This is a genomic window from Natrinema sp. H-ect4 (genome assembly GCF_041894845.1).
GTDB lineage: Archaea > Halobacteriota > Halobacteria > Halobacteriales > Natrialbaceae > Natrinema.
The window spans coordinates 1-57671 of record NZ_JBHDYC010000013.1 but is presented as its reverse complement, the minus strand read 5'-3'; the positions used below and the strand labels follow the sequence as shown (position 1 = coordinate 57671).

Genomic DNA, 57671 nt, shown 5'->3' with positions numbered 1-57671 from the left:
GGACATCCTCTGTGCACACCGACTGACCGCTCGAGACGATCTGGCGGCACTCGAGCACGCACAACCGACGTACGTGAACGGCTCGCTGGCCGATGCAGAGCGATTGCCGGACGCGCCCGGGGAGGTCCTCGTCATCGACGACGCAACGGAGACGATCCACGCTGCCCGGATTCGGCCTCGAGACACACCCCACGGGGGAACGAGTCCGACCGTGAGCGGCAGTGTGGCCTGCAATGAGAATGAACGGGTGGAGTGACGATTCGCTCCGCTCAAGCAGAGATACCGTCAGCTACCAGACCGATCTGTCACCGATACTCACGCGGTCTACCAGCGAAAACCGAAAATCGATCCGCAAATGCGTCGATGAACCGGGACGACGACCGGGACTACTGGAAGCCGATGCGGCTGCCGCGACGACCCGACGGATCGGGGCCGCTCGTGCCGCCCTGGAACTCCTCTTCGATCTGCTCGTAGTAGTCGAGGATGTCGTCGGTGATCGTCGGCCGGACGTTCTCCATGGCCTGTCGGAAGTGGCGCATCTCGACGATGTCGGCTTCCTCGTCCTCGCGGAGGGCCTCGATGGCCGCTTCGCGGGTGATCGACTCGAGGTCGCTGCCGACGTAGCCGTCCGTGATCTCGGCGATTTCGCGTAGCGTGACATCGGCGGCCAGCGGCGTGTCCTCGGTATGAATCTCGAGGATACGCTCGCGGCCGTCAACATCGGGTTCGCCGATCATGACGAGCCGGTCGAATCGGCCCGAGCGAAGCAATGCGGGGTCGATCATGTCCGGCCGGTTGGTCGCGCCGATGACCATCACGTTCTCCATCTCCTCGAGTCCGTCGAGCTCGGTCAGAAGCTGGTTGACGACCCGCTCGGAGACGTTCGAGCCGACCTCACCGCCCCGGCCCGGCGCGAGCGCGTCGAGCTCGTCGAAGAAGATGACCGTCGGGGAGACCTGCCGCGCCTTGCGGAAGGTCTGTCGGATGGCCTTCTCCGATTCGCCGACCCACTTCGAGAGCAGTTGCGGGCCGCGCACGGAGATGAAGTTCGCGTTGGTCTCGTTGGCGACGGCCTTCGCCATCAGCGTCTTTCCGGTTCCCGGCGGGCCGTACAGCAGGACGCCGGCGGGCGGGTCGACGCCCAGCCGATCGAACCGCTCGGGGTTCGAGAGCGGCCACTCGACGGACTCCTGGACCTGGTCTTTGGCGTCCTGCAAGCCGCCGACGTCGTCCCAGGATATCTTCGGAAGTTCGACGAGGACCTCCCGCATCGCGCTCGGTTCGACCTCGTTGAGCGCCCCGCGGAAGTCCGTCCGCTTGACGATCATCCGATCGATCAGGCTCGGCGGGATATCCTCCTCGTCGAGATCGATCTCGGGGAGGTAGCGCCGAAGCGCCTTCATCGCCGCCTCTTTGGTCAGGCTCTCGATGTCGGCACCGACGAAGCCGTGGGTCTCGTCGGCGAGGTGGCCGAGGCTGACGTCGTCCGAGAGGGGCATGCCGCGGGTGTGGATCTGCAGAATCTCCTCGCGGCCCGTCTCGTCGGGGACGCCGATCTCGATCTCGCGGTCGAACCGGCCGGGCCGGCGCAGCGCGGGATCGACCGAGTCGACGCGGTTGGTCGCCGCGATGACGATAACCTGGCCTCGCGACTCGAGGCCGTCCATCATGGTCAGCAGCTGTGCGACGACGCGGCGTTCGACCTCGCCCGTGACGTCCTCGCGCTTGGGTGCGATGGAGTCGAGTTCGTCGATGAAGATGATCGACGGCGACTCCTCGGTGGCGTCCTCGAAGATCTCCCTGAGTTGCTGTTCGGACTCGCCGTAGTACTTCGAGATAATCTCCGGGCCGGCGATAGAGAAGAAACTGGCGGAGGTCTCGTTGGCGACGGCCTTGGCGAGCAGGGTCTTCCCGGTGCCCGGCGGACCGTGCAGGAGCACGCCCTGTGGCGGCTCGATGCCGAGTTTCTTGAAGATCTGCGGATGCTTCATCGGGAGTTCCACCATCTCCCTGACCCGCTGGATCTCGCTTTGGAGGCCGCCGATGTCCTCGTAGGTGATCCCGCCGCCGGTCTTTTCGAAGCCCGAAATCGGCTCCTCGCGGAGTTCGACGTCGGTGTCTTCGGTGATGAGGACCACGCCCTCCGGTTCGGTCTCGACGGCTATGAGTGGGATCGCCTGGCCCGGCGACCGCATGAATGGATGATTCGTCGAGCTCATCACGGGGACGATATCGCGGCCGACGACCGGACGCTTGAGGATCTGCCGTTTCACCATGCCGGCGGCGTCGGAGCCGAACTGGACCGACGCCTCCTCCGGCGGCGCGAGGGTGAGCTTGTCAGCTTTCGTCGCTTCGGCCTTTCGGATCGTCACCCGTTCGCCGATGCCCACGTCGGCGTTCTGACGGGTGAAGCCGTCGATGCGGACGGTGTCCGTGTTCCAGTCCTGCCGGTCTGCACGCCAGACCTTCGCGGCAGTCGTGTCTGCACCCTCGATTTCGATGATGTCGCCCGGACTCAGCTTCAGATGCAACAGCGTGTCCGGGTCGAGTCGGGCGATACCACGACCCGAGTCGTTCGGGTACGCTTTCGCGACCTCCAGTTGGACTTCGTTCATGGTTTAGGGATGGACGGCGATGTCTTTTACTCCGGTTCGTGAGCGGATAGGTTTTGTGTTAACCCACATCTCTGTGCTAGTCACTACCATAGATAGATGCGACCGGACGCTACAAAGATGTACCGGACCCGGTCGGTTTTGGCCGTATCGACAGCCCGTCGAAGACCGGGACAGGTGGCTTTTTGCGTCTCCCCCTCCGGAACGTAGGCATGCGAATCCTCGCTTTCGACGGTCGCATGGGCGCGAGCGGCGACATGATCCTCGCCACGCTCCTCGACGCCGGTGCCGACCCCGACGTCCTCGAGCCCGTGACCGACGCCCTCGAGGTGGAGTATCGGATCGACGAGACGACGAAGTGCGGCATCGCCGCAACGACGGTCGACGTGTTGCTGACGGACGAGGAGGAGAGCGACGGAGACGGACGCGACCACGATCACCACCACGACACCGATCACCACCACGACCAGGGCGATTCGGGTCACGAGCACGACCACGACGGCACTCGAGCCGAGGGTCACGGCCCCCACCGCAGCTATCTCGAGGTCCGCGAGATCGTCGCCGAGATGGACCTCGAGCCGCCGGTCGAACGCGACGCGCTCGCGATCTTCGAACTGCTCGGCGAGGCGGAGGCGAGCGTCCACGGCGAGGCACTCGAGGAGATTCACTTCCACGAGGTGGGAGCCGACGACGCGATCGCGGACGTGGTCGGTGCCACGGCCTTGCTTCACGACCTCGAGCCCGAACGGGTCGTCACCACCCCGCTTGCGACCGGCGGCGGGACGGTTTCGATGAGTCACGGCGAGTACCCCGTGCCGACGCCGGCGGTGGTCGAAATCGCCGAACGGGCCGACTGGTCGCTGCGCGGCGGTCCGGTCGACGCCGAGTTGCTCACGCCCACCGGCGCGGCGATTCTGGGCCACGTCGCCGACGGAATCGACGCGCTGCCCGCGCTCGAACTCGAGGCGTCGGGCTACGGCGCGGGCGGCTACGATCTCGATCCCCATCCGAACGTCCTCCGGATACTGGTCGGAGACGGAGCAGGGCAAGGCGAACTCGCGAAAGACGATATCGCGGTCCTCGAGACGAATCTCGACGACGCGACGCCCGAAGTGCTGGGCGGGCTCCAGGAGACCCTCGCGGACGCGGGCGCTCGAGACGTCTCGATCCTCCCCGCGACGATGAAGAAGTCCCGTCCCGGCCACCTCGTGAAGGTCATCTGCAAGCCCGCGGATCGGGAGCGCGTCGCTCGAGCGCTGGCCGAAGAGACGGGAACGCTCGGGGTTCGGGATGCGGGCGTGACGCATCGGTGGATCGCGAACCGAGAGTTCGAAACCGTGACGCTCGAGATCGACGGCGACGAGTACGAGGTCACCGTGAAAGTCGCGAGCGATGCCGATGGTGAGGTGTACGACGTGAGTGCGGAGTACGATGATACGATGGCGGTTGCTCGAAAAGCGGGAGTTCCGATTCGAAAGATACGACGGCAGGCCGAGAGTGCGTTCGAAGAGTCGTTCCCGTCTGATCGAGCGTGACCGTATCCGCCGTGGGATAGCCGAGATCAGTCGGTCGCGTCGCCGTTCGATCCCGATTCGTCATCACCAACCGACACCTCGACGTTTCTATCGGTCCGTGTTACGACTGTCGTGGATTTCGAATTCGACGCGGTCGCGGACGTGCTCTGTGAAATCGAGGCGGTGTGATCCGCTGTTACACTCTCGTTTCGATCCGTTGCGGATATCGATCGCGATATCGAGACGGTTCGATCTGATACCTCGGCCGTGCTTCCTGAGAGTGGACGCTGCTCGGAACGGGATCGACTCGAGACGGTCGTTTTGCCGTCGGTCGTGTCCGTCGTGGATAGCCATTCGCGGAGTCTCTTCCACATAAATTCGTGTTGAGTTAGCTGGGTTCGTGGTTGACGAGCGGTTCGGACTTCGTTCGAAATTTCGATCGGTCTAGTCCTGAATCTTCGTTCCAAACAAATGAAACCGAAAGCGGGTGAGTACCCGCTACGAGAAGTATCGACCTCGAGCGTTAGAAGAGGTCGAAGTAGTCGTCGAACTCAGTTTCTGTCTCGACTTCACCATCCTGCTCGGCGTCTTGATCAGCGTAGTTTGCAGCACCGGACACGCCGATCTGTTCGTTCTCGTTCGATTGTTCGACTTCGTTTTCGTTCTCCGCCTCGCTGCCGTCGTCAGCGGCCGCGATCTGACCGCCGCCCGCGTTTGCGTTCACCTGATTGACGTGCTGGTGTTGCTCGACTTCCGACTCAGCCTCTTGTTCCAGTTCCTGGTCCTGTTCCTGGTCGAATTCGGTATCGATTTCGAACGCAGCTGCTGATCCCGCGAAAAGTACGCTCCCGATCAATGCTACCGCCAGTGTCATCGCGATTGCACGTTTTGTCATTGGTTGGTCAGATCCAAGGTTCAATGACAAGCAACACGACGAGACGCTCACGAACTACGACACTCCTTATAGCCTGTATGGTCGCCCTGTCGATGGTGGCAGCCGGTGTGCCCGCGGCCACCGCGGGCGGCGACGGTGAACTGGACGCTGGAACAGTACACGCACTCGAGGACGGCGAAGACCTGTATCTGGTCTTCGGTGCCGACCTGGGTGATCAGTCGCTGGAAGAGTACGTCGAAGAACACGCGGATAGCTCGAGCGAGTCGACTGCTGAGATCATTCAGCATCAGGACGTCGACCAGGTCAACATCAACGAGCGAGGCCCCGCGGTGTCCATCGCGATCGACGGCGGAGAGGCGACTGCCATCCAGGAGGCGAACCAGCAAAACGACAATGAACAAGCCGGTGAGGCAACCGCCGAGAACATTGACGTGCGAACCGCGGAAACGCAGTTCGATAACGTCGACGACGTCAACATCATCATCGGAAACGGTGACGGCCAGCAGTTCGACGGCTGGGCGGTCACCGACGAGGATGGCGACGGTGAGACGGTCACTCAGAAGTCCAAGGTCGGTGTGACCCAGTCTCAGGCAGTCGGACAGGTGAACTACAACGCACAGAGCACCGCGTTCGCCATCGCCGTGAACGACAGCGATTCGACGGCGGTCCAGCAGTCCTACCAACGGAACGAGAACCTGCAGGAAGGTGCCGCGAACGCGACCAACGTCTACATCGGTGATGGCGAGTACGCCGACCAGACTGCGACGGCATCGCTCGCACAAGAACAGGACGTCGAGCAGGCGAACGTTAACGAACAGGGCGCTGCCATCGCTATCGCAGTCGGCGAGAACAGTACCGCCACGGCGGTTCAGTTCACCGACCAGAGCAACCTCAACACGCAGATCGGACACGCCCACGCTACGAACCTGATGGCGTCGTCGCCGGGGATGAATATCGCCACCGCCGGCGATGTCAACGGTGACGTCCTGACGACCGAAACCGAACTCACCGAACCCGATAAGAAGGACAAGAAAGACGGTGTTACCGACGGTTCCGAGCAGACGGCGACCACTGGTGTGAACCAAGAGCAGGGTGTCGAACAGCAGAACATTAATCTGCAAAACACTGCTCTCGCCATTGCGTTCGATGGGAGTGAAGCCAGCGCTACCCAGTTAGCGTACCAGCAAAACTACAACGCGCAGATCGCCTACGCTGACGCGCTCAACGTCTACGCGAGCCCGGGCTACGTCTCCGATGACGTCACGCGCTCCATGAGTACGACAGTGACCATCGGCGGCGACGCCGACGCGTCCAACCCCGGTATGTCGTACGATTACGACGGCAACGCGACACAGACGAACGCCATCGACCAGGAGGCCAGCGCAGCGATCGAACAGCAGCAGTTCGTCACGCAGGAGAACATGAACGAGCAGCACACGTCCGTCGCGGTCGCCGAAGACGGCGGCAGTGCCAGCAGTTCACAGATGAGCATGCAGGAAAACGAGAACATCCAGCTCGCATCAGTCTCTTCGGCGAACGTCTGGGTCGAAGCGTAATTGCGTTCCGTCACACGGTCGATTTTCGACCGACGTGACTGACCGTTCCCGTTTCTTTTAATTTCAGTATCGAGAACGGTCATCACTCATCGCCACATTCTCGAGGCGGAGTTTCGACACGAGTAGGGCTACGACTCCCCGGAACGGTCAGTGTCCGCGGACCCATTCGCTGACGTGTCCCCATCGTCTCGGTGCTCGGCGAGCGCTTCCCCGATCGTCAACTCGCCCGCAGCGACTCGGCGGGCGAGCACCTCGTCGATCGCCCGATTGTGCTCGCTCTGTTCGCGCGAGCGGTCTTTGATAACCTGAATCTCCCCCTCAGTCGGATCGATCTCTCGTGCGTCGACGACCTCCCCCTCGAGCCGAGCGATATTGACCGCAGCGAGCACGTCACCCATTCCTCGCGTCCCGGTGCCGAGGTAGGGGGTCGTCCCCGTCTCGTCGACGAGTTCGACGCGGACGTCGTCGAGATCGGTGACCAGTTTCGCACTCTCGAGGCGGGAGCCGTCGCCGATGCGGACGACCGGGGAGGGTGCCTCGGCGGCCTCGCGTTGAATCAGGTCGACGGCGTCGCCCAGTGGCACCTGAAAGGCGGCGACGACCGTCTCGCCGGTGAGGACGGCGATACCAGGCTTGCGGCCCGGATCGACACCGATGATCGTCCGGCCGCCGTCGCCGCGAACCGCGGCCAGCGCCTGGTCGACTGCCCGCCTCGGGTCGTCGGAATCGGCGACGATCGTCGTCACGTTGGCGAAATCGTCGGCGTGATCGGTCCCGGTGATGACCACGTCGGCGTGGTCCGGCAGCTCGTCGTCGAGTTCGACCGTGGTAAACGTCGTCCCGCGCTCGCGGAGTTCGTTGACGACGCCGTGGTACACCTCGAAGTCTGTCGTGGCGACGACGATCACACCTGCGCTTCGGCCCCGAACGCAATAAACGTGCGCGAACGCTCTTTTCGAGCGGTGAGACGAATCATGAGTAGAGCAGACGAAGCAGTACCAGTGTAGCATACGGCCTGCTGTCACTGTGTACCGGTGCACCCATGACCCATCATGCAGGTGCGCCGGAAATGATTCGCAGTAGTCCGTGTCATGCCACCGTCGAGAAGATCCACGAGTAGCACGGCGGCACACTTGTCGGGCGGGGAGACGGCAGTCTCGAGACCACGGTGAACGCCTCGAGTCGACGAGCGGACGGAGGCAGCCGTTCCGGGGCCTTTTTGCGGGTCCCCTGCCAACTCGAACCGTGACCGACGAGGCGATTTCAACCGGCTGTAGTCCGGTCGACGAGTTGCTCGGTGGGGGGTTCGAACGCGGGGCCGTCACGCAGTTGTACGGCCCGCCGGCCGCCGGAAAGACGAATCTCGCGCTGTTGGCGGCCGTCGAAACGGCGGTCGACGGCGGCACCGTCGTCTACATCGACACCGAAGGCGTCTCCGTCGATCGCTTTCAGCAACTGCTCGAGGCCACCGTCGACACCGAGTCGCCTCGAGACGAGGATGGGGGTGACGCGGACGATGTCGAGGCCGTCGCCTCGCGGATCGTCATCGAGGACGCACTGGACTTCGAAGAACAGGCCGAAGCCGTCCGCGACGCCGAGGAGTTCGCCGAGCGCGCGGACCTCATCGTCCTCGACAGCGCGACCGGATTCTACCGCCTCGAGCGCACCGCCGACGGCGACGAGGGCGAGGCGTTACGCAGCGTCACCCGACAGGTGACTCATCTGCTCTCGCTGGCCCGGAAACACGACCTCGCCGTCGTCCTGACGAATCAGGTCTTCGCCGATCCCGACTCGGATCGCACCCGGGGGCTCGGCGGGAACACCCTCGAGCACTGGACCGGAACGGTCGTCCGTCTCGAACGCTTTCGCGGCGGAAAGCGACGCGCGACCCTCGAGAAACACCGCTCGAAACCCGTCGGGGACTCGGTTCAGTTCCGGATCACTGACACCGGACTCGAGGGCGGTGACGATGCCGCCTGGTCCTGATCGCGCCGTCTGATTTCTGTGGCTCCGTCGGCTCCGTGGCTCCGTGGCTCCGTGGCTCCATCGGCTGGTTGCGACCCCGACGACGGGTCGTCGATGGTGGAGCGTGACGCTCAAGCGATCGACGTGACGGGACTGCCGAAAAACCGAATGCGGTGACACTGAAGTCGGATAACTCCGGCGACGGTTCGATGAGTCTCCGGCGACGGTTCGATGAGTCTCCGACTACAGTTGGTTAAGTTTTCGCAGCAACTGGCCGCGGTACTCCTCGTCGCTGGTGACGCCTTTGACCTCGAGGACGTTGCGCTCGAGTTTGTCCAGTGCGACCCGGAACGAGTTCTCCGCGCCGTAGCCTTCGCCGGTGCCGGCGACCTGGCCCTTGTTCGTTCGCAGGCGGATCTGGCACTGCACGAGCGGCGTACCGCGGAGTTTCTCGTTGTGTTCGTGGAAGCGGACGTGGGCGTGCATCACCTGCATGTCTGCGTACTTGTCCGACACCTGCTCGATGCTCTCGACGATCGACTCCCGGGTGATGGTGTCGAGCATCGAGATGTTGGTGATCTGGACGTCCATGTGATCTTCCTCGGTGAACGTCAGCGCGCGCAGGACGTCCGTCTTGGTGATGACGCCGATGACGACCCGGTCGTCGTCCTTCGGCGTGACCATCAGCCCTGCGTAATCGTCCTTGAGCATCGCCTCGACGGCCGCCTTGGCGCTCGTGTCGAGTGTCGTCGTCTCGACGGGGCTCGTCATGATGTCGTAGATGGGGACGTCGAGCAGGCGGTCGCTGTCGCCGACCCGGTCGCCGGTCGTCGTCGTGTGGTTCTCTCGGATGACGAAGTCGGCGATATCGTGAGTGGTCACGACCCCGGAGAGGTAGCCGTTCTCGTTCATCACGGGCAGTCGCGAGATCCCGTGTTCACGCAGCTGGTTGATCGCTTTGCCGATCCCATCGTCCTCGGTGAGGGTGATCGGCTCGTCGGTGTAGATGTCCTCGACGGTGAGCGCGTCGAGGTTCTCCAGTACCGCCTCGAGGATCGCGTCATCGGTGATAACCCCCCAGAGATCGCCGTTTTCGAAGACGGGGGCGACCTTGGCGTTGCTCTCGACGAGAACGCGTGCGGTCTCCCGAATGTCCTCCTGACGGTCGACCTTGGGCGACGGCGTGCTTCGGCTGGGTTTGGTGAGCGCCGCGACCTTGGCGTCGTCCTCGACGTGCGATTGGAGCACCTCCCGCTCGCTGATGACGCCCTCGTACTCCCCGTCGTTTGTGACGATGATTCCCTTGGGATTACCGTTCTCGAACATCGAACGAACTTTTCCCATTCGCGTCCCAACGTCGACTTCGATAAACTCCGTAGTGGCGATATCAGCGATATTCATCTGTCTGTATGAACGTAGTGCCGCGGGGGTATTTAAGATACTGCCCGTTTTGGCCGGGGTGGCTCCAGGCACCGGGATTTTTGTACGGGCCGTTGAAACGTCTCGCAATGTACGACATTACTGTCTTCGGCCGATACACATACCTCGTCACCGAAATCGTCTGGGGACTCGTCGCCGCGCTTCTCTTGTGCCGGGCGAACGCGCTCCGGAAGGCGGCGGTTACTATCCTCGCACTGTACCCGATCGCCTACGTCTGGGACCGCTACACCCTCGCCGTCGGCGTCTTCGACATCAAACTGCGGACCGGCGTCGATATCGCTGGCATTCCGCTCGAGGAACACCTGTTCATGGCGGTGGTTCCCGGGCTCGTCATCGGGATCCACGAGTCGATCTTCGGCGACGAATCCGACGAGGTGGCGGCGCCCTCGAAGCCATCAGCGCACCGATAGGTGCCTCTCACTGACTGTAAGCAACCGCGACTATCTTGTACGCACGGACCGTCAGTCGACTCGATGGATAGTCGTCGGTTCGCGACGACCGAGACGGACGAAACGGACGCGGACGAGAGCGGTGACCGCGCACTGCTTCGGGGTCTGGTGAACTTCCTCGTCGCCGTCGCACTCGTCTGTTCGCTCGCCCTCGGAACCGCCCTCTTCGCACCGCAACTCATCGACGGGCTCGGCCTCGAGGAACGGCCGTCGCCCAGTTCCGACGTGCAGCCGGCCGGCGAACGGAACCCGAACGTGACCGATCCCGACGATCCGGGGAACTCGAGTTACGAAACCGACGTCGAGGCGGTTCACTCTGCGACCGTCGAGGACTTCGTCCACGCGGAGGTCAACGAACGCCGGGCCGAACACGGCCTCGAGCCGCTCGTATGGGATGGAACGATCGCGTCCGTCGCGCGCGCCCACAGCGAGGATATGGACGATCGCGACTACTTTGCCCACAGAAATCCCGACAGAGAGGGGCCCTATGACCGGTTTCAGGACGTGAGTAACTACTGTCCGGGATACGGCGAAAATATCGCCAAGACGTGGCTCGACCGCCCCGTCGAACGACCCGGCGGCGACGGAACCGTTCGCCATCGGACCGCCGAGGGGCTCGCGACCGGGCTGGTAAACCAGTGGATGAACTCCACGTCCCACCGGCAGGCCATCCTCGAGGAAGGCGACACGCCCAGCTGGGATCGGGCGGGAGTTGGTGTCTACATCACCGATGACGGTGAGGTTTACGCAGGGCAGAACTTCTGTCGGGAGTGGTGATGGGCCGGGACCGCTCCGCCTCGAGCGGGAACCGATTCACCGGCGGGTCCGTTCCGAGCGTTGACAGGCGCAACGAAAACCGCGAAACGGATCGGCTCACAGGAATTGCGAACGACTTACAGGTTCATAGACCGCAAAAACGTACGTTCACTATGGAGGTTCCGGAAACGCTCACGACTATCTATCGAACGGCGAGCGACCGCGATCTGACCTTTCTCGCGGCCGGCTTCGCCTACTACGCGTTCGTCTCGCTGATCCCGCTAATCTTGCTCGCGCTCGTCGTCGGTTCGCTAGTCGGCGGCGAGCAAGCGGCCCAGCGCCTGATCACCGTTGCCGGTGACTTTCTCCCGGCGTCGGGCGGAGAGCTGGTCACCGCGGCGCTCACGACCGAATCCGGGCGTGCGGAGGCAACCATCGTCGCGCTCGCCGTCGCCACGTGGGGTGCGCTCAAGGTTTTCCGCGGGCTGAGCCTGGCGTTCGACAAGGTCTACGACGAGGTGGCCGAGGACTCGATCGTCGACCAGATCAGGGACGGACTCACCGTGATCGTCGCCGGCGCGGGCGCGCTCACCCTCATGATCGGAATCGGCGCCATGCTTCAGGTCGTCGCCGACTCCGTTCCCTTCGCCGGCCTGCTCGGTTGGATCGTCCTGCTGGGCGGGCTCATCCTCGTCTTCCTGCCGATCTACTACGTGCTGCCGCCGATTCCCGTCGAACTGACAGAGGTCATCCCCGGTGTGGTCTTCGCCGCTGTCGGCTGGACGGTCCTCCAGATTGGATTCCAGCTCTACGCGTCGAACGCCGGCCAGTACGAGGCGTACGGCGCCGTCGGTGCGGTCCTCCTGTTCGTCACCTGGCTCTACTTCGCCGGCATCATCATCCTCGTCGGTGCCGTTCTCAACGTCGTCCGATCGCGACCCGCAATCGCGGAATAGCGGCCGGGAATAGCATCACTGATCCTATTTTCTGTATCGCCCGCACAGGGGAAAGATTATGTCCCCGGCAGCGACAGACCACGACCATGAGCGACGAGCGATCACCCTCCACCGCCGCGACCGACGACCCCGGCGCGGCCGACGACGTCGAGGCCGATGATGGCTCGAGCGAGACCCTCGAGCCGAGCGGCGGCCCCCGGCGCGTCGTCTCCGAGCAGAGCGTCGATGACATTCTCGACTCGCTCGACGCGACGAAGGCCGAGTCGACGAAAGCCGAGTCGACGGACTCGAGCGACGAACCGACCACGACGAACGAACCGAGTGACACCGTCACGACCGCAGTCGACGAGGCCGACGTTCCGACGGCCGACGAGGAAGTCGATGCCACGACCAATGGAATGGCGGCCGACGAACCGACGACCGACGACATCGCGTCCCGATCCGGTGAGGGGGCGGACGCGAGCGACCCGGCGTCGGTCGACGCGGCCGCATCGTCGCTTCCCGACGACGCGTCGCTCGAGGACCTCGCGACCCGCGTCGACGACGGCACCGTCACCGGCGCGGACGTTCGCGCGGCCGAGGCCGGTGACGGTCGCGAGTCGACTCCCGAGATCGACGATATCGACCTCTCCATGGACGATATCGAGACGACACGGTCGGGAGCCGGCGGCTCCGGTGGCGATACCGACGTGCCCGACGATGCCGGCCCGCTCGCCGGGTCGGTCGACCCTGACGCGGCTGCCGAAACGAGCGACGACGCCGCCGATTCCGACGACGGAGCCGGCTTGCTCAGCCGACTCAAGGGGTTCTTCTCGCGATAGTAGACGGTTCGCCGATCCGTCGCCGTTTCGTCGTCGCTCGAGGGGCGGCGACCGAAGCCGTCCGCAACGCTAGCTAACCAGCGTGATCAGGACGAACAGCGTCGCGACGGAGGCGAGCGTCGTGACGAACACGTTCAACGACGCGAACTCCCGGTCGCCGCCGAGTTCGTTCGCGAAGACGAACGTCGAGACGGCGGTGGGCGTCCCGAGCATCACGACGCTGGCGGTGAACGTCGCGGGACCGACGGCGAGCGCGGAGAAGACGGCCCACGCGAGTGCGGGCATCAGACAGATCTTGAGCGCAACGACGGCGGCGGTCGCCCCGGCGTCGATCGAGTGCGCGTCGACCTGCAGGGACGCCCCGACGCAGAGCAACGCGACGGGCAGGGCGAGTGAGCCGACCGCATCGAGGCCAGTCGCGGCGGACGACGGGATCGAGATCCCGAGGGAACCGACCGCGAGGCCGGCGATCAGCGTCGCCAGGATGGGGTTCGTCGCGAGTCCGCGGAGTTCGCGCGCGATCGAGGCGTCGGTACCGTTGAGCGTCGAGAGGACGAGGATCGTCAGCGGCAACTGCGTCAGCGTCACGACGCCCAGCACGACGCTCGCGATCGCCGTCACCGACGCGTCGAACGTCGCGGCGACCAGCGGCAGTCCGAGATAGCCCAAATTCGAGTGATACGACTGGACGATCGCGACGCTCCGGCGCCCCCTCGAGTTGCGATTTCGATGGACGAGCGCGGCGAGTCCGGCAGTCGTGAACAGCACGACGAGGAGGCCAGCGAGCAGCGCCGGCGAGAGGAGGTCCCCGATCGACCTGTCGTAGGTGGAAACGAAGATCAGCGCCGGCAGCGCGACGTAGTAGGCGACGGCGTTCAACAGTTCGGTCCGCCGCCGGTCGAGGATCCCGGTCGTCCGCAATCCGGCACCGACCAGCAACACGACGAGTAACGCCAGCAGCCGACCGACGACTTCCATATCCCGCTCGAGTCGACTCGCGGGTTTGTACCGTTCGATCTCGAGCGACGGTTTCGGGGGATATACCCCGACACGAACGCTGTGGGAAACGATTTGTTCACCCTGGAACACGTCTCGGAAACGTAACGAGACCGGGCGGGAAACCCCTTAGTCATGTTGTCAGAACCGACCGATGCGTGGAGCACGAGGCGAACGACGACGACTCTATTGCTCGGAGCGATTCTCGTCGTTCTCGCCGCCGGGTTCATCGTCGTCGGCCGTGTCGGTCTCCGGACGGTTCAGGCGTTTTCGGAGCTGTTGCTCGTCCTCGTCCTGTTCGCCGCGGTTGCGCTCGTCTTCGGGCGGCTCGTCCGAACGGAGTGAACGCGAACGGTAGCGTCAGCGGGACGGACTCGTCCGGTCGAGCCGACTCGAGACCGAAAGCGATGACCGCGTCGCCCGATACGATCAAACGTTCATGGCGCTGGACGACGTGGAAAGCTTCGAGGAGATCGAATCACAGTGACCGAGAACACCCTGTCGGACATTCCGACCCGAATCAGAGCGGGGCTCCGAAACCGACTGCAGCGCCTTCGCTGGTGGGTCGCGCTGCGAGTCGGCGGCGCTCCGACCTGTGCGGTCTGTGGCGATGAAGCGGCGTGGATCGCCGAGACGGAGGACGAACCACGCTGCTTTCGCCACATTCCGAGCGAGGGGATGGACGCGATACGAGACGTAGAGCCCGCCGACTGTTTCACCGACTGGGAGAGCGACGCGTGAGCTCGAGGCTGGGAGAGAGAAGTATCGACGAACTCGAGCTATGAGTAGTTAGAAACGATTCCGTTATTCGGAATTGAATCCGAAACTGAAACGGTCAATTTGGTAAGGACGGATGGCTGGCCGGGGTAAGCGTCGTGTTTAACGCCCCTGATTCTGTCACCGCGACTGAGCTGAGCCACTGATAAACAATTCTTATGCACGCCGAGTCGGTTCCCTGAGACAGGATGGTACGTGAGAGTTGGGCGAGTCGCGCCGGATTCATCATAGCCGCGGTCGGAAGCGCGATCGGACTGGGGAACATCTGGCGATTTCCCTGGATGACCGCGGAGAACGGCGGGAGCGCCTTTTTGCTGTTGTATCTGCTCATCGTCCTCGTCGTCGGGGTTCCGGGATTGCTGGCCACGTTCGTGATCGGTCGACGGTCGAATCGGAACCCAGTGGGGGCGTTCAAATCACTCGCCGGATCGCGGTTCTGGACGGCGTTGGGCGTGCTCTGTGTCGTCACCTCGATCATGCTGATGTCGTTCTACAGCGTCGTCGGTGGCTGGATCCTTCGGTACTTCCTCGAGAGCGCGACGGGTGCCTATTTCGCGGATCCCGAAACCCACTTCGCGGCGATCAGCTACGGTGCCGAAGCGTTCGGCTTCCAACTCGCCGTCCTCGCGGCCACGTCTCTGATCGTCGCCGCGGGGATCAGACGCGGCATCGAGGCGACGACGAAGGTGATGATACCCGGCATCGTCGTGTTGCTCGTCGGACTCGCGATCTGGGCGGCCCGACAACCCGGCGCCGCGCAGGGATACGAGTTCTACCTCGAATTCGACGGTGCCTACCTCGCGGAGAACTTCCTCTCGGTACTGGGAGCGGCCGCCGGCCAGGCGCTGTTCACCCTCTCCATCGGCAGCGGGACGATGATTACCTACGCCTCCTACGTCGACGACGACCGCTCGCTGCCCCTCGACGCCTCGGCTATCGCCGTGTTCAATCTCGGTATCGGCATCCTGGCCGGACTCGTGGTGTTCCCGTTGCTGTTCTCGTTCGCGCCGGGGCCGACTGAGGGCGGCCCCGGTGCCCTGTTCGTCGGGATCGCCGGCGCGTTCGCGAGCCTGCCCGGCGGGCGACTTCTCGGCGCGGCCTTCTTCCTCGTCGTCCTCCTCGCAGCCCTGACGAGTCTGATCAGTATGCTCGAGATTCCGGTCTCGTTTCTGGTTGACGAGTTCGATCTCGAGCGGTCGACGGCGACCCGGGGGCTATTCGCGCTGGTCGCACTCACCGGCGGCGTGAACGCGTTTAGCCCCGCGGTGTTTACGCTGTTCGCGAACCACCTCGTCGATCTCCTCTTGATGCTCGGTCTGACCGGGTTCATGGTGTATACGGCCTGGGTCCTCGGTCCGGCCGCGATCGAAGAGTACCTCGAAGGTGCGGGACAGCTCTCGCGTCCACTGGTGGTCCCGTGGCGATACGCGATCGGGACCCTCTTCCCGGCGTTTCTCCTCTTTACGTTCTACGCCGATGTCGCGGCCCTCGTCGGACTCTCAGCGGGAACGGAACTGTTGTTGGTCGCGACGCTGCTGACGGTGATAGCGCTCGTCTTCGTGGCCCACCGTTCCGTCTCCGAAAACCGACCGCAACCGAGCGAGAGCGCGGACTGACTGAGACGAGACGCTCACTGCAAACCGAACGTTTGCGCTGTCGTTCGAGAGAGCTTCGCTCTCTCGGACCTCGCGGGAGCTTCGCTCCCGCTTAGCTTCGATGAAACGCACCGGAAGACGTTCCTGCTTACTTCGTTCGCGGTCGTCGGCGCTACGCGCCGACTGCCCGAGGGATCGCTGATCCCTCGCTGGCTGCGACTTCCGAGCCTGCGTTCGCTCCGCTCACGAAGACACTCTTCCCTCCCCTGGCTCGCGGCCTTTGGCCGCTCACCTTGCCGCGGCGCTTCGCGCCGCGCTCTCCGGGTCGGTCGTCGGGTCGCTCGCGGTTACTGCACACTCTTTGGCCTGTACTTGCCGCGAATTTCATGCAGTACCCTGAATAACGAAATCGTACTCCTACCTACTGATACTAGAACAAATAAGCCGCTCGAGGATTTGCTCGCAGGAAGCGTAATGGGTTGGGGCAGAGTTGAACTGCCGATCTCCTCCATGTCAAGGAGGTGTCATAACCAGACTAGACTACCAACCCGCCTGGTTTCGCGTTCACACAGCCCGACGTGCGTCGTCACGCTGTCTGCACTCAGTCGTTGCCCGCCGCTACAATTGAAGGTTTCGAATCGACCGCCGTACGCGAGTCGCCCCCACGCGCCGGGACGATACGCTTAAGTCTATGTACTCATTTGGTCATTGTAAGACAACTACGTACATTGGTGTCCACTATGCAGGAATACGTCGAACGAGTGACGGAGGGTGAAGATCTCACGCAATCGGACGCTCGAGCGGCTTCGACGGCCGTTTTCGAGGGTGCGACGGAAGCACAGATCGGCGCGCTGCTTGCGGCGTTACGCGCGAAAGGAGAAACGGAGGCCGAGATCGCCGGGTTCGCCGAGGGAATGCGCGACGCGGCCAGAACGATCGATCCCGACCGGGAGCCGCTGGTCGACACCTGCGGAACGGGTGGCGACGACTACAACACAATCAACGTCTCGACGACGAGCGCCATCGTCGCGGCCGGGGCCGGCGTTCCGGTCGCCAAGCACGGCAACTACTCGGTTTCGTCGTCGTCGGGCAGCGCCGACGTGCTCGAGGAAGTTGGCGTGCACGTCGAGGCCGAACCGCCGGCTGTCGAGGAAGCCATCGAAGCCGACGGCATCGGCTTCATGCTCGCACCGGTGTTCCACCCGGCGATGAAGGCCGTCATCGGGCCGCGCAAGGAACTCGGCATGCGGACGATATTCAACGTGCTCGGGCCGCTGACGAATCCGGCCGGGGCCGACGCGCAGATCGTCGGCGTCTACGATCCGGAACTCGTCCCCGTTCTCGCGGACGCGCTGTCACGGATGGACATCGACCGCGCGCTAGTCGTCCACGGCGCGGGCACCGACGAGATCGGGATCCACGGCGAGACCGTCGCCGCCGAGGTCGACGGCGACTCCGTCGAAGAGTACACGCTCGAGCCCGCGGATCTCGGTCTCACGGAACACGATATCGACGACATCGCCGGTGGCCAGCCCGAGGAAAACGCGGCTGACATGCGCGGGATCGTCGATGGCGACGTGACCGGCGCGAAGCGCGACGTCATCCTCGCGAACGCCGGCGCGGCGATCTACGTCGCCGGCGAAGCGGACTCGCTCGAGGCAGGTGCCGACGCGGCCCGCGAGGCGATCGACTCCGGCTCCGCGGCGCGGAAACTCGACCGACTCCGCGGCGCGACGGCGGAGCCGGTTGGGGAGGAGCGATGACCCGCGTCAAGGTTTGCGGACTGACCACCGAATCCGACCTCGAGGCGGCGGTCGACGCGGGCGCGGACGCGGTCGGCATTATCTGTGATGTCCCGGTCGACACCCCGCGAGAGGTCTCGCTCGAGCGGGCTGCAGCGCTCGCGGCGGCGACGCCACCGTTCGTGACGAGCGTGCTGGTAACGATGCCAGCGGGGCCCGAGGAGGCGATCGAACTGGTCGAGACGATCGAACCCGATGCGATTCAGATCCATAGCGACATCCGGGTCGGCGACCTCGCGTACCTGCGCGCGAAACTCGAGGTCGAGCTCCTGCTCGCGGTCGACGCTGACGATGCGACGACCGCCGAAACCTACGACGACATCGTCGACGGGTTTGTCGTGGACACGGCGGGCGAGGACGGCGGCGGCGGAACCGGTCGAACCCACGACTGGGAGCAGACCCGGATGGCCGCCGCGGACCTCGAGTCGCCGCTGATCCTCGCTGGCGGACTCACGCCCGAGAACGTCGGCGACGCGGTTCGGACCGTCGACCCGTTTGCCGTCGACGTGGCCAGCGGCGTCGAGAAACGCGGCGGCGTCAAGGACATCGACGCCGTGCGATCGTTCGTCGACCGAGCGAAAAACGCCCGCCGACCGGCACAGCCGTAACTGACACACATGGACGATTCTACCGCCACCGTATCCGAGCCGCCAACGGTCGACATCGATCGGGAGACGTTCCGCGAGCACGCGGGGTCGAGCGCCGACCGCTCGGACCGACCCACCGTCGTTCGCACCGTCGCCACCCTCGACGTCGAGACGACCCCGCTCGCTGCCTACGCAGCGCTTACCGGCCGGACGGCCGCAAGCGACCGCGAGCGCGCGCCGTACGCCTTCCTGCTCGAGAGCGCCGAGAAGACCGCCTCGAGCGACCCGGACGGAGCCTTCCGTCCGAGCGCCGCAGACGCAGAGCGCCACGCGCGGTACTCCTACGTCGGATACGATCCCGAGGCCGTCGTGACGGTCGAGTCCGGCGAGGCGACCGTCGAGGCTCTCTCAGAGGATGCGCCGCTCGCGGCGATGCAATCTGAAGCCGACGGAGATACCGTCGACGCGCTCCGAACCGCGATGCCGGACGTCCGTCTCGCGAACATGCCCGACCACGACCGTCAGCACCTCGAGGGCGGGCTGGTCGGCTTTCTGGCCTACGACGCGGTCTACGACCTCTGGCTCGAGGAAGTCGGCTGCGAGCGGCCCAACTCCCGGTTCCCGGACGCGCAGTTCCTCCTGACGACGAAAACGCTGGCGTTCGACGAGCGCGACGGCACGCTCTCGCTGGTCTTTACGCCCGTCCTCGAGGCCGACGACGACCCGGACGAGGTATACGACGCGCTCCGGGACGAAGCCGCTGCGGTGGCGGCGACGCTGCGCGAGGCCGAGCGGCCCGAGACAGGCGGGTTCGTCCGCGACGACGAGATCGCGGGTTCGAAGGCGAACTACGAGGAAAGCGTCCGCCGAGCCAAAGAGCACGTCCTCGACGGGGACATCTATCAGGGCGTCATCTCCCGGACACGAGAGCTGTACGGTGATGTCGACCCGCTCGGCTTCTACGAGGCGATGCGGGACGTGAACCCGTCGCCGTACATGTACCTGCTCGATCACGACGAGCTCACCGTCGTCGGTGCCAGCCCCGAGACGCTCATCTCCGTCCGCGGGCGCGAGGTCATGTCTAACCCCATCGCCGGCACCTGCGACCGCGGCTCGAGTCCCGTCGAGGACCGCCGCCTCGCGGGCGAGATGCTGGCCGACGGGAAGGAACGCGCCGAGCATACGATGTTGGTCGATCTCGCGCGAAACGACGTTCGTCGGGTTTCGGAGCCAGGATCGGTCCGCGTCGATGAGTTCATGAACGTCCTCAAGTACAGCCACGTCCAGCACATCGAGTCGACGGTGACGGGGACGCTGGCCGACGATGCCGATTCGTTCGACGCGACGCGAGCGTCCTTCCCCGCTGGCACCCTCTCGGGCGCGCCGAAGATCCGGGCGATGGAGATCATCGACGACCTCGAGTCCGACCCCCGCGGTCTCTACGGCGGCGGCGTCGGCTACTACTCGTGGACCGGCGACGCGGACTTCGCGATCGTGATTCGGACTGCGACGGTCGAGGACGAGGGCGACCGCGATCGAATCACGGTCCAGGCCGGCGCGGGGTTAGTCGCTGACAGCGATCCCACCGCCGAGTACGAGGAGACCGAGCAGAAGATGGGCGGCGTCCTCGCCGCGCTCGAGGCGATCGAACTGCCGACCGATGACGATGACTCGAGTCCGGACGACGAACTCGATGCGACGGCGGAGGTGAGCCGATGAGCGTGACCACAACCGACGAGATGGACGCCGACGCGGACGGGGGCGGAGACGAGAACAGGGACGCGGACCCGCTGACGGTCCTGTTCGTCGATAACTACGACTCCTTTACGTACAACCTCGTCGAGTACGTCAGCCAACTGCCCGGCACCGAAACCGAGGTTCTGAAGAATACGGCCTCGCTCGAGGCCGTGCGCGCCGTCGATCCCGACGCGATCATCATCAGCCCGGGGCCAGGGCATCCGAAAAACGACCGCGACGTCGGCATCACGATGGACGTGCTCCGGGAGGTGTCTCCCGATGTACCGACGCTCGGCGTCTGTCTCGGCCTCGAGGCCGCCGTCTACGAGTACGGCGGGACTATCGGCCGTGCTCCCGAACCGATCCACGGGAAGGCCTCCGCAGTCGACCACGACGGCGACGGCGTCTTCGAGGGCTTAGCGCAGGGCTTTCGCGCCGGCCGGTATCACTCGCTGATCGCGACCGAGGTCCCCGACTGTTTCGAGGTGTCGGCGACCGCGGAACACGGCGACCACACGCTCGTGATGGGCGTGCGCCACCGCGAGCATCCCCTCGAGTGCGTCCAGTTCCATCCGGAAAGCGTGCTCACGGCTGTCGGACACGATATCATCGAAAACTTCCTCGAGTCGGTCTGAGCGGCGACCGACTGCGTGGGACGGCAGGGGTATTCCGAGAACGAACAGCGCAGTACGCCGGCGGTCTAGAACGGCAGAAACGACAGGTCGGTGAACCCGGCGGCATAGAGCCCGGCGAGGACGACGGCGGCGACGATGCCGATACGGACGGCCAGTTTGATCGCGATTTTAATTGCGACGACGGCGACGGCGAAGGCAGCCAGTCCGGCCAGTACGAGGAGGATCGTCGGCCCCGATGTCAGTGCTTCGATCATATGCGACCTCGCGTACTGCAGGGACGTAATCTTTCTGGATATCGTGACTAACTTCCGACAGTGACTGACTCCGGTCAGTGACTGACTCGAGCGACGCTACCTTCCCGGTACACCGAAACACCCGTGAAAGAGAAAACCGCACGAATGCGACGGATTCTCGTCGCTCACAGTCACTTTCAGTCCGGTCTGAAAATCGTTAAGACGGTCGGCGACGTAGGACGTAGTGACCACACAGGCGGCCGTCTCGGCGGCCGCGGGAGGCAGCGAAACGATAGGTTACAGAGACATCATTACAACTGTATTTGTATTACTACAAGAAAAGTGGGACAACAACACCACGTTTTATGATGGATGCATGAATACCGAACCTTCGTTACGAATGATGAGAGCAACGACCCGGATTGACGCCAGAATCGGTGTGTGCCAGCGGTGTACCGACGAGGTGATTCGCGCATGAGTGATGTCGAGCTCTCCGCGGCGGATCTGACGCTCCCGATCAAGCGCTCCGACGGGGACACCTTGGCGGAGCGATTGACCGACAACGCCTACGAGAACATTCTGCCGGCCCGCTATCTGCGGAAGGACGCCAACGGCGATCTGATCGAGACCCAAGAGGACCTCTTCGATCGCGTCGGCACGAACATCGCGCTGGCCGAAGCCGTCTACGAGGCCGAAAAACGCGACCTCGAGATCACCGTCACGCCCGACCAGCTAAAGCCCGACCACCCGCGACGAGACGAACTCGCCACGGAGGTCTTCGGGGAGGGTGTCACCGCGGACGACGACGTCGAGACGACGCTCACCGAGCGCAACGTCAACAAGTTCGCCTACGACACGATCGTTCCCGAACTCCCCGACGAGGTTCGAACCCACGTCGAGGACGTCGCCGAGACCTTTACCGACGGAATGGAGTCGCTCTCCTTTATGCCGAACTCGCCGACCCTGATGAACGCGGGCAACGAGCTCCAGCAGCTCTCGGCCTGTTTCGTTATGTCGCCCGACGACGACCTCTCGGACATCCACGAGACCGCCAAGAAGGCGGCCGAAGTCTTCCAGTCCGGCGGCGGCGTCGGCTACGGCTTCTGGCAGCTGCGACCCTACGGCGACTCGGTCGGCTCGACCGGCGGCATCGCGTCGGGCCCGATCACCTTCATGCGGACCTACGACCAGCTCTGTGAGACTATCGCACAGGGCGGAACCCGCCGCGGTGCCCAGATGGGCATCATGCGCGTCTCCCACCCTGACGTCATCGAGTTCATCCACGCCAAGAACAAGGACGTCTCGCTCGCTCACACGCTGCGGCTGAACGACCCGGACGACTACACTTACACCACCTTCTCGGAGGCGCTCGAGGAAGCCCGCGACCTCATCGACGAGGACGGACGCGTCCCCAAGCACCTGCGGAACGCCGTCGAGGGCCACCTCTCGAACTTCAACATCTCCGTCGGCGTCACCGACGACTTCATGGAGGCCGTCCAGAACGACGAGGAGTACACCTTCACCAACCCGCGGACCGAGGAGCCCCACATCGCCACCGAGGAGACCAAGGAAATGTACAGCCGGTACGACCTCGGCGATCACATCGAGGTCGGCGAACCGCTCTCGATCCCCGCGGAACTCGTCTGGGAGCGCATCGTCCAGGGAGCCCACGAGAACGGTGAACCGGGCGTCATCTACCTCGAGCGAGTGAACAAGGAGCACTCCTTCGACGTCGAGAAGCAAGACGACCATCGGATGCTCGCGACGAACCCCTGTGGCGAACAGCCCCTCGAGGAGTACGAGGCCTGTAACCTCGGCCACATCAACCTCTCGACGCTGGCGGACCTCGACGCGCCCGACTGGCGCGTCTGGTCCGACGAGCACGCCAACGAGTACGACAGCCAGGAAGCGGCCGTCGCGGCCTTCCTCGAGGAGGCCATCGACTTCGAGGAGTTCGACGAGCGCATCGAGTACGGCACGCGCTTTTTGGAGAACGTCGTCACGATGTCGGACTTCCCGGTCGAAGAGATCGAGGAGAAGGTCCGCGACATGCGCAAGATCGGTCTGGGCGTCATGGGCCTGGCCCAGCTGTACGTCCAGCTCGGGATCAAATACGGCAGCGACGAAGGGAACGAAGTCGCCAGCCAGCTGATGACCCACATCAACCACGGCGCGAAGGCGACGAGCCACGAACTCGCCCGCGAGCGCGGCTCCTTCAACGACTGGAACGAGTCCAAATACGCCAACCCGACGGAGTACCGCGAGTGGTTCGAGCGCCAGACCGGGGAATCCGCCGATGACTGGGAAGACGGCTTCCCGATCCGCAACCACAACGTCACGACCATCGCCCCGACCGGGACGACCTCGATGGTCGGCAACACGACGGGCGGCTGCGAGCCCATCTACAACGTCGCCTACTACAAGAACGTCACCGACGACGTACAGGGCGACGAGATGCTCGTCGAGTTCGACGACTACTTCCTCCGCGTCTTAGAGGACAACGACATCGACATCGATGCGGTCAAGGAAGAGGCCCAAGACCAGATGGCGACGAACCAGTTCGACGGCGTCGAAGGCCTCTCGACGGTGCCGGACGCGATCGGCGAACTGTTCGTTATCACGTCCGACGTCTCGGCCAAACAGCACGCAGCGGTGCAGTGTGCCTGCCAGAACGGCGTCGACTCGGCCATCTCAAAGACGGTCAACGCGCCCAACGACTCCACGCTCGAGGACGCCAAGGAGGTCTTCGAGTGGGTCTACGAGAACGGCGGGAAGGGCGTCACCTACTACCGCGACGGCACCCGATCGAAGCAGGTGCTGACGACGCGTGCCGACAACGCCGACTTCGCCGACGAGACCGAGGCCGCACAGGCCCTGGTCGAGCAGATCGACGAAATCTTCGGCGGCCTCGAGGCCTTCCTCGAGAGCCAGGAAGTTCAGGACGTCCTCGAGGAGGACGTCGACGCACTGCTCGGTGACAGCCGCCAGCCGGTTCAGGTCGACTTCACCGAGAAGCGCGAGCGACCCGACGCGCTGCAGGGCGTCAGCCAGCGCATCGACACCGGTTACGGGAAGATCTACGTAACGATCAACGAGGATCCCGAGACCGGTCAGCCGTTCGAGCTGTTCGCGAACATCGGTCACTCCGGTGGGTTCACGAACTCCTTCACCGAGGCGCTCGCGAAGGTCATCTCGACCTCGCTGCGTTCGGGCGTCGACCCCGAGGAGATCGTTGACGAACTCTGTGGCACTCGCTCGCCGAAGGTGGCCTGGGACAAGGGCGAACAGATTCAGTCCATCCCCGACGCCATCGGCACCGCGATGCGCCGGTACCTCGAGAACGAGATCGATAAGCCGTACCCGAAACAGCAGACGCTCGAGGAGTCGGCCGACGCGGATCTCAGCGAGTACAACGGGCCCGAGACCGACGGCGGCGCGGCCGCCGCGGAGGGCGGTCCGTCTGCGACTGTTGACGCCGGTGCTGACGCCGACGCTGACGACGCAACGCAGGACCTCATCGACGCCGGCGAGTCGCCGGAGTGTCCCGACTGTGGCTCGCTCGCGCTCGAGTTCAGCGAAGGATGCAAAACCTGCAATAGCTGTGGCTGGTCGGAATGCTGAGCGCTGAGTAAGGCCGTTTCTGCGCTGTATCTGCTGCCGTTTTTCTCGTCTTTGTATTTTGTGCTCCCGTTTCCACCGCTGAGCCGCGGCAACACCACACTTAGCATCGCCCGGTGAGAACACTGGCGTATGACTGCCGACGGCGGGACGGGATCGGATACTGCCGACGCGGACGGCTCCGCTGGGAGTGCCAATGTGGGCGACGCCAGTAGTACCGGCGCGGCCAACTCGAGCGAACGGTCCGCCGGTGCGCCGCGCTGTCCACACTGTGAGGCCCCGATGTACAAACGCCACTGTAAGTACGTCTGTCCCCAGCACGGGGTCATCATCGACTGCAGCGACCCCTTCCGTTGAGATCGCGGTAGTGGCGAGTCGGCTCTTTCAGCAGCCGACTCGAGCCGTGAGTCGCCCGGAACCCCTACAAGACGACGGTCTGTGGTCTCGAACAACGAATACATGTCCGCGCAACCGACGATCCTTGTCGTCGACGACGAACGGGAACTCGCCGACCTCTATGCGATGTGGGTCGGCGAGGATTATGAGGTCGTGACCGCCTACGACGGCTCCACTGCACTCGAGCGAATGAGCGACGCGATCGATATCGTCCTGCTCGACAGGCACATGCCCGACATCACCGGTGACCGGGTGCTCGAGGAGATCCGAGCGACGGGCTACGACTGCTGGGTGCTCATGGTGACCGCGGTCGATCCCGGGCTCGATATCGTCGAACTGGACATCGACGACTACCTTACGAAACCCGTCACGCGAACCCAGCTCACGCGGATCATCGAGAACCTTCGGGTCCAGTCGCGCTACGGCGACGACAACCGGCGGGAACTCGAGTCCATCTCGAACAAGATGGAGACGTTAGAGGACGAAGCGTCCATCGAGGAGCTGACCGACACCGAGGCCTACCGACGGCTCGAGTCGGATCTGAAGGAGATGAGCGATTCGCTCGTCGAAGGCCTCGACGAAGAGTACCCCCCTGGTCGATAGATCTCGGTTGGAAAACGGATTCTCTCGACGCAGTTCTCCTCCCCTATCGGAAGCCGGATTCGAAGGGCCAGTGATCGGAGCTTCCGGAATCGGAGCGCTGAGTATTGCGACGCCGGGATCGGAGCCCTCGGAATCGAAGCGTTAGCTGTCCGCCGATCGTCCCGCGTTCTCCGTCTCGTCCGGTCCCGGTCGACGCTCCCTTCGGACGGTACCGTATGCGGGGCCGGCGAGGAGGACGAGGGCAGCGGCGGCACAGACGAGCGAGAACACTACGCCGAGTTCACCGATCCCGCTCGAGGTGACCGTCGCCGCTGAGGCACCGACGACGACCGCCGCGGTCGTCCACGGGAACTCACCGATCACCGTTCCGACCACGAACTGGCGGAGCGACACGCCGCTGACCGCGGCGGCACAGGTCGCGATATCCGACGGAATCGGTGCGAGCCGCGAGGCGGTGACGCCCCGAAGCGGTCCCGCCGTTTCGTAGTAGCGTGCGACGGCGTCGCCGGCCCGCTCGAGGAGCCGGCTGCGATCGCCCTCGTTCTCAGGAGCGGGATCTCGAGTGTGAGGAGTCGTCTCCGACGCAGCCGCGTTGTCCGCGCTGAGCCAGCGAGCGGCGACGAAGACGGGGAGCACGGTCACGACCACGCCGAGGAGTGCGATCGGGAGTCCGACGGCCGCGCCGAAGCCGTAGCCGACGACGGCTGCAAGCGGCGTCGTCGGCCACGCGAGCAGCGGCCGCACGAGGTAGAGGCCGGCGACGACGAGCCCGAACAGGAGCGGGTCCGCGGTGAGCGAGTCGACGGCACCGAGCGTCGTCGACGGCGAGACGAGGAGGCCCGCAGCGACCATCGCGGTGGCCATAATGGCACCTGCGAGCGCGCGCGTCCGAGCCGACGACAGCGACATCGGTCGACAATTTCGCTCGAGTACTGAAACCTTTGTGTCTCTCGCGGTTCGATCGACGACCGCACAGCGAGCGACTCTCGTGGGACCGTGATCGCGCTCCTCGCGCTCGCGAAACGAGCGGGTCGAGTATCCGACACTCGCCGGCCGCAATTCCGTGGGACACGGCCGCAGTCGCCGACCCAAAGGAAAGGGCTTTTATAATCACGCTGGATACGATTGAGTGCAGACAGAGACCGCGAGCGTGGGTAGCCAAGCCAGGCCAACGGCGCAGCGTTGAGGGCGCTGTCCCGTAGGGGTCCGCCGGTTCAAATCCGGTCCCACGCATCGCACCGGTGGACGATGTCCACCACGACCGATGCAGGTGATCTCCCTTCGAGGACATCACCCACGCATAATTCGTTCCGATGCTACTCCCGACGAGCAACTGGTTTCTCGAAGTCAAGCACTGTCCCATAGGGGTCCGCCGATGAGCGATTGGCTTTGCCAATCGCGAATGCCGTCGTGGAGCGAAGCGGAACGACGGAAGTTCAAATCCGGTCCCACGCATCGCACCGGTGGACGATGTCCACCACGACCGATGCAGGTGATCTCCCTTCGAGGACATCACCCACGCATAATTCGTTTCGACGCTACACTGACGAGCGATAGCTTTGTGTGATACTTGTTGGAGTTGGCTCGAGTAGAGCGATGGCGAATTCTGAATCTCCGTTCCGTCTGGTATCGGAGTAAACTCCTGTACAGTAAAAGTGTGAAGGGAACAGTGAGTTCTGCGAGTGACTGAGTGAGATGAAGCGACCTGCTATCGTGACAGCAGGGAATCGCCACGCCCTCCCCAGCCGATTCATTCGCTCGCTGTACTCGCTCATTCATCCCTCGCGCAATATCGTCGGCCGCCCTCGCTTGGCTCACGGTTCCCTCCGGTCACCGTTCGCTTTCCGAGGTGCTCACTGTATTCGCACCTCGCGACGCTCGGTCTGCCGACAGCGCGCGCCACCGCACACCGGGCAACGGTCTGGAGTGATACGTGGGTTCCCTTGATCTGCCATTTCTCGAATCCTGGCTCGAGTCCAGTGCGGAGAGTAACCACTTTCCCGTTCCGCTCGAACGCTCACGTATGGAATACGTTCCTCGAGAGCGCGTGCGCCTCCTCACCGGCGTGTTGAGCGTCGTGTCGCTGGCGGTCGTCTTCGCGGCCGCGGGCGGCCGGATTCCGTCCTCGAGCGTGCCGGCGGCACCGGAGTGGGTCATCGACGCGATCCCGCTCGTCAACGCCGTGCTCAGCGCGATCGCCATCGGGACGATCACGGTCGGCTGGCGGGCGATCCGCCGCGGCGAGATCGATCGCCATCGGGCCGCAATGGTGTCCTCGTTCGGCCTGTTCGCGAGCTTTCTCGCGCTCTATCTCTACCGGCTGACCGTGACCGGCGGACCGCAGGACTTTCCGGGACCGGCGGCCGTCGAACAGTTCGTCTACCTGCCGATTCTGGCCGTTCACATCCTGTTGGCGATCGTCTGTATTCCGCTGGTGTACTACGCGCTGTTGCTCGCGCTCTCCCGTCCGGTCGCGGAGCTGCCGGAAACGAGTCACGCCCGTATCGGTCGGATCGCGGCGACGCTGTGGCTGCTCTCCTTCTCGCTCGGGATCGTCGTCTTCGTACTGCTTCACGTCATCTACTGAGGAGCGCCGTTCGAAGACGGAGATCGACCGACTCAGTCCAGAATATCGCCAATACGGCGCGGTTCGCCCTGCAGGTTCGGCTGTTCGGCGACGATCTGCAACACCTCGTGGTCGGTCACGTCGTAGTAGGATTTCTCGGTTGCCTCCTCGATGAGTTCCTGCTCGAGGCGGAACTCGGTGCCTTCATAGACGACGTCGACGCCCTCGTCGTCGAATGCGAGCGTAGTCATGGCTGGTCGTATGCAGCGGGAGTGTAAAAGCGAGGCGACTGTGTCCGACGGCTGCGAGACGCGAGCGATCGGAACGGCAGACGGGCGTCAGACGAACGACTGACGACGCGCGAGGTTTATTAGGCGGTACTCCCTTTGGATGCGAATGTGGCCTTCAGCAGGGATCCGCTCGACGAACTCGTCGTTCCCGACGGGACGGAAGCCCAGGAGCGCGACCTCGTAACGGACGGGGACGTCCTCGTGGGCGGCCGTTCGACCATCGAGTTCGGCGTCCGCGGCCGAAACGTACTGGCGGGCGAGAGCGCCGAGTTTCGCGGTGCGATCGAGGCCGACGGCGACTGCCGACTCGACATGTGGTGTGACGTCGCGGAAAACGTACTCGTCGGGCAGGACGCCTATATCGGCGAGCGCGTCCACATCGGCGGGAAGCTGAAAGTCGCGGGCGACCTCGATATCGGCGACGACGTCGAAATCGAGGAGGGGTTCGAGGCCAACGGCTGGATCGTCATTCGGAACCCGATGCCGACGATCGTGTTGCTCTTCGTCTACCTCAAACACCTCCTCCTGATCGGCGAAGAAGACGCTGCCCAACGGCTCATCTCCGAACTCGTCGACGAGGAAGACGACGAGCCGGAAACCGATCCGCTCATCATCCCTCGGAACGCGACCGTCGGTGATGACGCCTGGCGGGTCTCCACGCCCGCGACGATCGGCGACGACTGCCGACTTCACGGCAACGTCCGCGCGGAGACGATCGACGTCGGTGCCGATTGCAACGTCTTCGGGAGTCTTCGGGCCCGCGGCGACGTCACCGTCGGCGACGGAACCCGCATCCACGGTGACGTCACCACTCGAGACGGCGACGTCACCATCGACCATGACGCTCGCATCCTCGGCGACGTCTCCTGTGACGACCTCGAGCTTGGTCCCGACGCCGAGGTCGACGGCACGATCCGTGCCGACGGCGAGATCACGATGCGGACGACCGAACGCGAACGCGAGTAACGCGAGCCGTCCCCGCCGCTACGTTCGATCCATCCTCCGCCGCTACGTTCGATCCATCCTCCGCCGCTACGTTCGATCCATCCTCCGCCGCTACGTTCGATCCGTCCCAGATCCCTGTCGAAGCGCTTGCTACCACGGGTCGCCCCTCTGATTCAATTTGGCTTTTGGAAACGGACACCTCCGAATACCACCCCCTATCGGCGATTTTGACCCCTATTCTTAATACTGATAATATGAAAAGGTCCCACAGGCATGGTAAACACAGACACACACAGGCGGAGGTATTCATGCGGTCAATCGTACTGACGAAAGGCGTTCCGGACTTCTCGGAGGGTGCCGTCTCGTTCGACGAGGACGGCCACTTAGAGCGCGGGAAGACGCCGACGGTGATGAATCCGAACGACGAGTTCGCGCTGCAGGCAGCGCTCCAGACCACGGTACGCCACGGCGGCCACGTCACGGGGATGAGTATGGGACCGCCGGGGTACGCCGACGTCCTGAAGGGGGCGATGGAGACGGTCTACACCGACGACAGCTACCTACTTTCCGATCGGGAACTGGCCGCTTCCGACACGTGGGCGACTGCGATCACGCTCAGCGCCGGCCTCGAGACCTATCAGGAGAACGTTGCCGACGTCGACATCGTGTTCGCGGGGTTCAAAACGGCGGACGGCGAGACCGGACAGACCGGACCCCAGACCTGCTGGGCCATGGACTGGCCGATCGTCACCCACGTGGTCGCGCTCGACATCGACCCCGAGGAACGGACGCTCCGCGCGAAACGACTCGTCGAGGGCGACGTCGACGAGATCGAGACGGTCGAAGCGCCCTTACCCTGTTTCGTCGTCACCGATCCCGAGTTCGAGCCGACGTATCGAAAGGCTTCACACAGGCTGACGCACAAAGCACTGCGAGCCGAAACCGAAGAGCGAGCCACCGAGCACGAGGAGTACCTGACGACGTGGGATCACGAGGACCTGAACCTCGATCCCGACTACATCGGACTTGACGGCTCGCCGACCATCGTCTCGTCGGTCGATCCGATCCCCAAAGCGCCCTCGGAACGGGAGGCGACGATGATCGATCCCGACGGCGGCATGAGCGAGGTACTCGAGGAGATGCAGCCCTACGCCGCGGAGGCGGGTGATTGAAATGACGGCGATCGATCCGGACGATCACACGGTCGACGAACTGACCGCGGAACTCGACACCGTAGACGACGAGGACGAACTGCAGGCGATCCTCGAGGCCGAACGAGCGGGTCAGGACCGGGCGACGGCCCGCGAGGCGGTCCACCAGCGACTCGCGGAGATCGGTGCCGACGGCGACGAGAGCGACGGTGTCGAGGAGGGAACGGAGACGGAAGGCGAGTACGAGGAGACGAAAGAGGACGTCGGTGAGGAAGCGCAAGACGATGCGGCGGAAGCGGCGGATGACGAACCGGCGGAAGCGGCAGACGATGAACCAGCGGAAGACGACGGCCTCTCACATCCCACCCGCGACAAGAAACACGTCCGGGCGCTCGCGGACGGCGACTACGCGGACTTGTGGGTGTTCTGTGAGACCCAAGGCGGCGAATTGCTCGAGGTCTCAAAGGAGATGCTCGGCAAGGGCCGCGAACTGATGGATCAGTTCGCGGACGATTACGGCGACGAGGAGCGCGTCGTCGCGTTCCTGATGGGCGACGACTGCGAGGGCCTCGCTGAGGAGTGCATCGCCTACGGTGCCGATGTGGCCGTCTATCACGAAGACGAGCGCCTCGAGCGATTCCTCCACAAGCCCTACACCGAAATATCGGCACACATGGCTCGCGGCGAGGGGACCGTCGAGAGCACCGACTGGCGCGATTACGACAAACCGCGCTACGTCCTGTTCCCGGCGACGAACAACGGGCGGGACCTCTCGGCGAAGGTCCAGGCCGAACTCGACTCCGGACTCGCTTCGGACTGTTCGGACCTGTTCATCGAAGAGAACGAGATCTCGAACCCGGTCAAAACCGGCGAACCCGGAGTCAAGAAGACCGTCAAAAAGGTCCTGCACATGAAGCGACCGGACTTCTCCGGGTTCGAGTACTCGACGATCCTCTGTCTCGACAACCCGGATCGGGACTTCCACCCACAAGGGTGTTCAGTGATTCCGGGCAGCTTCGACCCGATCGAGCGCGACCCCGACCGGGAGGGACTCGTCGTCGAACACGACATGGCCCTCGAGGACGACTGGTTCCGCGTCGAGATCACCGAATACGACCGGCTCGAGGCCGGAATCGACCTCACCGGTCACGACGTAATCGTCTGTCTCGGCCGCGGAATCGCCGACGATCCGACCGAGGGGATGGAACTCGGCCTCGATCTGGTCGACGCGTTCGATGACGCCGAACTCGGCATCACGCGGGGGATCGTCACCTCCTCCTACCAGTTCGAGGGCCACGTCGAACAGTACTCGAAAGAGGAACGCCAGATCGGCGAGACCGGCCAGGTCGTCGCGCCCGACGTGTACATCGCGGCGGGCGTCTCTGGCGCGGTCCAGCACAAGGTCGGGATGGACGAGTCCGACACCATCGTCGCGATCAACACCGACCCCGACGCCCGGATCCGGGACTTCTCGGATTACTTCGTCGAGGGCGACCTCTTCGACGTTCTGCCGCGTCTCACGGCGGCCGTCGAATCCGGTGAAACAGCTCTCGAGCCCGAGGCCGTCGCCGACGGAGGTGACGAGTGATGGCGGCAGCGACGAACACCTACGAACAGTACGAGGCCGTCGTCGTCGGCTGTGGCCCCGGCGGGGCCGCGGCGGCCGCGCGGCTGGCCGATCACGGCATCGAGACGCTCGTCTTAGAGCGCGGGACCGAAGCGGGCTCGAAGAACGTTTCCGGCGGGCTGCTCTACGCCGAGGATTCAGCCCCCTACACGCTCGACGACCTCTTCGACGGCTTCCGCGAGGAAGCCGCCGAGCGGCCGGTCACGGACTACTACATCCACAACGTGGCCGGAAACTCGGTCAAGACCTACGATCTGGCCGATCTCCACGAACACGACACCGACTGGTGTGATGCCGTCCTCCGCCGCGAGATGGACTCCTGGCTCGAGAAGCGCGTCCACGAGAAGACGAGCGAGACCGGCGGCGGCGTCCTGACGAACGTGCGGGTGAACGGTCTGCTCGAGGAGAACGGAGAGATCGTCGGCGTCACCTGCGACGAACTCGACCCGATCAAAGCCGATCTGATCGTCGCAGCCGACGGCGTCAACTCCGAACTCGCCCGCGAGGCGGGGCTGATGGACTGGCAGGAGCCCGACGAGTGGTTCCAGGGCGTCAAGGCCGTCGTCGATATGGATCCCGACGCGATCGACGACCGGTTCGATATCGGGCCGGACGAGGGTGCGGCCCACCTGTTCTCGGGCGACCTCTTCGAGGACGTCCGAGGTGGCGGATTCCTCTACACAAACGAGGAGTCGCTCTCGATCGGGACCGTCTTCCACCTCGACAGTCTCGTCGAGCAGGAGGCCGAACCCCACGAACTGCTCGATGCGCTGTTGACCCACCCGCTGCTGGCGGGCTGGTTCAAAAACGAGTATCACGAGCGCGAGTACGCGGCGAAGCTCGTCCCCGACTCGAAGAAGGTCGCCCACCGCGAGCCCTATCGCGATCGACTCGTGCTCGTCGGCGACGCCGCCGGCCAGATGCAGGCCCAGGGGCCGATCATCAAGGGAATGAACCACGCCGTCACCGCCGGCGCGCTCGCCGCCGATGCCTTCGCCGTCACCCGCGGCAACAGCGATCCGGACGCTGCGGGCCGCCGATACACGAAGATGCTCGAGGACTCGGGGACGATGGACAAGCTCCGCCCCCGGCGGTACGAGCTGAGCCGGACCGTCGGCGAACACGACACCGTTACCGCGGCGGTCGAACGGGTGCTCGAGTCCCCGATCGGCTCGCTCGCGGTCGGCAATCCGATCGCGGACCGGCTGCTCCAGCGGGCGTACAACTCGCCGTTCCTCGTCTCGATGCTCCCCGATACGAAGACCGGCTACGTCTCCCTGCCGACGCTGATCGCGGAGGAGCACGGCAAGACGATCCACTGGGAGAGCGAGATCGAACCGCCCACCCTCGAGGAGCGCATCGGCGACCTGACCTACGATACCGACGTGGGCAATCCCCACATCGAACTCCGAGACGAATCCTATGCCGCCAGCGGCGCAGCCGTCAGCGCCTGTCCGGTTAGCGCCGAGGACTTCGGCGGCGGCTGTTACCGCTCGGAGACGGTCAAAACGAACGGCAGCGAGGAGACGCTTGTCAGTCTCGACACGCAACCCTGCGTCGAGTGTGGCACCTGTGCGATCGTCGCCGATACCGAGTGGGAACACCCACAAGGCGGCAAGGGCGTCGAGTACCGCGAGGGATAGGATGAGCCGATACGGTCCCCGGATCGCCGCGCTCGCCCGCCGGGCCGAGCGCGAGCGGGCGGCGCTCGACACCGACGGTTCGGACGGCGAGACGGCCGTCGATCCGAGTCCGGACACCGCTGATACGTACCTGCGCGAGGGAGCGGGTCAGGCCATCTGGCTCTACGTCGAAGCCCGCACCGGCGGCCGACTGGTGCCGTTTACCGAACCCGAGTTCGAGGCGCTCGAGACCGCGATGAACCGCTGGCTCGAGTGTTACACGCGCTGTCACGGCGTCGACCTCGAGGCGGCGTTTACGGTCCGGGAGGCGGCGGAACTGCTGCTCGAAACGCGAAACATCGTCGACACGGCCCAGTTGCTGACCCGCGTCCCGAAACGCGACCGGGCGTCGCCGCCGACCGGGTAGCAACCCGGGCCGGTACCGACGGACAGGGCAATGTGAGAAATGCCCGCAAATTCCGCGCAGACCGGCTCGTACTTGAGTCCCACGCAGTAGACGGGTATTCGACTATTCCCGTTGAGCGCAAAGTCAGCCCGATGGCACGAGACGATCGGTTATCCCGACGGCGAATGCTTCAGTTGACAGGTGTCGCGGCTTCAACGGCAGTCGTTGCGGGCTGTGGTGGCGGTGGCAACGGCAACGGCAACGGCAACGGCGGTAACGGAGACAATGGGGACACGACGATCGAGCCCGGCACGCAGATCGAGTTCGACGGGCAGACGGCCGGCTGGCTCGGCATCGCGCCCGACTCGATCGCGGACGCGGAGAACCCGACGCTCGTCCTCCAGGAGGGAGAAACCTACGAGATCGGGTGGACGACCGGCGACGGCGCCCGGCACAACATCGAAATCCGCGACGAAAACGACGAGGTCATCGATGATCTTCAGACGGAAATCGTCACCGAACCCGAAGACCAGTGGCTCGAGTTCGAGGCCAGCAGCGAGATGGTCACGTACATCTGCCAGGTCCACCCGACGACGATGATCGGCGATATCCAGGTCGAAAGCGGCGACGGTGGCGGCGGAACTGACAACGAAACGGACGGCAACGAAACGGACGGCAACGAGACGATGGGGAACGAGACGGACGGCAACGAGTCGATGGGGAACGAAACGGACGGCAACGAATCCGAGTAACTCGGTTCTCGAGCGGGGCGTTCAGTAGATGAGCTCGTCGTCGTTTTCGACCATATAGAGCGTCCGCGCGGCGATGTTGACCGCGTGGTCGCCGACGCGCTCGAGGTCGCGAATCGTCAACAGGAGCCGCGAGACGTCCTGGAGTAACCGTTCGACCTCGTTCGGCGAATCGAGTTCGCGCTCGATGAGGTCGCGAACGACGATCTCGCTTGCGCGTTCGGCGAACTGATCGAGTTCGTCGTCGCGGGCCGCGAGTTCTCGACAGGTTTCGGTGTCCTCGGTATCGTAGGCGAGCATCGCGTCCTCGAGCATGTCGAGAGTGAGATCGCCCATCTCCTGGACGTCGACATCGGGGAACAGGTCCTGTTCGGCGTCAAACGTGTACTCGCCGAGGTTGGTCGCGAGGTCGGCGATCCGCTCGAGATCGGTGATGATCTTGAACGAGGCGGCGATGAATCGCAGGTCGCTCGCCACCGGCTGTTGCAGCGCAAGCAGGTCGATACAGTCCTGCTCGAGATCGAGATACATCCGGTTGATCTCGCCGTCGCCCTCGATCACTTCCCGGGCGAGGTCTTCATCTTTCTGCTCGAGGGCGTCGAGTCCCATGCGAAGTCGTTCCATGACGACTTCACTCATGTAGAGCACATCCTCACGGAGCTCCGTGAGCTTCTCCTGGTAGGATTTTCTGGCCATGATGCACGCACCTGTCCGGGCGAAGATATAGCTTGTGCTCACTGGCCGACGAGCGGCGACCTTGCGACGCTCGGTTTCGTCTGCACGGCGGTCGAATCCGTCGACGACTGCGAGTGGTCCGCACACCTCCCACCAGAAGTATTGCCACCGTGTGAATGGCTATGTGTTCGTTTCACTATATCAATAACCACAGAACATACGATGGAAAATAATATTGTAATACCAACGGACGGTAGCGAATACGCCGAAAAAGCAGCCGTTGCTGGCTTTGATATCGCCACGAAGATGGATGCCACCGTCCACGCACTCGCCGTCGGTGACATCGACCGCTCGGAGGTGTCGGCCGTGGGCGGAGCACCACCGCGAACGAAAGAAGACGTGACTGAAATCGCGGCCGAGTGGGCAGAGGAACTCACCGCCGACGCCGAAGCCAACGGACTCGAGGCGGAGGCGGTCGTCCGAACCGGCACTCCTGCGGACGAAATCGTCGACTACGCGACGGAGATCGACGCCGACATAATCGTCATCGGTACGGCCGGTCGAAGCGGGTTCGAGAAACGGATTCTCGGAAGCGTTACCGACAAAGTCGTCAGAACGGCCCCGCTCCCGGTCGTGACCGTCCGACCCGACGGGACCGTCGACGCCGCCTGAAACGGTCTGCGACACCTGTGTCCCGGCACACTCGCGACCCGCCAAGCGGACGCGCCGGAACTGACTGATGTAGTCCGTCTGAGCGATCGATCACCTGACGACGGTCCGTGGAGGTCGGAACGTTCGTAGCTCCTGTTCGTCGACATCGTCGAATCAGTTCGGTTCTGAGAAAGGTATGCCCCGTCGATACAGCTCTCCCCGCCCGCCGGGATCGCGTCAGGTAACTGATCGACTCCGTATTCCGGAGATCTCTCGGTCAGGACCGAGGGGCAATCGCTCTCACCGTCACGCTCGATGGCCCGGTGACATCCTCCCCGCCGTAAACGGCGGAGCTTCCCGTACCGCAGGTGGGATATTTGCCGGTCTACGACAGGACCTGTTCTCTCGTGCGAAACGTCCCGCTCTCGCGGTCGAACAGGTATGTCGATGGCTGTGTCGTTCGAAAGGCGCATAGCGCCTTTCGTGATGACGAGAGACCTCCGGTCTCTCGAACCACCACACAGCCGTTACTCCTATCCTCGCCGTGAGGACTCGGAGTTATCTTCTGGCGCATATTTTCCGCCCCGTTACAATCCGCGTTCCCGACCAACTCGCACGACGAGCAGACGTACAGGCCACGTTCGACACGGTTCGACTTCGTGTCGTCACCACATCGTGAGCAGGTCTTACTAGTGTCCCACTCGTTCTCTTTCAGCACCTCAACGCCACAGATCTCGCCTTTGTATTCGAGGTACTGGTAGATGCGGTCGAACGCCCACGAGTGCAACTTCTTATTGCCAGTTTTTCCCCAGTCTGACTCACGTACGTCTTCAGGCCAACTCACCGCGAGCGTTCCAACACCGCGTTCAACACACTCGGTGATGATGGTGTCCGTGAGGACGTGGTAGAAGTGGGTTTCACGGTCTGCGAGTTTTTGACGTGCCCACATCGACTTCTCTGAGGGGCCGTTCTCACCCTCAGTATCGTACTCTGATCGGGTGAAATAGTGCTTGTCCTGTTTGAGCGAGTTACCGGGGAACAGGACATATTCGTCGGGGAAGGCGATCGTTGCAATGTTCTTGATGCCGAGGTCGATACCCGCCAATTCGTCGCCTGCGGAGTCGGTAGTTTCGAGTTCGACTTTACAGACGAAGTGTAGTTCCCACTCATTGCCGTTCCAGACGGCGCGAACGTTCTGCGCCCGGTTGACTTCTGAGAGGTCAACGTCCGGGCGAGTCTGGTACTCGCAGAGGATGAAATCCGACCACGATTCTTTGAGGTTCGACCCTTTACTGAGTCGGACACGGTTGTTTTCGGGGTCGTGCTTGAAGCCGTCTGCTTTGAACGTCACAGTGCTTCGGGGTCGGGTGTCGCCGTGTTTGCGGTAGCCGGGCGGATTCGCCTTCGGGTCTTTGTGTCGCAGGTCGAACCACGACTGAAAAGCGTCAGAAAGTTCTTCGATGACTTTCTGACTGGATTGGGCATTCAAGTCTTTCCAGCACTCGCGGTTCTTCATATACGATTTCAGCGTTCCCTCATCTGGAATTTTACCGGTTGCGTCCCAGATACGGTCGGCTGTCCATCGTGCGACATTCCAAATTTTCGAGGCGGAGTCTCCGAGCGAATCGAGGCCGTCGCAAACCTGACGCTGGTTCTGAATGGAACCAACGTAGGTGCGAGTGACCTCAATCACCATACATAGCCTATGTAGACGAATCGACTTAATGGTGTGTATCACCGTTGAATATCCGGACTGCTATCGGCGGTAGTTGGCGTCAGAGTTGTCGGATTCACTCCCGGCGTAAACGACGGGATTCTATCCTCGTAGAAAGATAGCCGACGGTTTCACCCCCTTCTCGACGTGGTTACCTATCGGAACCGCTCTGAGAGCGTCTCAGGGGGATGGGAGACGACCTGCCGACCGAAATCGTATTTCATACCGAGCAAGCCGCCGAGGGTCACGGATACGGCGATGATCGATATCAACATATTCAGTAGCAGCCAATCGACGGAAACCCCGTACAGCGCGAGGTCGAACGGGGCAAAGGGACGGACGCCGCCGCTCAGGGAATCGAGGAGAATGTGCGAGCCAAATCCGATGGCGGCGGCCCGCCAAGGGCCAAACGCGGCGAGGAGGATGGTGAGAGCGATTCCGGCCAGCAGCGAGTGGGTCAATCCCCGATGCATCCACAGCGCCCCCTCGAGGTAGCCGAGTTCGATCAGCGGCCGAAAGACGAACGTATCGATGTCGGGGACGGCCGCCGCGAGCGCCGTGACGAGGTACGGTTCTGCCCGTTCGGATCGGAAGAGCAATACGACCAGTGCCAGACTGATCAAAATGTGGACCCCGGTCGCAACCATGTGAGTGGCTATCATGGGGTGCAAACGCATAAACGGCACTGTCAGTACCGGACAGTGATCAGCGGGACGGACTATCCGAATTTGCCGGTAATGTAGTCCTCGACGCGGTCGTGTTCGGGATTCTCGAAGATCTTGTCCGTGTCGTCGAACTCGACGAGTTCGCCGCCGGTCAGGAAGACCGCCGTCTTATCCGAGATGCGAGCCGCCTGCTGCATGTTGTGCGTGACGATGATGACCGTGTACTCCTCGGCGAGATCCTCGATCAGGTCCTCGATCTTCGAGGTCGCGACCGGGTCCAGCGCCGAGGCCGGCTCATCCATCAGTATCACGTCCGGATCAGGGGCGATCGCTCGAGCGATACACAGCCGCTGTTGCTGGCCACCCGAGAGTTCCAGGCCGCTCGAGTCGAGTTGGTCTTTCACCTCGTCCCAGAGTGCGGCCCGACGGAGGGCGTTCTCAACGATCTCGTCGTAATCTCCCTCGATTCCCTGAACGTTCAGACCGTAGGTGACGTTGTCGTAGATACTCTTGGGGAATGGGTTCGGCGCCTGAAACACCATGCCGATCTTGCGTCGAAGGACGACCGGATCGACGTCGTCGTCGTAGACGTTCTTCCCTTCGAATAGCAACTCTCCGTCGATCCGTGCGGCATCGACGAGGTCGTTCATCCGGTTGATACACCGCAGGAAGGTTGATTTGCCACAGCCGGACGGGCCGATGATCGCCGTGACCTGTTCGGCCGGAATTTCGATGTCGACCGACTGCAACGCCTGGACGTCGTCGTAGAATACATCGAGATCCTGCGATTCGATCACCGTTCGAGAAGCACCCCCGGATCGGCTTGACCTGTCGTCGGTGTTGATCGACGAATCGACGAGGGGGTCGGCCGTCGATCCCTCGAGATCGTTACTCGCGAGGCTCTCGCGCCCCCCATCGGTCGCTTTACTGTCGTTGTCCGAGTCGGTCATTGGATCTTGTGTCATGAGTCAGTCCCTGCGTTGATACTTGTTGCGGATAATGATGGCAGCGCCGTTCATCATAAGCAGAACGACCAGCAGCGTCATCACGCCAGCCGCGAGGACGCCGTGTTGGAATGCGGGGTCGATCTCGCTCGACCAGGTGTAGATCTGGCGAGGCATCGCGCTGAACTTGTTCGTGAACGAGTCCGGTGCAATTCGAACGACGGCCGGAGCACCGATGATGAGTAGGGGCGCCGTCTCACCGATCGCCCGGCCCATCGCGAGGATGTTGCCCGTCATGACTCCCGGAAGCGCCTCTGGCAGGACGACGTTCCGAGTCGTCTGCCACTTGGTGGCACCCATGCCGTACGAGGCCTGCCGCATCGAGTCGGGGACGGCACTGATCGCCTCCTGCGAGGAGATGATGACGATCGGGAGGATCAGTAGTCCGACGGTAAACCCACCGACGAGTGCCGTCCCGGACCCGAATCCACCCTGACGAATGAACAGTGCAAGGCCGAGAACCCCGTAGACGACCGACGGGACGCCGGCGAGGTTACCGATGTTGATCTCGATCAGGTCGACAACTCGACCCCATCGGCCCCGTTCCGGAGCGTACTCCTCCAGATAGATCGCCGCGCCGACGCCGACTGGAAACGCGGAGACGACTATGACGAGCAACATCATCACTGAACCGACCAGCGGCGGGTAGAAGCCGGCGTCTTCGGGCGTCCTCGAGGACGGATTCGTGAGGAAACCCCAGTCGAGCCACGGAGTCGGACCGGCGAATCCGAGCGCGTCGGCGAGGAGGAACCCCGCGAGGAGACCGACGACGACGACGAGCGGGAACGCAAGCCCGGAGACGCCGGCCCCGCGGCGGACGACGCTCTCGAGGTAAAGTCCAACGGGGACGGCAGTGATCGTCACGAGCAGCATCCAGACGAACGGACTGATGCCGACGACGGGGGCGGCTCCGATCCCCGCGGCCGCTCCAACGAGGACTAGAGCACCGGCGATCGCACCTTCACGGCCGCTCTCGCGCCGTTTACGGACGTACCAACCGACGGCAAGGGAGACGGGCACGACGAACGAGCCCAGCAACGTGAGCGACTGGGTCGGTAACATTGGAAGCGAGAGGATGAGATCCGGAATCAGGTAGAGCGTGAGGGCCGGAACGGCGATCAGAACAGCGAGCCGTTCGAGGTCGGCCCCCGTACGAACGCGACTGTGCGCGTAGACGATCAGAGCGGCGACGGCGAGAGCGAGGAGAATCGAGAGCCACTGGTAGACGCTGACGACGTGTTCGAATATGATGAACGCGCCGCCGGTGAGCAAAAGCGAGACGATCGGCAATCCGAGTGCAATGGTCGCAGTCTCGCCGCCCCTCGTATCGCGCGTATAGTAGTAGCCCATCGCTCCCAGTACAGGTACTAATACTGTCGCGGCAAACGTCAGGAGCCAGCCAGGGTCTGCCGAGAACGGCTGGAACGCATCGTTTGCGACGTACAGGAGGAGCACGAAGACGGACAACAGGGCCAACAGGGTCGCGCCGAGGCAGATAGCCTTGAACATCTGGCCGCGGACGCGACTGACCGCTTCGTTCGTTCCGTACCACGTCTCGGTCGATTGATCGGTTGCCATTATCGATCCACCTCGGTCGCGTCGACGATTACAGTCATTGGTACTCCTCCTGATAGCGTGCTGCGACGTAATCGCTCGCGAGATTCATCGCGAACGTGATGACGAACAGAGTCAGCCCGAGCGCGAACATGCTGAGATACGTCGCCGAGCCGCCGGTCGCGTCGCTCGTTACGGCGTTGACCATCCCCGCTGTCATCGGCTGACCCGAACTGAGCAGGTTGTTGAGCGGGTTCGAGAAGTCGAACATCCGCGGTCGCAGCCCGGCAGCCATGACGACGATCATGGTCTCGCCGATCGCTCGCGAAAGCGCGAGAATAAACGACGAGAAGATCCCCGAGACGGCCGCCGGAATCACGATCCCGGTCGATACCTCGTACTTCGTCGCCCCCATCCCGTAGCCGGCCTGGCGGAGCGAGTCCGGCACGGAGCTCATCGCGTCCTCTGAGAGCGACGACACCATCGGAATGATCATGATCCCGACCATAATTGACGCGCTCAACAGATTGAACGTGCTGACCGGAATTCCAATCGCCTGAAGCGCGGGTGTCAGATAGACGAGTGCAAGATAGCCGTATACGACCGTCGGGATCCCGGCGAGGACTTCTAGCGCCGGTTTCAAGACAGATCGCATGCGGGCGCTCGCGTACTCGCTAAGGTAGACCGCCGCCGCGACGCCGACCGGAACCGAAATGATCGCCGACACTGCGGTAATAATCAGCGTCGCAGTCACGAGCGGCCAGACGCCGAACGTACCGCCGTCAGAGCGAGCGATCCACTCCGTCCCGGTAAAGAACGCGACCGGAGAGACTCGGCTGAAAAACGTGATCGCGTCCGTTGCGAGCGTAATGATAATACTCGCCGTGACGAGCACCGTCAACGCCGCACAGCCGAATAAAAGCCACTTGTAGACGCGTTCTCTGACGACTTGACTCGAAGACGATCTCGTCAAATCGACGTCCATTGATCGCTCACTCATTGATAGGGGATAGTTGTATCTCCACCGTGAATCGTTCGGTTCGGCTCGCTCAGTTCACCGTGCTCTCGAGCGTCTCGAGGTTCGACTCTACTTGGTCTTCGTTTGCGGGAACGTAGCCGACATCGGTGATGGTGTCGGTCGACGACTGCTCGATATAGAACTCGACGAAGTCGTAGACCGGATCCCGCTCGAGAGACTCTGCGCTGGCGTAAATGAACAGCGGCCGCGCCAGAGGATAGGACCCGTCGCTGGCCGCGTCCAGGCTCGGCTCGGTGCACTCCCCGTCTTCGCTTTCCTTGATCTCGACCGCCTTGAGATCGTCTTCGTTCTCCCGATAGTACGCGTACCCGAAGTAGCCGATCGCGTTTTGGGTCGTGGAGATACCCTGAATGAGTTCGTTGTCGTTTTCCGTGTTCTCGTACTGTTCGACGTGACTGCCGGCGTCCCCGATGACGTTCTCGTTGAACCAGTCGAACGTTCCCGATGTGGTCGCCGGGCCGAAGCGTTCGATCTGTTCATCGGGCCACTCGGAGTTGACGTCGGCCCACGTCTCCGCCCCATTTTGGGACCAGATCTGGGTGAGCTCGTCGTAGGAGAGACAGTCGACCGGGGAGTCATTATGGACGGCGACGGTTAGCGCGTCGGCACCGATTTGGAACTCGACCGGTTCGACCCCCTCTTCACTACAGTCCTGCTCTTCCTCGTCCTGAATCCGTCGAGATGCACCATTGATGTCGGAGTTGCCAGGACAGAAGTTATTGCTGAATCCGCCACCGGTCCCGGTCGAGTCGGTAGTGACGTTGACGCCGTCGTTTTCGTCCATGAACGCTTCGGCAAGCGTGTCGGAAATCGGAAACACCGTACTGCTCCCGGTGACGATGACGCGCTCGTTGTCCCCGTTGCCGGTATTTTCGGTACAGCCGGCAAGCGAGAGCGCGCCCACCGCGCCCGTCGCCGCCAGAACCTTTCGTCGAGAAACCGATCGAGCCGAACGGTCCGTATCAGTCATCACGTGAACGTTCGGGTGTATATAGAAATACGATGCTATGTTAGCTATATAGATCTAAATACTCAGATGTAGCTGCTATCTGTCCGGAGGCGGAAATAGATACGTCCACTAAAGCGCCTTAGCGACCATATTTCGACGACAAGCGATGAAAATACGTTCACGGCATATTACATGGATAACTGTGTCGGAAGGGAGCTATAGATTTCGCAGAACTATAGTATCGGCCCAATCGGGCGAAGCAACCGACCGTCGGCCTAATTCAGAGAGGTGGATGACGGTCCCACCGAGAACACGGCCGTTTCACTATTGGTCGTCTCCGCTTCAAACCATCACCCGTTCCGACCGCCCCGCGCCGGACGACCGTCGACCACTAGTACCGATAGAACAGATAGAACCGGTTCGCCGCCATCGGAAGTCGGTTCCGTTCGGATCGTCGGCTTGCTCGCCAAGAACCTCCTCGAGCGTCAGCAGATTCGAACGGTTCGGCGAGCGAGTTCGAATCAATAGCCCGACGGTTCCCGCGCTAGCCGAGTAATTCCTCGTTGCTCTCGAGCGCGTACAGCGTCCGGGCGGCCACGTTCACCGCGTGATCGCCGACCCGCTCGAGGTCGCGAACGATCACGAACGTCCGCGAGACGTCGGCGAGCACGTCCGCGACTGGCGGGCCGCTGGCGTCGTCCCCGACTCGCCACTCCTCGTTCGTCTCGCCCCCGGCGCGGAGATCGATGAGGGTCCGCACGACGCGCTCGGCGACGCTGGCACAGCGGGCGTCCAGTTCGTCGTCGCGCTTTGCGACCGCAACACAGCCGTCCGCGTCGTCCGTGACGAACGCCTCGATCGCCCGCTCGAGTTGCTCGAGCGCGAGCGCGGCGATCCGTTCGAAGTCGACGTCCGGAAGCGTCGGGGCGGATCCGGTCGACTCCAGCGTGTACTCGGCCAGGTTGGTCGCGAGATCGCCGACCCGCTCGAGGTCGGTGACGATCTTGAACGCGGCGACGACGAATCGGAGGTCGCCGGCGACCGGTTGCTCGAGCGCCAGTAGCTCGAGACAGTCGCCTTCGATCTCGCGGGAGCGACGGTTGACGGCCGGGTCGCCCGCGATAACGTCACGCGCGAGTTCTCGATCGCCGGTAAACAGTGCATTGAGCCCGTCTGCGAGCTGCTCGCGGATGAGGTCGCCCAGCGCGACGACCGCCTCGCGGAGGCGCTCGAGGCGTTTCTGGTAGTCCTCGCGGGCCATCACCCGAACTTGCCGGTGATGTAATCTTCGACGCGCTGGCTACGCGGGTCCTCGAACACCTGATCGGTATCGCCGTACTCCACGAGTTCCCCACCGGTGAGGAAGACGGCGGTCTGGTCGGAGATGCGGGCGGCCTGTTGCATGTTGTGCGTGACGATAACGACCGTGTACTCCTCGGCGAGGTCCTCGATGAGATCCTCGATCTTGGCGGTGGCGATCGGGTCGAGCGCCGAGGCCGGCTCGTCCATCAGAATGATTTCGGGATCAACGGCGAGACATCTGGCGATGCACAGCCGCTGTTGCTGGCCGCCGGAAAGTCCCAGCGCGTTGTCGTCAAGGCGGTCTTCGACCTCGTCCCAGAGGGCGGCGTCGCGAAGGCACCGCTCGACTAACTCGTCTTCTCTGTCCTTGTCGTCGCGTCCGAGTAACCGGGGGACCAACCCGCGATCGATGTCGCCGTGTTTTCGCGGGCCGTAGGCGACGTTCTCTCGAATCGACTTTGGGAACGGGTTCGGGTGCTGGAACACCATGCCGATGCGCTTCCGCAGTTCGACGAGGTTGGCCCCATCGGCGTAAATGTTCTGCTCGCTGAGGGTGACATCGCCCTCGATACGAGCGGCTTTGATCCGATCGTTCATTCGGTTGAGACACCGAAGGAACGTGGATTTCCCACAGCCCGAGGGGCCGATGAGCGCCGTAACGCTCTTTTCGGGAATGTCAATCGAGATATCTTTGAGTGCGTGATCGTCCCCGTACCAGACGTTCAGGTCCTCGACCGACAGGACCGGGTCACCGGGGAACGAATGCTCGCGCCATTCCGCTTTCGTACGCTCGTTGCTTTCACCGGTCGTCGTTTCGTCGCTCGACGGAGTTCGGTCGGAATCGGTTCGATTCGCTGCCGTGGTGGTGACGCTTGATTCTGTCATTGGTGTAGTTTCCTCCTGAAGTACCGTCGGCTCGCGATTCCCATCGCGAAGAACGCGAGGACGACGCCGAGCAAGACGAGCGCCGTCCCCCAGCCGAAGGACTCTTCGGCGCCGACGCCGGCGGTGATGACCGCGTACAGCTGATAGGGGAGCGCGCTCGCTCGCTCGAGCAGTGCGGGGTTAGAGACGTGGACGAACGGCGGCTGGAGGCTGACCCGAACCATAAAACTGGAGAGGATACCGGGTGACCTGGTCGGGAAGTTCGGCCCGTTCAGGACGAGCAACAGGGGTGCGGTTTCGCCGGCGATTCGACCGACACCGAGGATAACCCCGGTGATGACCCCCGGCATCGATGCGGGGACGACGACGCTTCTGATCGTTTCCCACTTCGAAACGCCGAGTGCGGCGCTCGCGTCACGGTACTCGTCGGGGACGCTCTTCATGGCTTCCCGACTCGTGATGAGCACGAGCGGGAGCAGCATGAATCCGAGCACCAACTGGCTGGCGAAAACGGAGGGGGTACCGCCGAACCGCGGAACGAGGAACGCGAGGCCGAACAGACCGAAGACGATGCTGGGTGTGCTCCAGAGTCCGTTCGTGGCGATGTCGACCGCACGGGTGAAGAGGCTATCCTCTGCGTACTCGGTCAGGAAGACGGCAGCACCGACTGCCAGCGGGACGGCGAAGACGACGGCTCCGAGGACGATCCAGATCGTCCCCACCATCGCCGGCATTACGCCTTTCTGGATGCCGAGACCCTGCGATGGGTTCATCACGAAGGGCCAGTCGACGGCCCCGCTGGCGGCGATACCGACAGTGCCGCCGACCGAGTCGCCCGTGGCGATGGCGTGGAGACAGCAGACGACGAACGTCACCGCTGCGATGCTCGCGGTCCACGTCAGCGGCGGGATCCACGACGGGAGAGCACGTCCAGTAAATCGCGCTCCCCAAGTCGCGACGAGAGTTATCACCGAAACGCCGCCCACGACAATCGCGACTATCGGGACGATCCCGATTCCGCCGATCTCGAGGGTCGTTCCGACGAGGAACTCAACCAGGACGATGGCACCCGTGACACCCAGCACGATGTGAAGAGCTCGGATGACGGGGTGACCTGCCTTCATATCCGGAGGCCACGAGCCACCCGACCGGCGAAGCACGTCCAGAAAGACGAGGCCGGCGACGAGTCCCGGCAGCGCACCGACGACGGCCGTCGGTTCGATCGTGACCGCGTATCCCGAAATGGTGTACTTCGTTGCGATCGCAGACGCGAGAACGACGCCGACGAGTCCGATGATGCTCGCCGCGGCGAGAGAGACGAACGAGACGAGGGTCTCGGTGCCGTCCGCGGTCGCCGGATTGACGTGTCCGTACCGGACCGATAAGACGAGTACCGCCGCAAGGAGGAACAGCACCGTCCCGGCACTGATTGCGAGGTTCTCGAGTACGACCAGTATCCCCCGCTCGAAAACGAACGCGAGGAGGAACAAGAGCACCGAGATCGTGAGCAGCACGACCAGCGAGATCAGCAGGAAAGCGCCGTTCTGTCTGCCGCGCGTTCCGAACCCCGCGTAGGCGGTCGCGCTCGACTGACCAGTGAGGATGCTCCCGACCAACGTCAACAGGGGGATCGCGAGCTGGCCGGGAACGATGGCATCGAACGCCGCTGGTTGCCACGTCCACGTCGGAGATATCACGCCGGTCAGAACGAGCACGCCGACGAAACTGACGAAGGTCGCGGCGGGGACCGTCGCGCCGAGGTCCTCGCGGGCGGTGATCGTGAGGTAAGCGACGAGCAGCCCCACGAACGCGGCGACGAGCCATCCGAGTGCGCCAAGTCCCAGCGTGTTGCCGGCGACGAAGGCAGCGGTGATCGTCCAGAGGATCGCCTGGCTGCCGACCGTGCTGAGACCGGGTGAACGGTCGGGAGTCGTTCGAACGCCGCTCCACCGCGAAAACGCACCGAGCGCTCCGGTCGCCACTCCCAGGACGAGCAGCGCACCGCCGAAGTAGATCGCCGTCGACACGCCGCTTACCGTCCCGTCGACCGCGACCCACTCGAACAGCGCACCGATGCTGAGCGCGAAGATCACGAACGAGCCGATAACGACACCGATCGCCATCCGTTCGTAGACCGTTCCGCCGGTCTCGACGAGTCGGACCTCGTACGCGTCGCTCATTGGCCGCCCTCCAGTTTGCGATGCATTCGTTGCTCGATGAGTGCAGAGGCGATACCAAGCCCAGTTACGATGACCATCAGGACGACGCCTGCTGCGAACAGTGCATTCCAGAACAGCTGTCCGGGCGTCACGTGCCCGTAGCTGGAGGCGATAAACGTCGTCAACGTTTCCGTGCTATCGAAGACGTTGTACAGTTCGGGCTGGGGCAACCGACGGCTGTGCGAGATCATGACCGTCGCAGCCATGGTCTCGCCGATCGCCCGCCCGATCCCTAGCAGGACGGCCGCAGACACTCCCGAAAAGGCGGTCGGGATCGAGACGCTCTTCATCGTCTGCCATTCCGTCGCACCCATCGCTATCGAGCCGTCTTTCATCGGCTCCGGGACTGCCGACAACGCATCTTCGGCGACGGAGATGACCGTCGGAAGCGCCATGAAGCCGATCACGAGACCGATGGCGAACAGCGCACCGGGATTGATCGAGAGCAAATTGCCGACGTACGGGTTGATGATCGTAAACCCGATGAATCCGTAGACGATCGACGGAATACCAGCCAACAGCTCGATAGCCGGCTTGACGATTTCTCGCAGCCACTCCGGTGCGATATCGCTGATAAACAGCGCGCCCGCGACGCCGAACGGGGCCGCGACCAGAATCGCGGTGGCCGTCGTGAGAAGCGTCCCCCAGAGCATCGGGACGAGTGAGAACTGCCCCTGCGAGGTACTCCACTCGTTCGATCCGAACGGCCATATGAGGTCGAGGCCGGCGTGGCGAAACGCCGGGAGCGCCTCGAGGACCAGAAACGCCGCGATGAGCCCGAGCGTAGAGAGCGTTGCAGCCGTCATCAGGAAGGTCACGACCTTCGCCGTCAGCGCCTGTCGGGTGATCCAACCGGCGCCGACGGCCAGCAGGAAGCCGTACAGGAACGTGACCGTCCACGCCGACTGGACGATGAAACCGACGAACGCCCCGATGATCAGCAGTATCTGTGCCGTCGCAAGGAGCAGACTCGGCCGGTCCAGTTCCATCGCCGTTCGAACTAGCGACTGCGTTCGGCGCGACGTCTGCGACGCCGCTTGCGACATCGTCGTGCGTATATTTAACATATCAAACATGGTGCCGTGTGGTTCTCGACTGGGAGACAGTCAGGCCGGACGAGAGCCGGGTGACGCGAGTCGGAAGCGTGGCTCAGGCCTGGTCCGCCAGCTTTCCTCGTTCCTCCTCGCGGCGCTCCGGCGGGAGTTTGAAGTAGTTGTTCGGTTCGACGAAGTTCTGCTGCCCGAACTCCGAGAGGATCATGTTGAGGAAGGCGCTCTCGCGATTGTCGGTATCCTCGTAGGTGTAGCAGTGAAGGTCGCGGCTGAGCGGATACTCCTTCGCACCGAGGTTCGTACCGTACTCGTAGAGGGTGCCATCCAGCTCGAGGCCGATCGGCGGGGTCGCGCCGTCCGGTTCGACGAACGCGAGCGCGATGTAGGCGATCGCGTTGTCATTTTGCTCGACGAGGGTCGCGACCTGCTGGTTCTGCCCTTTCCGGGTGTCGGGTTCGATCGGCTCCTCGGGGTCACCGTAGAGGTTGGCACGGAACGCGGTGTCAGTCCCGGAGTCCTCCGCGCGGCCGATGGCGTAAATCTCCTTGTCCGGGCCGCCGACCTCGCTCCAGTTCGTTATCTCCTGTTTGTAGATTGCGCGGAGTTCGTCGCCGGTAATCTGCGTGACGCCTGCTTCGTAGATTTCTCGGCTCACGACGATCGGCTGGCCGTCGACGGCGACGACGTGGTCGACGATGTTGTCCAGTTCCTCGCTGTCGGATCCGAGGATGGATTCGGCCGTCGAACTCGCGTCACCGATATCGACGCGCTCGTTGATAACGCCCTCGACACCCGTCCCGGAGTGGCTCAACGCGACCTGTGTCGAAAACGGCGGAACGCTACGCTCACCGGTCGGTTCGAAGCCGTAGAGGCCCGCCCAGTAGTCAGCGAGGTTTTCGTCCGTATCGATGTCGTACTGTCCCGGACCCCAGTACTCCTCGTCGTCGGCCGGCGGGTTCCCGTTCCAGAGCGAATCGGCGTCGTTGGTGATCGGGTAAACGGTCGACGATCCGTCGGCCGTTAGCGGTTTGATGCTATCGTCTTCGCCTGCACTTCCGAGGCACCCAGCGGCCGCCATCGTTCCGATAGCGCCGGTCGCCACAATGAACTTCCGTCGCGATACCCCGTCAGCAGAGCGTCCGAACTGGTTGTCTGCCATCACGTGTGAGATTCGAGAGGGTATAAAAATAGGATGCTATGAGCCATATATATGGATCAGTGCCCACATAGTTCTATATAGTCCTAATGGAGTAAAATATCGCTCGAGCGGCCGGTCTCCCGAGTCGGCTCCTCGGCGAGTACACGTCTCGTTCGATCCGCCGCGAACGCCCCGACGAATCGCTACACTGACTTGCGGCCGGCGGTAACGGTCGAGGTATGGTTTCGCTGCAGGGGATTGCAGTCGCGGTGGTCGGGTTCGCTGTCGCCCTCGGATGTGCCGGCGTCGTCTACCGGGATGCGATTCGGCTCGAGATCTCGAGGCCCGCGCTCTGGGCGGGGATCGTGTTCGCCACCTGTGGCGGCGCGCTGGCCCTCTATCTCGCTCCGCCGGACGTGCCGATCCCCGGTCTGCTCGTGATTGTCGTCGGGGGCCCGGCGCTCTACCTGTTCGAACGCGACGACACCAGACACGGCGACGAGCCGCCCGATCCCCACTCGCTGCCGGAGGGGCCAGGCGGTGAGTCCTCGAGCGAGCGACAGCGCGACGAGTAGGCGGTCGTCGGGACGAATCGCTCGGAACACCACACGTCTTTTGACTGCGCCCGTCCAACGGCCGACAACATGAGCGACTCCGCGAACCCCGGGGCCGACGGCGCGAGCGCCGACGCCGACAGCGGCGACGGCGACGACGGCGGGCCGGCACAGGTCTCGAGCCCGGACTACCACAGCGAGAATCACACGGCTGCCCAGACCTGCGGCTGGACGGCCAACGCCCTGCGCGGCGAGGGGAAGTGTTACAAGAACATCTTCTACGGCATCGAGTCACACCGCTGTATCCAGATGACGCCGGTCGTCCGGTGTAACGAGCGCTGCGTCTTCTGCTGGCGCGACCACAAGGGCCACTCCTACGAGATGGACGACGTCCAGTGGGACGACCCCGAGGCAGTCGTCGACGCCTCGATCACACTCCAGAAAAAACTGCTCTCGGGTTTTGGCGGCAACGAGGAGGTCCCTCGAGAGGTGTTCGACCAGGCGATGGAGCCCCGTCACGTCGCGATTTCGCTGGACGGCGAACCGACGCTCTACCCCTACCTGCCCGAACTCATCGAGGCCTTCCACGACCGCGACATCACCACCTTCCTCGTCTCGAACGGCACCCGCCCCGAGATGCTTCGTGACTGCGATCCCACGCAACTGTACGTCAGCGTCGACGCCCCCGAACGCCACACCTTCGATCAGGTCGTCGGCGCGATGGAAGAGGACGCCTGGGAGAAACTCCTCGAGACGATGGACGTCCTCGCGGACAAAGACGAGACCCGGACGGTGCTCCGGACGACGCTCGTCAAGGGCGAGAACATGCGCAATCCGGACTGGTACGCCGGCTTCTACCAGCAGGCAGACCCCGACTTCATCGAACTGAAGGCGTACATGCACGTCGGCCACTCGAGAGGGCGACTCGACCGCTCGGCGATGCCCGAGCACGAGGAGGTCATCGAGTTCGCCGAGGATGTACGGGAGTACATGCCCGGATTCGACGAGGTCATGGGAGTGCCGGCCTCCCGCGTCGCGCTCCTCTCGCAGACCTCGGACACGTGGGTCCCGAAGCTCCAGAAGGACAGCGAGTTCTGGGAGCGGGATCCGGTCACCGGCGACTGAGACGGGTTGCTGGCACTGTGTCCCGCGGTGCAACCCGCACGGCGAGTCGCCGGTGGGCCGGAACTGACGAGACGGAGTCGGTATGAGGCGATCTGCGGGCCCGATTTCCCCCTTCCGATTCGGTTCAGGACCGGAGGCGGCCGTTCCGCCGTCCGTCCCGCCATCGGCGAGAACGTTTAATAGTCGACTTTCACAACGTCAGCAGGTGACGCTTCGATCGTTTATCGACGAGGTTGGCCCCCCGAACCAGACGATCGCGGTTATCAGCGACGACGCGATGGGCCCCCTCAAGTCGATGCTCGACGAGACGTTCGCGGACCAGCCGATCGCCGTCGAGAGCGGACTCGAAACCGATGACGTCGCCGACCCGCCGCCGGCAGTGGCCGAGACGCTCGAGGCAGATGGCGACACGGCCGTCCTGCTCGAGGACGGACAACCGATCGTGGCCTCCTCGATGCTCGAACTGTACGACTCGCTGCTCGCGATCAACTCCGATCTATTCGTTACTGGCACGCGTGGCATCGGCGAAATCGAGTTCCCCGACGTTCTGGCGGGCCTCAAGAACACGCAACTTCGGCTTCGCGGCTATCCGCTCGCACACAAGGAGAAACTGCTGTTGATCATCGTCTCGCGATACATCGAGCAGCGGGCCTGGAAGGCGGGCAGTGGGACGCTTCGGAGTGCGTTTCAACGACTCTCGCGCATCGACGACGAGATCGGGACCGCCGAGGTCTACACCGAACTGGCGGCGACGGACGTCGAGACGCACGTCTACGGCGTCGATGCCGGTACGACGGTCGACCTGGATCTGACCGTCCACACCGGAACGGATACGGAGTACCGGGACGCCTGGTTCGTCGTCTACGAACCGGGCAGTTCCGCGGCTCACGCGGACGGTGAGGCGAGCCGGCCATTGGCATTGCTCTGTCTCGAAACCGAGCCACGCATCTGGGACGGGTTCTGGACTGGCGACCCGACACAGGTCGCAGCGATCAGCGACTATATCGCCGAGAACCTGTAACAACGTCCAACCACCATGAGCGGGCCGGGATCTACAACTCGAGTCGCGAACTGCGGACGACGCCTCTGATCGTCACGCGGAGCTTCCGGCTGATGGCCGTTAGCGTAACGCCGTACACCGCCGCACCCAGTGCGACGACCGCGAGAAGCTGATACCAGTGGTCGATCGGGACGGCGCGCTCGGCGGCGACGACGACGACGAACATCACCGCGCCGGCCGCGAACTGCTCGCCGAGCGTCCGGGGAAACAGGACGACCGACGAGAGCTCCCGTTTGACGACGACAGCCGAGAGGGCGTACCGGAGCGTCTCGGCGACGGCCGTCGCGACCACGACGCCGATCGCGCCGTAGGCGAGCGTCAGCGCGACGCCGAGAGCCACGTTGATCGCCAGCGTCAGGGCCGAGACGCGCGTGTTGATGTCCGGTCGATCGATCCCGTAGATCACGCTCGTGAGCACGCCGGCCTGGGTCTTCGCGATCTGGTACGCCGCGAGACCGACGAGGAGCCCCGCGGCCGCGGCGTAGTCGGGACCGAAGAACGTCACCACGAGCTGTTCGGACATCGCGACGGCACCGAAGAACATCGGGATCGCGAAAATGCTCGTAAACGAGAGCGTGTTCGAGACGTCCGTTCCGAGCTCCTCGTCCTTACTATGGCGGTGGCTCACGCGAGCCATCAGCCCGCTCGAGGCGGCCATCGTCACGAACGTCGCCGGCACCGTGAGTTTGAGCGCGACCTCGTACCGTCCGGCGGCAGCGGGCGCGAGCAGATAGCCCAGCAGGATGATGTCGAAGCGGTCGTAGGCCTGTCCGAGAAACGAGTTCGGAATGCTGTACCTGGCGTACGACCAGAGGTTCGACACGGTCGCCCGGCTCGGCGCGACCGGCCGCGTTCGGACGTAGTACCAGAGGACCGGCACCGTCAGGAACGTCGCCGCGGCCAGCCCGTAGGCCATGCCCGCAGCGCCGAACCCGAGGACGATCAGGCCAAACTGGAGCGGGAAGGTGAGCAGCGACCGGAGCGTATCGGTCCACATTGAGGCCCCGACTCGGCCGCGCGCCTGCACGATCAGATCGAGCGGTTCGAAGAGCGTGACCGCGAACAGCAAGACGACGAACAATACCGGCGCGTCGGGGAGGCCCGTGTAAGAGGCGAGCCAGCTCGAGGCGACGGCGGCGGCTGCGATGGCCAGCGCCATCCACACCAGCGTGAACAGCCCCTGGCTGCCGATCAGCTCCCCCGACGGGGCGTCGGCCTCCGAATACCGCTTTTTGACCGCCGTTCCCCAGCCGTTGACCGCTCGGTCGGCGATCTTCACCAGCGAAAAGAGGAGGTAGTAGCCGCCGAATCCGGTCGGTCCGAGCGCTCGAGCGAAGACGATCGTTCCGATGAACCCGATCGCGGCCATCGTGAACTTCGCGGCCGTCGCCTTGATCGTCTCGCCCCCGAGGCTGACCGATGTCGCGTCGCTCATGGCTGTACTGAGACGACAGTCACAGATACCCCAGATCTTCGAGTTGTGATTCGAGCCCGGAGAGATCCGCCTCGCCGAGGGCGTCTCGCGTCTCCAGGTCGGCGATCAATCCCTCGAGGTCCGACTCGAGGACCGCCGGGTCGCAGTCGCCGAGTAGCTCGGTCCCGAACGGGCCCTCGAAGTAGTAGCAGTCGGCCGTCGCGATGCCGTGGCGCTCGCGATCGACGGGCGCGATGTCGTAGCCGTCCTCCTCGAGTGCGAACGCTCGTCGCTTCGAGATGCCGTGGTACTCGAGGAGCGCGTTCGTCCGGGGCTCCGTCGCGATTGGGTCGCTCGAGAGCAGCGGCCGGAACGAAACGCCGCGGCGGTGGTCGGACTCGATGCCGGCGAGGTCGAGCACCGTCGCGTAGACGTCGAGCAGGTTCACGAGGGCGTCTCGCGTCGCTCGCCCCGCGCCGTCCGCGTTCGGGGTTCGATCGTCGGGGTTCGGTCCGGGCGCGGAGACGACCAGCGGAATCTTCGTCACGGGCGGGTGGAGCCCGCCGCCGTGTTGCCACGCACCGTACTCCCCGAGCGCCTCGCCGTGGTCGGCGAGCGTCACGACGTACTCGAACTCGGCGGCGAGTTCCCGGTAGATCTCTCGATACACGTCCGAGAGGTACCGGACGGCGTCGTCGTATGCAGTCCTGATCCGGTCCGGATCGGCCGACGGCTCCCGGAGCGTGGCCTTTACGCTGTCGAAGTGGGGCGACTCCTCGTCCGGATAGGTGCGGTACTCGTCGGGCGGATCGTACGGCAGGTGGGCCTCCATGAGGTTCGCGAAGAGGAACTCGGAGTCGTGGTTCCACGAGCTATCGCGGACGTACTCGCGGAACTCGGCCGCGCCGTCGTCGGGGTGGCGGCCCGTGAGTCCCATATCTCGGAGCTTCATCAGGGCGCCCTGCTTCAGCGACTGAGTCGTATCGCAGTCGTCGTCGACGCAGCGCCAGAGCGCCCGGAGGTAGCGCTCGGGGCCGTCGGAGCGGTGTTCGGCGATGAACTCGTCCCAGTCGAAGACGTCCTCGCCGAGGCCGCGGAGCCGCCAGCCGCCGTCGAACTCGTCGAACCCGTGGTGCCAGCCCAGTTGCTCCGAGATATTGACGTTACAGCTGAATGCCCGCGTGCGATACCCCCGATGCTGCAACAGTTCAGGAAGACGCGTGGTCTCTCGATCGAACTCCTGCGATTTGATCGTCACGCCGGCCTCGACCGCGTAGCGACCGGTAAACAGCGAGGCGTGGGCCGGGGCCGTCCAGTGGGTCGTGCTCCACGCGTTCGTGAACTGCACGCCCGGCAGCCACTCGAAGTGCTCGTCGAACGAATCCGCGCGAAGCGTGTCGAGCACGACGAGGGCGATGGATGGCTCGTCTCCCATAGTCGCGGTTCCGTTCATCGTTCCATACCTCCGGTAAAGAACCTACTCCCGGCAATGGAACCGGCCGCCGGAGGGCGTCGAATCCCGGTCACGGCTCCGCTCACAGGACCGTTGCGATTCCCTCCTCGAGCGCGTCGACCTGCGCGTCCTTCTCGCGCTCGAGTTCGTCCATATCGAACCGGACCGGCTCGCTCGTGACGTCGCCGTCGATCGGGACCCGGTCGAACAGGTTCGCTCGAGGGGTATCAAAGTAGAACTGGGCTCGGTTGCCGTAGGTCAGGGCGGGCAGACAGGCGTGGATCCGGTCCGACCGCACCACGTCCGCGTTGGCGTAGAGGAAGAGGTAATCGGTCACGAGATCGGAGACGAAGACGTTCTCCGCCTCGAACAGCGGCGTCTCGAGGCCGACCAGTTCCCGCGCTCGCTCGCCGACCGGGAAGTGATACGGTTCGTCGAAGGGAGCGTGATCAGGCCGAATGATCGTCGACGCCGACGAACCGTCGACGTCGGGTTCCTCGAGTTTGTCGAACGTGTGGACGTCGAACTCACGGTTCGATTCGGGGGGCTGGTGACTGTCGCCCAGGAACAGCGAACAGTCGATGCCGTCGTACAGGTACTCGACGAGGTCGCCGTACTCCTCGTAGGCAGTTCGATCCCGCGTGAGCAGGACATCGATATCGAGCGCGTCGAAGACGGCCTCGACGTATTTCCGCTCGTCCTCGTCGTACTCCTCACCTCCCCCGCCGATGACGACGATCGGAATGCCTCGCTCCCTGAGTTGCCGGAGCGTGTCGTAGTACTTCCGAAAGGTCGGTCGAGAGAGCACGCAGCCCGGCAGGACGGCCAGGTCGGCGTCGATCAGTTCGCTGACGTTCACCGTATTCTGCCGGATCGGGTGCGTCGGCGACTCGTAGCTATCTCGATCGTATCCCGTCATCCGCGCGAGCTTTCGGGTGCCGCCCCACAGCGCCGCGGTGTCCGCCGCGTGGTTGGGATAGCCGCCCGTTTCGACGATTTCCGCGTCCGGAAACGCCCGCTCGAGCATTGCCCTCGCCCCGTAGTCGATGAAGCCGTTCCCGATGTTCGTCGTCCAGGTTCGCAGAAGCAGGATTCGCATTGCGGGTTGCTCCACCGGAATCGGTGATAATTATGCAGCTACTACGGCCCGTGAACGGTCCGTTTCGATCCTGGATACCCGTTCCGAACACCCCATCGGTACAGTATCAGTCGAGGTAGCCGAGTTCGCGCAGGCGGTCGGTCGGCATGTCGATCCCCTCGTCGCCGCCGGACGCGCTCGCTCCGGATTCCGCCGCGCGTTCCTCCACCCATCGCCGCACGTCGTACACCGACTCCGGAGCGGTCTCGGTCGTGGAACTCGCGTACGCGCGCCAGGAGTGACTCGCCGGCTTCTCGCCTGCGTCGGGCGGATAGAACGCGGCGCGCATCCCGTGATCGCTGACGACGAGGAGGTCGTCGTCCTCGCCGAGAGCGGCGACGATCTCCTCGACGTACTCGCCGACGCGATCGTAGGCGCGACCCAGCGCGGCTTCGTCGTCGGCGTAGGCGTGGCCCGCCGCATCGAGCGTGTGGACGTGGACCCCGGCGATCGAGACCGGGTGCTCGAGCATCTCGCGGGCCCAGCCGAACTGCTGGGCGCAGAGGCCGAACAGTTCGCGCTCGAACTCGTGGCGGGGCATCCCCTCCGCCACGGCGTTCATCAGGTCCCAGGCGCGCTGAAGCGGCCGTCCGTCGTGGACGCCCGGCCAGTTGTGGACGACCGCGTCGTCGGCGTCGAACATCGACTCGCGATCCGTCTCACCGATTCGCTCGCGGTTGCCGGTCCGCGACCGGACGAGTTTGCCGAGCGTTCCCCTCGTCGACTCATCGAGGCGACCGGTGAACGACGACGCGAGGTCGAGCGCGGGATTCTCCCACTC

53 protein-coding genes and 2 tRNA genes (1 of these 55 running past the window's edge) are annotated in these 57671 nt (G+C 63.6%); 30 read left to right on the top strand and 25 right to left on the bottom strand.

All coding sequences use genetic code 11. The features are described 5' to 3' along the window. Window positions 1–256, top strand: the 3' end of a protein-coding gene (locus ACEWFR_RS16690) for an ATP-binding protein (RefSeq protein WP_374062114.1). Its footprint begins 824 nt before the window's first position; only the last 256 of its 1080 coding nucleotides appear in the window; its start codon lies beyond the left edge, outside the window; it ends in the stop codon at window positions 254–256. 130 nt (window positions 257–386) lie between these two features. Here ACEWFR_RS16690 and ACEWFR_RS16685 read toward each other — a convergent pair whose 3' ends face one another. After that, complete coding sequence (locus tag ACEWFR_RS16685; protein ID WP_374062113.1) at window positions 387–2615, bottom strand: CDC48 family AAA ATPase; 2229 nt, start codon at window positions 2613–2615, stop codon at window positions 387–389. A 209-nt stretch (window positions 2616–2824) separates the two neighbouring features. Between ACEWFR_RS16685 and larC the strand changes: the two genes are divergently transcribed. Then, entirely contained in the window at window positions 2825–4147 is a 1323-nt protein-coding gene (gene larC, locus ACEWFR_RS16680) for a nickel pincer cofactor biosynthesis protein LarC (protein ID WP_374062112.1), read from the top strand. 502 nt (window positions 4148–4649) lie between these two features. Here the strand turns inward: larC and ACEWFR_RS16675 are convergent. Next, window positions 4650–5072, bottom strand: a complete 423-nt coding sequence (locus ACEWFR_RS16675) for a toxin transporter (RefSeq protein ID WP_374062111.1) — start codon at window positions 5070–5072, stop codon at window positions 4650–4652. Window positions 5073–5098: 26 nt separating this feature from the next. Between ACEWFR_RS16675 and ACEWFR_RS16670 the strand changes: the two genes are divergently transcribed. Continuing rightward, complete coding sequence (locus tag ACEWFR_RS16670; RefSeq protein WP_374062110.1) at window positions 5099–6577, top strand: hypothetical protein; 1479 nt, start codon at window positions 5099–5101, stop codon at window positions 6575–6577. 128 nt (window positions 6578–6705) lie between these two features. Here ACEWFR_RS16670 and ACEWFR_RS16665 read toward each other — a convergent pair whose 3' ends face one another. Beyond that, on the bottom strand, window positions 6706–7485 hold the full coding sequence (locus ACEWFR_RS16665; protein WP_374062109.1) for a hypothetical protein: 780 nt from the start codon (window positions 7483–7485) through the stop codon (window positions 6706–6708). A gap of 337 nt (window positions 7486–7822) precedes the next feature. Between ACEWFR_RS16665 and radB the strand changes: the two genes are divergently transcribed. Then, window positions 7823–8563: a DNA repair and recombination protein RadB gene (radB, locus tag ACEWFR_RS16660; RefSeq protein ID WP_374062108.1), complete on the top strand. Its 741-nt coding sequence runs from the start codon at window positions 7823–7825 to the stop codon at window positions 8561–8563. Between the two features lie 222 nt (window positions 8564–8785). On the opposite strand, the gene ACEWFR_RS16655 is transcribed toward radB, so the two are convergent. Then, the gene (locus tag ACEWFR_RS16655) at window positions 8786–9943 is read right to left on the bottom strand and encodes a CBS domain-containing protein (RefSeq protein WP_374062107.1); all 1158 of its coding nucleotides are present in this window, start codon (window positions 9941–9943) and stop codon (window positions 8786–8788) included. Window positions 9944–10050: 107 nt separating this feature from the next. On the opposite strand from ACEWFR_RS16655, the gene ACEWFR_RS16650 reads away from it, so the two are divergent. The 4 genes from ACEWFR_RS16650 to ACEWFR_RS16635 all read left to right on the top strand — a co-directional run bounded on the left by ACEWFR_RS16650 (window position 10051) and on the right by ACEWFR_RS16635 (window position 12964). Continuing rightward, window positions 10051–10392, top strand: coding sequence for a lycopene cyclase domain-containing protein (locus tag ACEWFR_RS16650; protein WP_374062106.1), 342 nt, complete (start codon window positions 10051–10053; stop codon window positions 10390–10392). Between the two features lie 63 nt (window positions 10393–10455). Next, window positions 10456–11208 carry a CAP domain-containing protein gene (locus tag ACEWFR_RS16645; protein WP_374062105.1) on the top strand — a complete coding sequence of 251 codons (753 nt, stop codon included), beginning with the start codon at window positions 10456–10458 and terminating at the stop codon, window positions 11206–11208. Between the two features lie 152 nt (window positions 11209–11360). Beyond that, entirely contained in the window at window positions 11361–12143 is a 783-nt protein-coding gene (locus ACEWFR_RS16640; RefSeq protein WP_374062104.1) for a YihY/virulence factor BrkB family protein, read from the top strand. 86 nt (window positions 12144–12229) lie between these two features. After that, a complete protein-coding gene (locus ACEWFR_RS16635; RefSeq protein WP_374062103.1) occupies window positions 12230–12964 on the top strand; it encodes a hypothetical protein in 735 nt (244 codons plus the stop codon). Between the two features lie 69 nt (window positions 12965–13033). Here ACEWFR_RS16635 and ACEWFR_RS16630 read toward each other — a convergent pair whose 3' ends face one another. Continuing rightward, on the bottom strand, window positions 13034–13942 hold the full coding sequence (locus ACEWFR_RS16630; RefSeq protein ID WP_374062102.1) for an AEC family transporter: 909 nt from the start codon (window positions 13940–13942) through the stop codon (window positions 13034–13036). Between the two features lie 153 nt (window positions 13943–14095). Here ACEWFR_RS16630 and ACEWFR_RS16625 point away from each other — a divergent pair, with 153 nt between their 5' ends. From ACEWFR_RS16625 to ACEWFR_RS16615, 3 genes are all read left to right on the top strand, one after another. Beyond that, window positions 14096–14305 (top strand): hypothetical protein, encoded by a 210-nt coding sequence (locus ACEWFR_RS16625; RefSeq protein WP_374062101.1) that lies wholly within the window; start codon window positions 14096–14098, stop codon window positions 14303–14305. Window positions 14306–14443: 138 nt separating this feature from the next. Further along, on the top strand, window positions 14444–14701 hold the full coding sequence (locus ACEWFR_RS16620) for a hypothetical protein (RefSeq protein WP_374062100.1): 258 nt from the start codon (window positions 14444–14446) through the stop codon (window positions 14699–14701). A 224-nt stretch (window positions 14702–14925) separates the two neighbouring features. Continuing rightward, the gene (locus ACEWFR_RS16615) at window positions 14926–16353 is read left to right on the top strand and encodes a sodium-dependent transporter (RefSeq protein WP_374062099.1); all 1428 of its coding nucleotides are present in this window, start codon (window positions 14926–14928) and stop codon (window positions 16351–16353) included. A 454-nt stretch (window positions 16354–16807) separates the two neighbouring features. Here the strand turns inward: ACEWFR_RS16615 and ACEWFR_RS16610 are convergent. Continuing rightward, window positions 16808–16882, bottom strand: a tRNA-Val gene (locus ACEWFR_RS16610). Window positions 16883–17072: 190 nt separating this feature from the next. Between ACEWFR_RS16610 and trpD the strand changes: the two genes are divergently transcribed. The 4 genes from trpD to trpG are packed head-to-tail and all read left to right on the top strand — an operon-like array spanning window position 17073 to window position 21093. Next, the gene (gene trpD / locus ACEWFR_RS16605) at window positions 17073–18095 is read left to right on the top strand and encodes an anthranilate phosphoribosyltransferase (protein WP_374062098.1); all 1023 of its coding nucleotides are present in this window, start codon (window positions 17073–17075) and stop codon (window positions 18093–18095) included. Continuing rightward, window positions 18092–18742 carry a phosphoribosylanthranilate isomerase gene (locus ACEWFR_RS16600; protein ID WP_374062097.1) on the top strand — a complete coding sequence of 217 codons (651 nt, stop codon included), beginning with the start codon at window positions 18092–18094 and terminating at the stop codon, window positions 18740–18742. The genes trpD and ACEWFR_RS16600 overlap by 4 nt, the downstream gene beginning before the upstream one ends. 9 nt (window positions 18743–18751) lie before the next feature. Beyond that, window positions 18752–20440, top strand: coding sequence for an anthranilate synthase component I (gene trpE / locus ACEWFR_RS16595; protein WP_374062096.1), 1689 nt, complete (start codon window positions 18752–18754; stop codon window positions 20438–20440). Next, on the top strand, window positions 20437–21093 hold the full coding sequence (trpG, locus tag ACEWFR_RS16590) for an anthranilate synthase component II (RefSeq protein WP_374062095.1): 657 nt from the start codon (window positions 20437–20439) through the stop codon (window positions 21091–21093). The genes trpE and trpG overlap by 4 nt, the downstream gene beginning before the upstream one ends. Window positions 21094–21158: 65 nt before the next feature. Here the strand turns inward: trpG and ACEWFR_RS16585 are convergent, their stop codons facing one another. Then, complete coding sequence (locus ACEWFR_RS16585) at window positions 21159–21347, bottom strand: hypothetical protein (RefSeq protein ID WP_098726120.1); 189 nt, start codon at window positions 21345–21347, stop codon at window positions 21159–21161. Window positions 21348–21800: 453 nt separating this feature from the next. Here ACEWFR_RS16585 and ACEWFR_RS16580 point away from each other — a divergent pair, with 453 nt between their 5' ends. From ACEWFR_RS16580 to ACEWFR_RS16570, 3 genes are all read left to right on the top strand, one after another. Then, on the top strand, window positions 21801–24947 hold the full coding sequence (locus tag ACEWFR_RS16580; protein ID WP_374062094.1) for an adenosylcobalamin-dependent ribonucleoside-diphosphate reductase: 3147 nt from the start codon (window positions 21801–21803) through the stop codon (window positions 24945–24947). A 195-nt stretch (window positions 24948–25142) separates the two neighbouring features. After that, complete coding sequence (locus ACEWFR_RS16575) at window positions 25143–25301, top strand: HVO_2523 family zinc finger protein (protein ID WP_374062184.1); 159 nt, start codon at window positions 25143–25145, stop codon at window positions 25299–25301. Window positions 25302–25403: 102 nt separating this feature from the next. Further along, a complete protein-coding gene (locus ACEWFR_RS16570) occupies window positions 25404–25943 on the top strand; it encodes a response regulator (RefSeq protein ID WP_374062093.1) in 540 nt (179 codons plus the stop codon). Between the two features lie 141 nt (window positions 25944–26084). On the opposite strand, the gene ACEWFR_RS16565 is transcribed toward ACEWFR_RS16570, so the two are convergent. Continuing rightward, complete coding sequence (locus ACEWFR_RS16565) at window positions 26085–26852, bottom strand: TVP38/TMEM64 family protein (protein ID WP_374062092.1); 768 nt, start codon at window positions 26850–26852, stop codon at window positions 26085–26087. Window positions 26853–27091: 239 nt separating this feature from the next. On the opposite strand from ACEWFR_RS16565, the gene ACEWFR_RS16560 reads away from it, so the two are divergent. Together ACEWFR_RS16560 and ACEWFR_RS16555 are read left to right on the top strand one after the other, a co-directional pair. After that, a tRNA-Leu gene (locus ACEWFR_RS16560) sits at window positions 27092–27176 on the top strand. 790 nt (window positions 27177–27966) lie between these two features. Then, window positions 27967–28530, top strand: a complete 564-nt coding sequence (locus ACEWFR_RS16555; RefSeq protein WP_374062091.1) for a DUF420 domain-containing protein — start codon at window positions 27967–27969, stop codon at window positions 28528–28530. Between the two features lie 32 nt (window positions 28531–28562). On the opposite strand, the gene ACEWFR_RS16550 is transcribed toward ACEWFR_RS16555, so the two are convergent. Then, the gene (locus ACEWFR_RS16550) at window positions 28563–28760 is read right to left on the bottom strand and encodes a DUF5800 family protein (protein ID WP_098726116.1); all 198 of its coding nucleotides are present in this window, start codon (window positions 28758–28760) and stop codon (window positions 28563–28565) included. A 147-nt stretch (window positions 28761–28907) separates the two neighbouring features. Between ACEWFR_RS16550 and ACEWFR_RS16545 the strand changes: the two genes are divergently transcribed. The 6 genes from ACEWFR_RS16545 to ACEWFR_RS16520 all read left to right on the top strand — a co-directional run bounded on the left by ACEWFR_RS16545 (window position 28908) and on the right by ACEWFR_RS16520 (window position 35302). After that, window positions 28908–29765, top strand: coding sequence for a polymer-forming cytoskeletal protein (locus ACEWFR_RS16545; protein WP_374062090.1), 858 nt, complete (start codon window positions 28908–28910; stop codon window positions 29763–29765). Window positions 29766–30052: 287 nt separating this feature from the next. Then, a complete protein-coding gene (locus ACEWFR_RS16540; protein ID WP_374062089.1) occupies window positions 30053–30916 on the top strand; it encodes an electron transfer flavoprotein subunit beta/FixA family protein in 864 nt (287 codons plus the stop codon). 1 nt (window position 30917) lies between these two features. Further along, on the top strand, window positions 30918–32483 hold the full coding sequence (locus ACEWFR_RS16535) for an electron transfer flavoprotein subunit alpha/FixB family protein (RefSeq protein ID WP_374062088.1): 1566 nt from the start codon (window positions 30918–30920) through the stop codon (window positions 32481–32483). Then, complete coding sequence (locus ACEWFR_RS16530; protein WP_374062087.1) at window positions 32483–34165, top strand: FAD-dependent monooxygenase; 1683 nt, start codon at window positions 32483–32485, stop codon at window positions 34163–34165. Before ACEWFR_RS16535 ends, ACEWFR_RS16530 begins: the two co-directional genes overlap by 1 nt. A gap of 1 nt (window position 34166) precedes the next feature. Beyond that, entirely contained in the window at window positions 34167–34571 is a 405-nt protein-coding gene (locus ACEWFR_RS16525; protein ID WP_374062086.1) for a hypothetical protein, read from the top strand. 164 nt (window positions 34572–34735) lie between these two features. Next, window positions 34736–35302, top strand: coding sequence for a hypothetical protein (locus ACEWFR_RS16520; protein WP_374062183.1), 567 nt, complete (start codon window positions 34736–34738; stop codon window positions 35300–35302). A 21-nt stretch (window positions 35303–35323) separates the two neighbouring features. On the opposite strand, the gene phoU (ACEWFR_RS16515) is transcribed toward ACEWFR_RS16520, so the two are convergent. Next, complete coding sequence (gene phoU, locus ACEWFR_RS16515; protein WP_374062085.1) at window positions 35324–35995, bottom strand: phosphate signaling complex protein PhoU; 672 nt, start codon at window positions 35993–35995, stop codon at window positions 35324–35326. A 201-nt stretch (window positions 35996–36196) separates the two neighbouring features. Between phoU (ACEWFR_RS16515) and ACEWFR_RS16510 the strand changes: the two genes are divergently transcribed. Next, window positions 36197–36646: a universal stress protein gene (locus ACEWFR_RS16510; RefSeq protein ID WP_374062084.1), complete on the top strand. Its 450-nt coding sequence runs from the start codon at window positions 36197–36199 to the stop codon at window positions 36644–36646. 364 nt (window positions 36647–37010) lie between these two features. On the opposite strand, the gene ACEWFR_RS16505 is transcribed toward ACEWFR_RS16510, so the two are convergent. From ACEWFR_RS16505 to ACEWFR_RS16455, 11 genes are all read right to left on the bottom strand, one after another. After that, entirely contained in the window at window positions 37011–38321 is a 1311-nt protein-coding gene (locus ACEWFR_RS16505) for an RNA-guided endonuclease InsQ/TnpB family protein (protein WP_374062083.1), read from the bottom strand. A gap of 173 nt (window positions 38322–38494) precedes the next feature. Then, a complete protein-coding gene (locus ACEWFR_RS16500; protein WP_374062082.1) occupies window positions 38495–38986 on the bottom strand; it encodes a metal-dependent hydrolase in 492 nt (163 codons plus the stop codon). 71 nt (window positions 38987–39057) lie between these two features. Beyond that, window positions 39058–39969 (bottom strand): phosphate ABC transporter ATP-binding protein PstB, encoded by a 912-nt coding sequence (gene pstB / locus ACEWFR_RS16495; protein WP_374062081.1) that lies wholly within the window; start codon window positions 39967–39969, stop codon window positions 39058–39060. Between the two features lie 3 nt (window positions 39970–39972). Continuing rightward, entirely contained in the window at window positions 39973–41586 is a 1614-nt protein-coding gene (gene pstA, locus ACEWFR_RS16490) for a phosphate ABC transporter permease PstA (protein WP_374062080.1), read from the bottom strand. 34 nt (window positions 41587–41620) lie between these two features. Next, complete coding sequence (gene pstC / locus ACEWFR_RS16485) at window positions 41621–42562, bottom strand: phosphate ABC transporter permease subunit PstC (protein WP_374062079.1); 942 nt, start codon at window positions 42560–42562, stop codon at window positions 41621–41623. A gap of 49 nt (window positions 42563–42611) precedes the next feature. Beyond that, window positions 42612–43571 (bottom strand): phosphate ABC transporter substrate-binding protein PstS family protein, encoded by a 960-nt coding sequence (locus ACEWFR_RS16480; protein WP_374062078.1) that lies wholly within the window; start codon window positions 43569–43571, stop codon window positions 42612–42614. A gap of 523 nt (window positions 43572–44094) precedes the next feature. Further along, window positions 44095–44811 carry a phosphate signaling complex protein PhoU gene (phoU, locus tag ACEWFR_RS16475; protein WP_374062077.1) on the bottom strand — a complete coding sequence of 239 codons (717 nt, stop codon included), beginning with the start codon at window positions 44809–44811 and terminating at the stop codon, window positions 44095–44097. Further along, window positions 44811–45737 (bottom strand): phosphate ABC transporter ATP-binding protein PstB, encoded by a 927-nt coding sequence (gene pstB, locus ACEWFR_RS16470; RefSeq protein ID WP_374062076.1) that lies wholly within the window; start codon window positions 45735–45737, stop codon window positions 44811–44813. The genes phoU (ACEWFR_RS16475) and pstB (ACEWFR_RS16470) overlap by 1 nt, the downstream gene beginning before the upstream one ends. Then, complete coding sequence (gene pstA, locus ACEWFR_RS16465) at window positions 45734–47917, bottom strand: phosphate ABC transporter permease PstA (protein WP_374062075.1); 2184 nt, start codon at window positions 47915–47917, stop codon at window positions 45734–45736. The genes pstB (ACEWFR_RS16470) and pstA (ACEWFR_RS16465) overlap by 4 nt, the downstream gene beginning before the upstream one ends. After that, window positions 47914–49002 carry a phosphate ABC transporter permease subunit PstC gene (pstC, locus tag ACEWFR_RS16460; protein WP_374062074.1) on the bottom strand — a complete coding sequence of 363 codons (1089 nt, stop codon included), beginning with the start codon at window positions 49000–49002 and terminating at the stop codon, window positions 47914–47916. The genes pstA (ACEWFR_RS16465) and pstC (ACEWFR_RS16460) overlap by 4 nt, the downstream gene beginning before the upstream one ends. A gap of 103 nt (window positions 49003–49105) precedes the next feature. After that, window positions 49106–50167, bottom strand: a complete 1062-nt coding sequence (locus ACEWFR_RS16455; RefSeq protein ID WP_374062073.1) for a PstS family phosphate ABC transporter substrate-binding protein — start codon at window positions 50165–50167, stop codon at window positions 49106–49108. Between the two features lie 218 nt (window positions 50168–50385). Between ACEWFR_RS16455 and ACEWFR_RS16450 the strand changes: the two genes are divergently transcribed. The 3 genes from ACEWFR_RS16450 to ACEWFR_RS16440 all read left to right on the top strand — a co-directional run bounded on the left by ACEWFR_RS16450 (window position 50386) and on the right by ACEWFR_RS16440 (window position 52846). Next, window positions 50386–50721: a hypothetical protein gene (locus tag ACEWFR_RS16450; RefSeq protein WP_374062072.1), complete on the top strand. Its 336-nt coding sequence runs from the start codon at window positions 50386–50388 to the stop codon at window positions 50719–50721. Window positions 50722–50790: 69 nt separating this feature from the next. Further along, window positions 50791–51825, top strand: coding sequence for a 4-demethylwyosine synthase TYW1 (gene twy1 / locus ACEWFR_RS16445; RefSeq protein ID WP_374062071.1), 1035 nt, complete (start codon window positions 50791–50793; stop codon window positions 51823–51825). A gap of 205 nt (window positions 51826–52030) precedes the next feature. Next, a complete protein-coding gene (locus ACEWFR_RS16440; RefSeq protein ID WP_374062070.1) occupies window positions 52031–52846 on the top strand; it encodes a histidine kinase in 816 nt (271 codons plus the stop codon). 31 nt (window positions 52847–52877) lie between these two features. Here ACEWFR_RS16440 and ACEWFR_RS16435 read toward each other — a convergent pair whose 3' ends face one another. From ACEWFR_RS16435 to ACEWFR_RS16420, 4 genes are all read right to left on the bottom strand, one after another. Beyond that, window positions 52878–54320 (bottom strand): oligosaccharide flippase family protein, encoded by a 1443-nt coding sequence (locus ACEWFR_RS16435; RefSeq protein WP_374062069.1) that lies wholly within the window; start codon window positions 54318–54320, stop codon window positions 52878–52880. Window positions 54321–54339: 19 nt separating this feature from the next. Continuing rightward, window positions 54340–55752 carry a sulfatase-like hydrolase/transferase gene (locus ACEWFR_RS16430; protein ID WP_374062068.1) on the bottom strand — a complete coding sequence of 471 codons (1413 nt, stop codon included), beginning with the start codon at window positions 55750–55752 and terminating at the stop codon, window positions 54340–54342. A gap of 82 nt (window positions 55753–55834) precedes the next feature. Beyond that, window positions 55835–56851, bottom strand: coding sequence for a polysaccharide pyruvyl transferase family protein (locus tag ACEWFR_RS16425; RefSeq protein ID WP_374062067.1), 1017 nt, complete (start codon window positions 56849–56851; stop codon window positions 55835–55837). Window positions 56852–56957: 106 nt separating this feature from the next. Further along, window positions 56958–57671 (bottom strand): alkaline phosphatase family protein (locus tag ACEWFR_RS16420; RefSeq protein WP_374062066.1); only part of this gene is annotated, 714 nt, incomplete at its 5' end.

Bases quoted from the DNA above. Each gene is read 5' to 3' on its own strand.
- ACEWFR_RS16685 (WP_374062113.1), bottom strand. From the start codon at position 2,615: ATGAACGAAGTCCAACTGGAGGTCGCGAAAGCGTACCCGAACGACTCG.
- larC (WP_374062112.1), top strand. From the start codon at position 2,825: ATGCGAATCCTCGCTTTCGACGGTCGCATGGGCGCGAGCGGCGACATG.
- ACEWFR_RS16670 (WP_374062110.1), top strand. From the start codon at position 5,099: ATGGTCGCCCTGTCGATGGTGGCAGCCGGTGTGCCCGCGGCCACCGCG.
- ACEWFR_RS16655 (WP_374062107.1), bottom strand. From the start codon at position 9,943: ATGAATATCGCTGATATCGCCACTACGGAGTTTATCGAAGTCGACGTT.
- ACEWFR_RS16650 (WP_374062106.1), top strand. From the start codon at position 10,051: ATGTACGACATTACTGTCTTCGGCCGATACACATACCTCGTCACCGAA.
- ACEWFR_RS16645 (WP_374062105.1), top strand. From the start codon at position 10,456: ATGGATAGTCGTCGGTTCGCGACGACCGAGACGGACGAAACGGACGCG.
- ACEWFR_RS16640 (WP_374062104.1), top strand. From the start codon at position 11,361: ATGGAGGTTCCGGAAACGCTCACGACTATCTATCGAACGGCGAGCGAC.
- ACEWFR_RS16635 (WP_374062103.1), top strand. From the start codon at position 12,230: ATGAGCGACGAGCGATCACCCTCCACCGCCGCGACCGACGACCCCGGC.
- ACEWFR_RS16630 (WP_374062102.1), bottom strand. From the start codon at position 13,942: ATGGAAGTCGTCGGTCGGCTGCTGGCGTTACTCGTCGTGTTGCTGGTC.
- ACEWFR_RS16625 (WP_374062101.1), top strand. From the start codon at position 14,096: ATGTTGTCAGAACCGACCGATGCGTGGAGCACGAGGCGAACGACGACG.
- ACEWFR_RS16615 (WP_374062099.1), top strand. From the start codon at position 14,926: ATGGTACGTGAGAGTTGGGCGAGTCGCGCCGGATTCATCATAGCCGCG.
- trpD (WP_374062098.1), top strand. From the start codon at position 17,073: ATGCAGGAATACGTCGAACGAGTGACGGAGGGTGAAGATCTCACGCAA.
- ACEWFR_RS16600 (WP_374062097.1), top strand. From the start codon at position 18,092: ATGACCCGCGTCAAGGTTTGCGGACTGACCACCGAATCCGACCTCGAG.
- trpE (WP_374062096.1), top strand. From the start codon at position 18,752: ATGGACGATTCTACCGCCACCGTATCCGAGCCGCCAACGGTCGACATC.
- trpG (WP_374062095.1), top strand. From the start codon at position 20,437: ATGAGCGTGACCACAACCGACGAGATGGACGCCGACGCGGACGGGGGC.
- ACEWFR_RS16585 (WP_098726120.1), bottom strand. From the start codon at position 21,347: ATGATCGAAGCACTGACATCGGGGCCGACGATCCTCCTCGTACTGGCC.
- ACEWFR_RS16580 (WP_374062094.1), top strand. From the start codon at position 21,801: ATGAGTGATGTCGAGCTCTCCGCGGCGGATCTGACGCTCCCGATCAAG.
- ACEWFR_RS16570 (WP_374062093.1), top strand. From the start codon at position 25,404: ATGTCCGCGCAACCGACGATCCTTGTCGTCGACGACGAACGGGAACTC.
- ACEWFR_RS16565 (WP_374062092.1), bottom strand. From the start codon at position 26,852: ATGTCGCTGTCGTCGGCTCGGACGCGCGCGCTCGCAGGTGCCATTATG.
- ACEWFR_RS16555 (WP_374062091.1), top strand. From the start codon at position 27,967: ATGGAATACGTTCCTCGAGAGCGCGTGCGCCTCCTCACCGGCGTGTTG.
- ACEWFR_RS16550 (WP_098726116.1), bottom strand. From the start codon at position 28,760: ATGACTACGCTCGCATTCGACGACGAGGGCGTCGACGTCGTCTATGAA.
- ACEWFR_RS16540 (WP_374062089.1), top strand. From the start codon at position 30,053: ATGCGGTCAATCGTACTGACGAAAGGCGTTCCGGACTTCTCGGAGGGT.
- ACEWFR_RS16535 (WP_374062088.1), top strand. From the start codon at position 30,918: ATGACGGCGATCGATCCGGACGATCACACGGTCGACGAACTGACCGCG.
- ACEWFR_RS16530 (WP_374062087.1), top strand. From the start codon at position 32,483: ATGGCGGCAGCGACGAACACCTACGAACAGTACGAGGCCGTCGTCGTC.
- ACEWFR_RS16525 (WP_374062086.1), top strand. From the start codon at position 34,167: ATGAGCCGATACGGTCCCCGGATCGCCGCGCTCGCCCGCCGGGCCGAG.
- ACEWFR_RS16520 (WP_374062183.1), top strand. From the start codon at position 34,736: ATGCTTCAGTTGACAGGTGTCGCGGCTTCAACGGCAGTCGTTGCGGGC.
- phoU (WP_374062085.1), bottom strand. From the start codon at position 35,995: ATGGCCAGAAAATCCTACCAGGAGAAGCTCACGGAGCTCCGTGAGGAT.
- ACEWFR_RS16510 (WP_374062084.1), top strand. From the start codon at position 36,197: ATGGAAAATAATATTGTAATACCAACGGACGGTAGCGAATACGCCGAA.
- ACEWFR_RS16505 (WP_374062083.1), bottom strand. From the start codon at position 38,321: ATGGTGATTGAGGTCACTCGCACCTACGTTGGTTCCATTCAGAACCAG.
- ACEWFR_RS16500 (WP_374062082.1), bottom strand. From the start codon at position 38,986: ATGGTTGCGACCGGGGTCCACATTTTGATCAGTCTGGCACTGGTCGTA.
- pstB (WP_374062081.1), bottom strand. From the start codon at position 39,969: ATGACACAAGATCCAATGACCGACTCGGACAACGACAGTAAAGCGACC.
- pstA (WP_374062080.1), bottom strand. From the start codon at position 41,586: ATGGCAACCGATCAATCGACCGAGACGTGGTACGGAACGAACGAAGCG.
- pstC (WP_374062079.1), bottom strand. From the start codon at position 42,562: ATGAGTGAGCGATCAATGGACGTCGATTTGACGAGATCGTCTTCGAGT.
- ACEWFR_RS16480 (WP_374062078.1), bottom strand. From the start codon at position 43,571: ATGACTGATACGGACCGTTCGGCTCGATCGGTTTCTCGACGAAAGGTT.
- phoU (WP_374062077.1), bottom strand. From the start codon at position 44,811: ATGGCCCGCGAGGACTACCAGAAACGCCTCGAGCGCCTCCGCGAGGCG.
- pstB (WP_374062076.1), bottom strand. From the start codon at position 45,737: ATGACAGAATCAAGCGTCACCACCACGGCAGCGAATCGAACCGATTCC.
- pstA (WP_374062075.1), bottom strand. From the start codon at position 47,917: ATGAGCGACGCGTACGAGGTCCGACTCGTCGAGACCGGCGGAACGGTC.
- pstC (WP_374062074.1), bottom strand. From the start codon at position 49,002: ATGTCGCAAGCGGCGTCGCAGACGTCGCGCCGAACGCAGTCGCTAGTT.
- ACEWFR_RS16455 (WP_374062073.1), bottom strand. From the start codon at position 50,167: ATGGCAGACAACCAGTTCGGACGCTCTGCTGACGGGGTATCGCGACGG.
- ACEWFR_RS16450 (WP_374062072.1), top strand. From the start codon at position 50,386: ATGGTTTCGCTGCAGGGGATTGCAGTCGCGGTGGTCGGGTTCGCTGTC.
- twy1 (WP_374062071.1), top strand. From the start codon at position 50,791: ATGAGCGACTCCGCGAACCCCGGGGCCGACGGCGCGAGCGCCGACGCC.
- ACEWFR_RS16435 (WP_374062069.1), bottom strand. From the start codon at position 54,320: ATGAGCGACGCGACATCGGTCAGCCTCGGGGGCGAGACGATCAAGGCG.
- ACEWFR_RS16430 (WP_374062068.1), bottom strand. From the start codon at position 55,752: ATGAACGGAACCGCGACTATGGGAGACGAGCCATCCATCGCCCTCGTC.
- ACEWFR_RS16425 (WP_374062067.1), bottom strand. From the start codon at position 56,851: ATGCGAATCCTGCTTCTGCGAACCTGGACGACGAACATCGGGAACGGC.